General features: G+C 55.1%; 56 protein-coding genes and 1 tRNA gene (2 of these 57 cut by a window edge). 26 read left to right on the plus strand and 31 right to left on the minus strand.

Annotated features, from left to right (window positions below):
• Window positions 1–75, minus strand: the start of a protein-coding gene (locus ACRQ84_RS15375; RefSeq protein ID WP_483817938.1) for a response regulator transcription factor. The gene continues 636 nt to the left of window position 1, outside the view; only the first 75 of its 711 coding nucleotides appear in the window; its start codon is at window positions 73–75; its stop codon lies off the left edge, out of view.
• Between the two features lie 267 nt (window positions 76–342).
• Here ACRQ84_RS15375 and ACRQ84_RS15380 point away from each other — a divergent pair, with 267 nt between their 5' ends.
• From ACRQ84_RS15380 to ACRQ84_RS15425, 10 genes are all read left to right on the plus strand, one after another.
• Window positions 343–954, plus strand: coding sequence for a cytochrome b/b6 domain-containing protein (locus ACRQ84_RS15380; RefSeq protein WP_483817939.1), 612 nt, complete (start codon window positions 343–345; stop codon window positions 952–954).
• A gap of 10 nt (window positions 955–964) precedes the next feature.
• Window positions 965–1753 (plus strand): molybdopterin-dependent oxidoreductase, encoded by a 789-nt coding sequence (locus tag ACRQ84_RS15385; protein WP_483816496.1) that lies wholly within the window; start codon window positions 965–967, stop codon window positions 1751–1753.
• A 68-nt stretch (window positions 1754–1821) separates the two neighbouring features.
• Complete coding sequence (locus ACRQ84_RS15390; RefSeq protein WP_483816497.1) at window positions 1822–2172, plus strand: hypothetical protein; 351 nt, start codon at window positions 1822–1824, stop codon at window positions 2170–2172.
• A 151-nt stretch (window positions 2173–2323) separates the two neighbouring features.
• Window positions 2324–3133 (plus strand): sugar-phosphatase, encoded by an 810-nt coding sequence (gene yidA / locus ACRQ84_RS15395; RefSeq protein ID WP_064738290.1) that lies wholly within the window; start codon window positions 2324–2326, stop codon window positions 3131–3133.
• A gap of 241 nt (window positions 3134–3374) precedes the next feature.
• Window positions 3375–4073, plus strand: a complete 699-nt coding sequence (locus tag ACRQ84_RS15400; protein WP_483816498.1) for a FadR/GntR family transcriptional regulator — start codon at window positions 3375–3377, stop codon at window positions 4071–4073.
• Entirely contained in the window at window positions 4070–4948 is an 879-nt protein-coding gene (locus tag ACRQ84_RS15405) for a 2-dehydro-3-deoxygalactonokinase (protein WP_483816499.1), read from the plus strand. Before ACRQ84_RS15400 ends, ACRQ84_RS15405 begins: the two co-directional genes overlap by 4 nt.
• A complete protein-coding gene (locus ACRQ84_RS15410) occupies window positions 4932–5549 on the plus strand; it encodes a 2-dehydro-3-deoxy-6-phosphogalactonate aldolase (RefSeq protein ID WP_483816500.1) in 618 nt (205 codons plus the stop codon). The genes ACRQ84_RS15405 and ACRQ84_RS15410 overlap by 17 nt, the downstream gene beginning before the upstream one ends.
• Window positions 5546–6694: a galactonate dehydratase gene (gene dgoD / locus ACRQ84_RS15415; protein ID WP_483816501.1), complete on the plus strand. Its 1149-nt coding sequence runs from the start codon at window positions 5546–5548 to the stop codon at window positions 6692–6694. Before ACRQ84_RS15410 ends, dgoD begins: the two co-directional genes overlap by 4 nt.
• A 196-nt stretch (window positions 6695–6890) precedes the next feature.
• A complete protein-coding gene (locus tag ACRQ84_RS15420; RefSeq protein ID WP_483816502.1) occupies window positions 6891–8183 on the plus strand; it encodes an MFS transporter in 1293 nt (430 codons plus the stop codon).
• 127 nt (window positions 8184–8310) lie between these two features.
• A complete protein-coding gene (locus tag ACRQ84_RS15425) occupies window positions 8311–9573 on the plus strand; it encodes a YidR family protein (protein WP_483816503.1) in 1263 nt (420 codons plus the stop codon).
• On the opposite strand, the gene ACRQ84_RS15430 is transcribed toward ACRQ84_RS15425, so the two are convergent.
• Window positions 9551–9910 (minus strand): YceK/YidQ family lipoprotein, encoded by a 360-nt coding sequence (locus ACRQ84_RS15430; RefSeq protein ID WP_064738337.1) that lies wholly within the window; start codon window positions 9908–9910, stop codon window positions 9551–9553. The genes ACRQ84_RS15425 and ACRQ84_RS15430 overlap by 23 nt on opposite strands.
• Before the next feature lie 286 nt (window positions 9911–10196).
• Here ACRQ84_RS15430 and ibpA point away from each other — a divergent pair, with 286 nt between their 5' ends.
• Window positions 10197–10610 carry a small heat shock chaperone IbpA gene (ibpA, locus tag ACRQ84_RS15435; RefSeq protein WP_049852393.1) on the plus strand — a complete coding sequence of 138 codons (414 nt, stop codon included), beginning with the start codon at window positions 10197–10199 and terminating at the stop codon, window positions 10608–10610.
• Between the two features lie 81 nt (window positions 10611–10691).
• On the opposite strand, the gene ACRQ84_RS15440 is transcribed toward ibpA, so the two are convergent.
• The 6 genes from ACRQ84_RS15440 to ACRQ84_RS15465 are packed head-to-tail and all read right to left on the minus strand — an operon-like array spanning window position 10692 to window position 16409.
• On the minus strand, window positions 10692–11597 hold the full coding sequence (locus tag ACRQ84_RS15440) for an EamA family transporter (protein WP_064738284.1): 906 nt from the start codon (window positions 11595–11597) through the stop codon (window positions 10692–10694).
• 21 nt (window positions 11598–11618) lie between these two features.
• Entirely contained in the window at window positions 11619–12119 is a 501-nt protein-coding gene (locus ACRQ84_RS15445) for a YbaK/EbsC family protein (RefSeq protein WP_064738283.1), read from the minus strand.
• A gap of 27 nt (window positions 12120–12146) precedes the next feature.
• A complete protein-coding gene (locus ACRQ84_RS15450; protein WP_483816504.1) occupies window positions 12147–12947 on the minus strand; it encodes a 2OG-Fe(II)-dependent halogenase WelO5 family protein in 801 nt (266 codons plus the stop codon).
• Between the two features lie 5 nt (window positions 12948–12952).
• Entirely contained in the window at window positions 12953–13660 is a 708-nt protein-coding gene (locus ACRQ84_RS15455) for a class II glutamine amidotransferase (protein ID WP_483816505.1), read from the minus strand.
• Window positions 13648–14925 carry an ATP-grasp domain-containing protein gene (locus ACRQ84_RS15460; protein WP_064738280.1) on the minus strand — a complete coding sequence of 426 codons (1278 nt, stop codon included), beginning with the start codon at window positions 14923–14925 and terminating at the stop codon, window positions 13648–13650. Before ACRQ84_RS15460 ends, ACRQ84_RS15455 begins: the two co-directional genes overlap by 13 nt.
• Before the next feature lie 17 nt (window positions 14926–14942).
• Window positions 14943–16409: a hypothetical protein gene (locus ACRQ84_RS15465; RefSeq protein WP_064738279.1), complete on the minus strand. Its 1467-nt coding sequence runs from the start codon at window positions 16407–16409 to the stop codon at window positions 14943–14945.
• 198 nt (window positions 16410–16607) lie between these two features.
• On the opposite strand from ACRQ84_RS15465, the gene ACRQ84_RS15470 reads away from it, so the two are divergent.
• Window positions 16608–18041 (plus strand): aminotransferase-like domain-containing protein, encoded by a 1434-nt coding sequence (locus ACRQ84_RS15470; RefSeq protein WP_483816506.1) that lies wholly within the window; start codon window positions 16608–16610, stop codon window positions 18039–18041.
• Window positions 18042–18073: 32 nt separating this feature from the next.
• Here the strand turns inward: ACRQ84_RS15470 and ACRQ84_RS15475 are convergent, their stop codons facing one another.
• From ACRQ84_RS15475 to ACRQ84_RS15515, 9 genes are all read right to left on the minus strand, one after another.
• Window positions 18074–19321: a valine--pyruvate transaminase gene (locus tag ACRQ84_RS15475; protein ID WP_483816507.1), complete on the minus strand. Its 1248-nt coding sequence runs from the start codon at window positions 19319–19321 to the stop codon at window positions 18074–18076.
• Window positions 19322–19402: 81 nt separating this feature from the next.
• Window positions 19403–20377, minus strand: coding sequence for a glyoxylate/hydroxypyruvate reductase GhrB (ghrB, locus tag ACRQ84_RS15480; RefSeq protein WP_064738276.1), 975 nt, complete (start codon window positions 20375–20377; stop codon window positions 19403–19405).
• Between the two features lie 65 nt (window positions 20378–20442).
• Window positions 20443–21726: an MFS transporter gene (locus ACRQ84_RS15485; RefSeq protein WP_483816508.1), complete on the minus strand. Its 1284-nt coding sequence runs from the start codon at window positions 21724–21726 to the stop codon at window positions 20443–20445.
• Window positions 21727–21906: 180 nt separating this feature from the next.
• Window positions 21907–22851 (minus strand): sugar kinase, encoded by a 945-nt coding sequence (locus ACRQ84_RS15490; RefSeq protein ID WP_483817940.1) that lies wholly within the window; start codon window positions 22849–22851, stop codon window positions 21907–21909.
• Between the two features lie 10 nt (window positions 22852–22861).
• Window positions 22862–23608, minus strand: a complete 747-nt coding sequence (locus tag ACRQ84_RS15495; protein ID WP_064738273.1) for a sugar phosphate isomerase/epimerase family protein — start codon at window positions 23606–23608, stop codon at window positions 22862–22864.
• Between the two features lie 125 nt (window positions 23609–23733).
• The gene (locus tag ACRQ84_RS15500) at window positions 23734–24759 is read right to left on the minus strand and encodes a LacI family DNA-binding transcriptional regulator (RefSeq protein ID WP_483816509.1); all 1026 of its coding nucleotides are present in this window, start codon (window positions 24757–24759) and stop codon (window positions 23734–23736) included.
• 58 nt (window positions 24760–24817) lie between these two features.
• On the minus strand, window positions 24818–25822 hold the full coding sequence (locus ACRQ84_RS15505; protein ID WP_483816510.1) for a LacI family DNA-binding transcriptional regulator: 1005 nt from the start codon (window positions 25820–25822) through the stop codon (window positions 24818–24820).
• Window positions 25823–25981: 159 nt separating this feature from the next.
• The gene (locus ACRQ84_RS15510) at window positions 25982–26644 is read right to left on the minus strand and encodes an OmpA family lipoprotein (protein ID WP_064738270.1); all 663 of its coding nucleotides are present in this window, start codon (window positions 26642–26644) and stop codon (window positions 25982–25984) included.
• A 109-nt stretch (window positions 26645–26753) separates the two neighbouring features.
• The gene (locus ACRQ84_RS15515) at window positions 26754–27314 is read right to left on the minus strand and encodes a DNA-3-methyladenine glycosylase I (RefSeq protein WP_064738269.1); all 561 of its coding nucleotides are present in this window, start codon (window positions 27312–27314) and stop codon (window positions 26754–26756) included.
• A 141-nt stretch (window positions 27315–27455) separates the two neighbouring features.
• On the opposite strand from ACRQ84_RS15515, the gene ACRQ84_RS15520 reads away from it, so the two are divergent.
• The 5 genes from ACRQ84_RS15520 to ACRQ84_RS15540 all read left to right on the plus strand — a co-directional run bounded on the left by ACRQ84_RS15520 (window position 27456) and on the right by ACRQ84_RS15540 (window position 31432).
• Window positions 27456–28151, plus strand: coding sequence for a hypothetical protein (locus ACRQ84_RS15520; protein WP_064738268.1), 696 nt, complete (start codon window positions 27456–27458; stop codon window positions 28149–28151).
• A 73-nt stretch (window positions 28152–28224) separates the two neighbouring features.
• The gene (locus ACRQ84_RS15525) at window positions 28225–28902 is read left to right on the plus strand and encodes a hypothetical protein (RefSeq protein WP_483816511.1); all 678 of its coding nucleotides are present in this window, start codon (window positions 28225–28227) and stop codon (window positions 28900–28902) included.
• 111 nt (window positions 28903–29013) lie between these two features.
• Window positions 29014–29550 carry a primosomal protein DnaT gene (gene dnaT, locus ACRQ84_RS15530; RefSeq protein ID WP_483816512.1) on the plus strand — a complete coding sequence of 179 codons (537 nt, stop codon included), beginning with the start codon at window positions 29014–29016 and terminating at the stop codon, window positions 29548–29550.
• A complete protein-coding gene (gene dnaC / locus ACRQ84_RS15535) occupies window positions 29550–30290 on the plus strand; it encodes a replicative helicase loader DnaC (protein ID WP_007893471.1) in 741 nt (246 codons plus the stop codon). Before dnaT ends, dnaC begins: the two co-directional genes overlap by 1 nt.
• Before the next feature lie 8 nt (window positions 30291–30298).
• Window positions 30299–31432, plus strand: a complete 1134-nt coding sequence (locus ACRQ84_RS15540; protein WP_483816513.1) for an ROK family protein — start codon at window positions 30299–30301, stop codon at window positions 31430–31432.
• 56 nt (window positions 31433–31488) lie between these two features.
• Here the strand turns inward: ACRQ84_RS15540 and ACRQ84_RS15545 are convergent, their stop codons facing one another.
• On the minus strand, window positions 31489–32952 hold the full coding sequence (locus ACRQ84_RS15545; RefSeq protein WP_483816514.1) for a sugar porter family MFS transporter: 1464 nt from the start codon (window positions 32950–32952) through the stop codon (window positions 31489–31491).
• 402 nt (window positions 32953–33354) lie between these two features.
• Between ACRQ84_RS15545 and ACRQ84_RS15550 the strand changes: the two genes are divergently transcribed.
• Window positions 33355–34347, plus strand: coding sequence for a LacI family DNA-binding transcriptional regulator (locus tag ACRQ84_RS15550; protein WP_064738263.1), 993 nt, complete (start codon window positions 33355–33357; stop codon window positions 34345–34347).
• Between the two features lies 1 nt (window position 34348).
• On the opposite strand, the gene ACRQ84_RS15555 is transcribed toward ACRQ84_RS15550, so the two are convergent.
• Window positions 34349–34789, minus strand: coding sequence for an acetyltransferase (locus ACRQ84_RS15555; protein WP_483816515.1), 441 nt, complete (start codon window positions 34787–34789; stop codon window positions 34349–34351).
• Window positions 34790–34922: 133 nt separating this feature from the next.
• Between ACRQ84_RS15555 and ACRQ84_RS15560 the strand changes: the two genes are divergently transcribed.
• Window positions 34923–35387: an Rrf2 family transcriptional regulator gene (locus ACRQ84_RS15560; protein ID WP_064738261.1), complete on the plus strand. Its 465-nt coding sequence runs from the start codon at window positions 34923–34925 to the stop codon at window positions 35385–35387.
• Between the two features lie 30 nt (window positions 35388–35417).
• Here the strand turns inward: ACRQ84_RS15560 and ACRQ84_RS15565 are convergent, their stop codons facing one another.
• A complete protein-coding gene (locus ACRQ84_RS15565; RefSeq protein WP_483816516.1) occupies window positions 35418–35795 on the minus strand; it encodes a DUF1360 domain-containing protein in 378 nt (125 codons plus the stop codon).
• Between the two features lie 244 nt (window positions 35796–36039).
• Here ACRQ84_RS15565 and ACRQ84_RS15570 point away from each other — a divergent pair, with 244 nt between their 5' ends.
• Window positions 36040–36432, plus strand: a complete 393-nt coding sequence (locus tag ACRQ84_RS15570) for a helix-turn-helix domain-containing protein (protein ID WP_483816517.1) — start codon at window positions 36040–36042, stop codon at window positions 36430–36432.
• On the opposite strand, the gene ACRQ84_RS15575 is transcribed toward ACRQ84_RS15570, so the two are convergent.
• The 4 genes from ACRQ84_RS15575 to torC all read right to left on the minus strand — a co-directional run bounded on the left by ACRQ84_RS15575 (window position 36389) and on the right by torC (window position 41682).
• The gene (locus ACRQ84_RS15575) at window positions 36389–37237 is read right to left on the minus strand and encodes an AraC family transcriptional regulator (RefSeq protein ID WP_081112537.1); all 849 of its coding nucleotides are present in this window, start codon (window positions 37235–37237) and stop codon (window positions 36389–36391) included. The two genes, ACRQ84_RS15570 and ACRQ84_RS15575, sit on opposite strands and share 44 nt — an antisense overlap.
• A gap of 101 nt (window positions 37238–37338) precedes the next feature.
• Window positions 37339–37974 carry a molecular chaperone TorD gene (gene torD / locus ACRQ84_RS15580; protein ID WP_483816518.1) on the minus strand — a complete coding sequence of 212 codons (636 nt, stop codon included), beginning with the start codon at window positions 37972–37974 and terminating at the stop codon, window positions 37339–37341.
• Entirely contained in the window at window positions 37974–40508 is a 2535-nt protein-coding gene (torA, locus tag ACRQ84_RS15585) for a trimethylamine-N-oxide reductase TorA (protein ID WP_483816519.1), read from the minus strand. The genes torD and torA overlap by 1 nt, the downstream gene beginning before the upstream one ends.
• 10 nt (window positions 40509–40518) lie before the next feature.
• On the minus strand, window positions 40519–41682 hold the full coding sequence (gene torC, locus ACRQ84_RS15590) for a pentaheme c-type cytochrome TorC (RefSeq protein WP_483816520.1): 1164 nt from the start codon (window positions 41680–41682) through the stop codon (window positions 40519–40521).
• 131 nt (window positions 41683–41813) lie between these two features.
• Between torC and torR the strand changes: the two genes are divergently transcribed.
• Entirely contained in the window at window positions 41814–42506 is a 693-nt protein-coding gene (torR, locus tag ACRQ84_RS15595) for a two-component system response regulator TorR (protein ID WP_064738255.1), read from the plus strand.
• Here torR and torT read toward each other — a convergent pair.
• On the minus strand, window positions 42479–43504 hold the full coding sequence (torT, locus tag ACRQ84_RS15600; RefSeq protein WP_483816521.1) for a TMAO reductase system periplasmic protein TorT: 1026 nt from the start codon (window positions 43502–43504) through the stop codon (window positions 42479–42481). The genes torR and torT overlap by 28 nt on opposite strands.
• 77 nt (window positions 43505–43581) lie before the next feature.
• On the opposite strand from torT, the gene torS reads away from it, so the two are divergent.
• Complete coding sequence (gene torS / locus ACRQ84_RS15605) at window positions 43582–46299, plus strand: TMAO reductase system sensor histidine kinase/response regulator TorS (protein ID WP_483816522.1); 2718 nt, start codon at window positions 43582–43584, stop codon at window positions 46297–46299.
• Between the two features lie 78 nt (window positions 46300–46377).
• Window positions 46378–47037 (plus strand): DUF1345 domain-containing protein, encoded by a 660-nt coding sequence (locus ACRQ84_RS15610; protein WP_064738252.1) that lies wholly within the window; start codon window positions 46378–46380, stop codon window positions 47035–47037.
• Window positions 47038–47055: 18 nt separating this feature from the next.
• Here ACRQ84_RS15610 and ACRQ84_RS15615 read toward each other — a convergent pair.
• The 5 genes from ACRQ84_RS15615 to xylF form a co-directional block, all read right to left on the minus strand.
• Window positions 47056–47150, minus strand: a tRNA-Sec gene (locus tag ACRQ84_RS15615).
• A 61-nt stretch (window positions 47151–47211) separates the two neighbouring features.
• The gene (gene xylR, locus ACRQ84_RS15620) at window positions 47212–48390 is read right to left on the minus strand and encodes a D-xylose utilization transcriptional activator XylR (RefSeq protein ID WP_483816523.1); all 1179 of its coding nucleotides are present in this window, start codon (window positions 48388–48390) and stop codon (window positions 47212–47214) included.
• A gap of 93 nt (window positions 48391–48483) precedes the next feature.
• Window positions 48484–49665, minus strand: coding sequence for a xylose ABC transporter permease XylH (gene xylH / locus ACRQ84_RS15625; RefSeq protein WP_483816524.1), 1182 nt, complete (start codon window positions 49663–49665; stop codon window positions 48484–48486).
• Complete coding sequence (locus tag ACRQ84_RS15630; RefSeq protein ID WP_483816525.1) at window positions 49658–51184, minus strand: xylose ABC transporter ATP-binding protein; 1527 nt, start codon at window positions 51182–51184, stop codon at window positions 49658–49660. Before ACRQ84_RS15630 ends, xylH begins: the two co-directional genes overlap by 8 nt.
• 22 nt (window positions 51185–51206) lie before the next feature.
• The gene (gene xylF / locus ACRQ84_RS15635) at window positions 51207–52199 is read right to left on the minus strand and encodes a D-xylose ABC transporter substrate-binding protein (RefSeq protein ID WP_483816526.1); all 993 of its coding nucleotides are present in this window, start codon (window positions 52197–52199) and stop codon (window positions 51207–51209) included.
• A 345-nt stretch (window positions 52200–52544) separates the two neighbouring features.
• Here xylF and xylA point away from each other — a divergent pair, with 345 nt between their 5' ends.
• The 3 genes from xylA (at window position 52545) to ACRQ84_RS15650 (ending at window position 56394) form a co-directional block, all read left to right on the plus strand.
• A complete protein-coding gene (gene xylA / locus ACRQ84_RS15640; RefSeq protein WP_483816527.1) occupies window positions 52545–53867 on the plus strand; it encodes a xylose isomerase in 1323 nt (440 codons plus the stop codon).
• Between the two features lie 17 nt (window positions 53868–53884).
• A complete protein-coding gene (gene xylB, locus ACRQ84_RS15645) occupies window positions 53885–55327 on the plus strand; it encodes a xylulokinase (RefSeq protein ID WP_483816528.1) in 1443 nt (480 codons plus the stop codon).
• Window positions 55328–55461: 134 nt separating this feature from the next.
• Window positions 55462–56394 (plus strand): GlxA family transcriptional regulator, encoded by a 933-nt coding sequence (locus ACRQ84_RS15650; protein WP_483816529.1) that lies wholly within the window; start codon window positions 55462–55464, stop codon window positions 56392–56394.
• Here ACRQ84_RS15650 and ACRQ84_RS15655 read toward each other — a convergent pair.
• Window positions 56379–56517: the 3' portion of an acyltransferase gene (locus tag ACRQ84_RS15655; RefSeq protein WP_483816530.1), read on the minus strand. Its footprint extends 857 nt past the window's final position; 139 of the gene's 996 nt are visible here — the last part of the coding sequence; the start codon falls outside the window, past its right edge; its stop codon occupies window positions 56379–56381. The two genes, ACRQ84_RS15650 and ACRQ84_RS15655, sit on opposite strands and share 16 nt — an antisense overlap.

A 56517-nucleotide genomic window follows, 5' to 3' on the forward strand; every position in this document is an offset into this window, starting at 1 on the left:
CTGAAGATTCAAACGAAGAACGTCGGCGATACCGCCATCATCTTCGACAATAAGGAGTTTTTTTGCGTCGTTCATCATCCATTCCGTATCGCATTATTAAGTAATGTTACCGCTTCCTTCGCCGCTGAGTTTTCACTTTTTGTTTAACTCCACGTGATGCTTTGGTGAACAGGAACGCAGCACCATAGCACTGCGGTCTGGGTTGCTCGGGTCAGAAACGGATTGAATTAGTGGCGCGGTGCGAATGCGCTCATGCCGTTATTGAGACATTTCTTGTCATGAAACCCGATGCCCTGGCGGCAGAATGCGCCCTGACTAAACGGAAGGAACGAGTAAATGGAAATGCAGATGGATGAAAAACCAGGACGTTCAGTCGTTATCCATCCCGGCTGGCTGCGGGTTTGTCACTGGATGAATGCCGCCGCCATTGTGATTATGACGCTGAGTGGATGGCGCATTTATAACGCTTCGCCCCTGTTCGACTTTTATTTTCCTGGCGAGATCACCCTCGGCGGATGGTTAGGTGGCGCCTTGCAGTGGCATTTCGCTGCCATGTGGATTTTTGCCGCGAATGGCGCGGTTTATCTGACGATGAACCTGATTACCGGCCGCTTTGCTAAGAAATTTCTGCCGTTAAATTTACGCGGATTGTTCCAGGATGCTGCCAGTGCTCTGAAAGGCAAACTGGCTCATGCGGATCTCCGCCAATACAACCATGTTCAGCGCGCAGCCTATCTGTTTGTGGTGGTGATTTGCCTGCTGCTGGTGCTGTCAGGGCTGGTGTTGTGGAAATCGGTGCAGTTTGGATTGTTGCGCGATCTCCTCGGCGGCTATGAAGCGGCTCGGTACATCCATTTTTATGCTATGTCGGCGCTGGTGGGTTTTGTGGCGGTTCATCTATTGATGGTCGCGCTGGTACCGAAAACCCTGCTTGCCATGTTGCGCGGACGCTAAGGAGAGCGAAATGAAAAAAATAAATGTCGATCTTTCCCCCAGCGATGCGGATGCCTTAGTTAAAGAGGCGCAGCAGTTACTGGCGCGCAAACTGGATTCTGCCTCACGTCGCCACTTTTTGCGTCAGGGTTTAACGTTGGGCGGCGTGGTGATGCTAACCGGCTGCGATCTCAGTGATAAACCGGATGTTGATAGCGTGCTGAATACCTTTTCTCGTTTTAACGACCGCGTGCAGAGCTGGCTGTTTAATCCCGCCAATCTGTCACCGGAATACAGCGCCGATCGCATTTCATCCTCCTTCCCGTTTAACGCTTTTTATGGTGAGGAGGATATTCCGCAGATCAATGGCGACCGATGGCGTCTGGAGATTGCCGGGCGGGTGAATGATAAACGCAGCTGGTCGCTGCCGGAACTCTACAACATGCAGCAGGTGGATCAGATTACTCGCCATATTTGCGTAGAAGGCTGGAGCGAAATTGGGCGCTGGGGCGGCGTGCGTTTTGCCGATTTCCTCAAGCTGATTGGTGCGGATACCCGCGCCAAATACGTCAGCTTTAAGTGTGCAGATGATTACTACACCAGCATTGATATGGCATCGGCGCTGCATCCACAAACCATCATGGCGTTAAGCTGGGATGGACGCATTCTGCCACCTGAATACGGTTATCCGATGAAAATACGGATTCCCACCAAGCTGGGATACAAAAATCCGAAGCACATTCAGGTGATTGAAATAACCAATCGTTATACCGGTGGTTACTGGGAAGACGAAGGCTACAACTGGTTCGGCGGAAGCTGATCCTTTAACTCGGTGCCTTATTGCGCCAACACCTTTTGTAAACATCAAAAACTGTAAGGAAACACCCTATGAAAAATGTAATCGTAGCAACCTTTATCGCTTCAATGATGACTATGTCTGTTGCTTATGCTGCTGACAGCATGGGCAAAGATGCCATGAAAAAAGATGAAATGGGCATGAAAAAAGATGCCATGAAGAAAGACGAAATGGGCATGAAGAAAGATGCCATGAAGAAAGACGAAATGGGCATGAAGAAAGACGGCATGCACAAAGATGAGATGGGCATGAAGAAAGATGCCATGAAGAAAGACGAGATGGGCATGAAGAAAGACGGCATGCACAAAGATGCAATGGGCATGAAGAAAGATGCCATGAAAAAAGATGAAATGGGCATGAAAAAAGACGCCATGAGCCACTAAAATCATCCTCTAACTCCATGTATGCCGGGCCATCATTTGCGTGATGGCCTTTTTTCTTTGCGCGGGAAAAATCTGAAGTCAGGTGCGAAACTGGTCAATGTGAGCTGAATCGCGCTAGCATTGATTAAAACCCTGACTCAACGAGGACGTTATGGCAATAAAACTGGTAGCAATCGATATGGACGGCACGCTGCTTAATCCACAGCACGAGATCACGCCCGCCGTTAAATCTGCCATTGAGCGTGCGCACAAGAAAGGCGTCATGGTGGTACTGACCACCGGTCGTCCCTTGGTCGGCATTCAGCGTTATCTGATGGAACTGAACCTGGTTGATGAAGGCCAATACTGCATCAGTTACAACGGTGCGCTGGTGCATCGCGCCAATGATGGCGAATGTGTGGCGGAAATTACCCTGGGTTTTGACGATTACCTGTATATCGAACAGTTAGCGCGCGATCTTGGCGTGCACTTTCAGGCCTTCGATAAATCCTTCCTCTACACGCCGAATAAAGACATCAGTGAATTCACCATCCACGAAGCGAGTTTGACCGGCATTCCAGTGCGTTACCGCTCCGTTGAGGAGATGGATCGCGCCACGCGTTTTCCTAAGCTGATGATGATCGACAAACCCGATCTGCTGGACGCCGCTATTCAGCGCTTACCGCAGCAGGCACGCGACAGTTACACCATTCTCAAAAGTGCGCCTTATTATCTCGAAATCCTTGATTCACGCGTCAATAAAGGACAAGGCGTGAAAATGCTGGCAGAGAAGCTTGGCCTGGCGCGTGAGGAAGTGATGGCGATTGGCGATCAGGAAAACGATCTGGCGATGATTGAGTACGCGGGAACTGGCGTAGCAATGGGCAATGCCATTGATTCGGTTAAGAAAATCGCACAGTTCATTACCAAAACCAACATGGAAGACGGCGTAGCGCACGCCATTGAAGAGCTGGTGTTGTAACCCCTTCTGATTTCCCTCCTCTGCGAGTTGGTCGCCATAAATGGCGACCCTACAAGCCCGAACTAACTATCGTAGGGTCGCCATTCATGGCGACCTCAACGCGTTCTCGCACATGTATTGTCTATTTTGTGATCCGTATTGTAGTACAACTATGCTTGGTGGTACTACAATCGGCGGCATAGGCTTGGCGCAGTGAAAGCAGTAATCTGATGCGCTACCGTCTTTCAATCAATGGAACATCATGACGCAAGAACCCTTAAGCAAAACAGAGCGCATCATCCTGACGCTCGGTGAAGAGATTGTAGCCGGGAAGTTTGTGCCGGGTGCGGCGCTGCCAGCCGAAGCGGAATTGTGTGAACGCTTCAGTACCTCACGCAACATCATCCGCGAAGTGTTTCGTTCACTCATGGCTAAGCGGTTGATGGAGATGAAGCGTTATCGCGGGGCGTTCGTCACGCCGCGCAACCAGTGGAACTATCTGGATAGCGACGTATTGCAGTGGACGCTGGCACACGATCAAGACCCGCGTCTGATTGCCGCAATGAACGAAGTGCGTGTGCTGGTGGAGCCACAGATCGCACGTTGGTCGGCGGAACGCGCCACCTCAAGCGATTTAGCTGCGATTGAGCTGGCCTACAACGACATGGTGGCGAATCACCTCAATCGTGAAGCGTTTAACGAAGCAGATATTCGCTATCACGAAGCGGTATTGAATTCGGTGCATAACCCGGTGCTGCAGCAGCTCAACGTGGCGATCAGCCAGCTGCAAAAAGCGGTGTTTGCGCAAACCTACATGGCGGATGAGGGCAATATGCCGCGCACGCTCGCCGAACATAAGGCGCTGTTCGATGCCATTCGACATCAGGATGGCGATGCGGCGGAGCAGGCAGCGAAAGCGATGATTGCCAGCTCAACCGCCCGACTCAAGGAGATTATGTGACCCGCTATATCGCGATTGATTGGGGTTCGACCAACCTACGCGCCTGGCATTATCAAGACGGCGTTTGCATCGATGAGCGCCGTTCAGAAGCTGGCGTCACGCGGCTTGGCGATCGCACGCCTGCCGACGTCTTTGCCAGCGTCACCGATGGCTGGCCCGTCAACGAGGTGCCGGTGGTGATGGCGGGCATGGTGGGCAGCAACGCCGGCTGGCTGTCGGTGCCGTATCTTTCCTGCCCGGTTTCATTAGGTGAGATCGCCAGCCGCCTGACGCGCGTCGAAAATAAAGCGTGGATCGTGCCGGGATTGAGCGTTGAACGTGACGACAACTACAACGTGATGCGCGGTGAAGAGACGCAACTGCTCGGCGCTATTGAATTGCAACCGGCGTCGCTCTACGTAATGCCCGGCACGCACGCCAAATGGGTGCAGGTGGAGCAGGATCGCGTGCAGGATTTCCGCACCGTGATGACCGGTGAATTGCATCATCTGCTGCTCAGGCAGTCGTTGATTGGTGCCGGATTGCCGGAACAGGAAGAGAACGCCGCAGCCTTCCGTGAAGGCGTGCAGGTGGGAAGTCACGATGCCTCCATCTTGTCGCGGCTGTTTGAAGTGCGTGCTTCACATGTGCTCGGCGCACGCGATCGCCGCCAGATCAGCGATTTTCTCTCAGGATTGCTGATTGGTCACGAAGTGGCGCTGATGACGCAACATGCCGACATCGGCAGCCAACCGATCACCATTATTGCCGGTAGCGCGCTGGCGCAACGCTATCAACAGGCGCTGCAGTTTATCGGTGTGGATTCAGTCACGCTGGCAGGCGATCGCGCTTTCCAGCACGGAATAAGGAGTATTGCAAATGGCCTGGCAAACTAAAGTCCCGCTGATCGCTATTCTGCGCGGAATCACGCCGGATGAAGCAGAAGCGCACGTCGGCGCACTGATTGAGGCGGGTTTCGATGCGATTGAAATCCCGCTTAACTCGCCGGAATGGGCGAAAAGCATTGGTGCGATGGTGAAAACCTTTGGCGACAGGGCGCTGATTGGTGCCGGTACGGTACTGAATCCGGCGCAGGTCGATGAGCTGGCGACGCTCAACAGCAAATTAGTCGTCACGCCGAATACCGATGCTGCCGTGATCCGCCAGGCAGTAGCCAAAGGCATGATCGTGGCCGCCGGTTGCGCCACCGCCACCGAAGCGTTCACCGCCTTGCAGGCCGGTGCGCAGGCGCTGAAAATTTTCCCGTCGTCAGCCTTTGGTCCGGGCTACATCAAAGCATTGAAAGCGGTATTGCCGCCGGAGGTGCCGGTGTTTGCGGTGGGGGGCGTGACGCCGGAAAACTTGCATGAATTTATGGCCGCAGGCTGCATCGGCGCGGGCTTAGGCAGCGATCTTTATCGCGCCGGTCAGCCGTTGTCGCGCACTGTGGAACAAGCCCGCGCATTTATTGCTGCATATAAGGACGCTGTACGATGAAAATTACCAAACTGACCACTTACCGCCTGCCGCCGCGCTGGATGTTCCTGAAAATCGAAACTGACGAAGGCATCGTTGGCTGGGGTGAACCGGTGATTGAAGGCCGCGCCCGCAGCGTGGAAGCGGCGGTACATGAGCTGTCGGAATACCTGATTGGTCAGGATCCCGCACGCATCAATGATTTATGGCAGGTGATGTATCGCGGGGGATTCTATCGCGGCGGACCGATTTTGATGAGCGCGATTGCCGGTATCGATCAGGCATTGTGGGATATCAAAGGTAAAGCGCTCGGCGTGCCGGTTTATCAACTGCTTGGCGGCTTAGTGCGTGACAGCATCAAAGCGTATAGCTGGGTGGGCGGCGATCGTCCGGCCGATGTGATTGACGGCATTAAGAAACTGCGCACCATCGGTTTTGATACCTTCAAACTCAATGGCTGCGAAGAGATGGGCATGATCGATAACGCTCGCAAGGTTGATGACGCGGTAAATACCGTGGCGCAAATCCGCGAAGCCTTTGGTAAAGAGATTGAGTTTGGCCTCGATTTCCACGGTCGCGTCAGCGCGCCGATGGCAAAAGTGCTGATCAAAGAGCTGGAACCGTATCGCCCACTGTTTATTGAGGAGCCGGTGCTGGCGGAACAGGCGGAATATTATCCGCGTCTGGCGGCGCAAACTCACATTCCGATTGCCGCCGGTGAACGCATGTTCTCGCGTTTTGAGTTCAAGCGTGTGCTGGAAGCGGGTGGACTCGCGATTCTGCAACCCGATCTGTCGCATGCGGGCGGTATCACCGAGTGCTACAAGATTGCGGCAATGGCCGAATCTTACGATGTCGCACTGGCGCCACACTGCCCACTCGGCCCGATAGCGCTGGCCGCTTGCCTGCACGTTGACTTCGTCTCACGCAATGCGGTGTTCCAGGAGCAGAGCATGGGTATTCACTATAATCAGGGCGCCGAGCTGCTCGATTATGTGATCAACAAAGACGATTTTAAAATGGATGATGGTCATTTCTATCCGTTAAATAAACCGGGCCTCGGCGTGGAAATTAACGAAGAACTGGTGATTGAACGCAGTAAAAATGCCCCCGACTGGCGCAATCCGCTGTGGCGTTTCCCGGACGGTTCAGTTGCTGAATGGTAATTAACACGCACTAAAAAAAAGAGTTATTTGAAAATATCAATATGCCGGTGAAATAGAGCATAGGGCTTCACTCAGCCTTTTTCCCGGCACAGCTTATTTACCGCTAATGCGGTTTTAACGTTTATATCGCTACCCTACATTTGCCGGGGCGTGCTTTGTCGCGCCTGTAAGGCAAACACCATTACGGAGAAACACCATGGATCTCTCTGCTGTTCACGCCAAACCGACGCGCCGTCGTTATATCACGCTGCTGATGATATTTATTACGGTGGTAATTTGTTACGTCGATCGCGCTAATTTAGCCGTCGCTTCAGCGCATATTCAGGAAGAGTTTGGTATTACTAAAGCGCAAATGGGTTATGTATTTTCTGCCTTTGCCTGGTTATATACGTTGTGCCAGATTCCTGGCGGCTGGTTCCTCGATCGCGTGGGTTCACGCTTAACTTATTTTATTGCCATCTTTGGCTGGTCGGTGGCGACGTTATTGCAGGGATTCGCGACGGGCTTATTATCTTTGATTGGCCTGCGCGCGATTACCGGCATATTTGAAGCGCCAGCCTTCCCCACCAATAACCGCCTGGTGACCAGCTGGTTCCCGGAGCAGGAACGCGCTTCCGCCGTCGGCTTTTACACGTCCGGTCAGTTTGTTGGCCTGGCCTTCCTCACGCCGCTACTGATCTGGATTCAGGAACTGCTGAGCTGGCATTGGGTATTCATTATTACCGGCGGCATCGGCATCATCTGGTCGTTGATCTGGATTAAGTGCTATCAGGCACCAAGCCAGAGCAAAAGCATCAATAAAGCCGAACTGGATTACATCCGTGAAGGCGGCGCGATGGTCGATGGCGATGCGCCGAGCGAGAAGAAAAACCGCATTAAACTCACCGCCGCCGACTGGAAACTGGTGTTCCATCGCAAGCTATGCGGCGTTTATCTTGGCCAGTTCGCCGTGACATCCACGCTGTGGTTCTTCCTCACCTGGTTCCCTAACTATCTGACGCAGGAAAAACACATCGCGGCGCTCACCGCCGGCTTCATGACTACCGTGCCTTTCCTCGCAGCATTTGTTGGTGTGATTCTGTCGGGCATCGTGGCCGATCGCCTGGTGCGCAGCGGTCGTTCGCTTGGTTTTGCCCGCAAAACCCCAATTATCTGCGGTCTGCTGATCTCCACCTGCATCATGGGCGCGAACTATACCGACGATCCGATCTGGATTATGACGCTGATGGCGATCGCCTTCTTCGGCAATGGTTTCGCCTCGATTACCTGGTCGCTGGTGTCGTCGCTGGCGCCGGTACGCCTGATTGGTTTGACGGGAGGCATGTTCAACTTTGTTGGCGGTTTGGGCGGCATCACTGTGCCGCTGGTGGTTGGCTATCTGGCGCAGGATTACGGCTTTGCGCCTGCGCTGGTGTATATCTCGGCGGTGGCGCTGATCGGTGCGCTGTCATATATCCTGCTGGTCGGTGATGTGAAGCGCGTAGGTTAATCTATCGTAGGGTCGCCATTTATGGCGACCTGGCTAATAACCGCACGATAATGGCGATCGGGTTTATTCGCACCTCACCAATAAATCACGTAATTTATCCGGCAACTGTTCGATGGAAGGTTGCCTCATGTCAGAAAAACAAATCACCTTTGCCCCGCGTCATCATCAACTCACCAACATTAACGTCTGGACCGGTGACAGTCAGTGGCTGGCATTTGATGTGCGGCCTTCCGGCGCGTCATTCACCAGCCTGACTATCGAACGCGTCAATGTGGCGAGCGGCGCGGTTGAAGTGCTGTACCAGGCGCGCGATGGCGCACACGTTGGTGTGGTCACCGTCAGTCCGGATCTGCCGCCGCGTTACGTCTGTATTCACGGGCCGGAGCATCCCGATGCGCACTGGCGCTACGATTTTCATCACCGTCGTGGGGTGATCGTGCAGCAGAGCATCGCGGAGAACCTCGATGCCTGCGATATCACCGCGCCTTATACGCCCGGCGCGCTGCGCGGTGGCTCGCATGTCCACGTCTTCAGCCCGGATGGTTCGCGCCTGAGTTTCACCTATAACGATCATGTGATGCATGAAAAGGACGCGGGCGACGACCTGCGCAACGTCGGCGTGGCCGTGCCGCTGCATCCGGTGTGTCCGCCAAAGCAGCATCCGCGTGAATACGAGGGCAGCCATTATTGCGTGCTTATCAGCCAGACGCAGCGCGATCCACTGCCGGGCAGCGACCAAATCGATCGCGCTTATGAAGAGTGCTGGATAGGTGATCAAGGCTATCAGAAAGCCGACGGCAGTTGGCAGCGTTGGGCCATCGCCTTTATCGGCGATACGCGCGCCGCGAACGGCGACAAAGTGCCGGAAGTCTTCGTTGTCGATCTGCCCGCCGCGCTGGCGGATTACGCCAAAGCAGGCGCATCGCCTTTGCAGGGCACCGCGGATAAATTGCCTGCGCCGCCGGCTGGCGTGCAGCAGCGCCGCATTACGCACACCAATGGTTTGGCACTGCAACCGCGCCATTGGCTGCGCGCATCAGCAGATGGCCGTGCCATTGCTTTTTTGCTGGCGGATAAGCATGGCGTCATTCAGCTGTGGACGGTTTCACCCAATGGCGGACAGCCGCGTCAGGTGACGCAGTTGGCAAGCAGCATCCAGTCCGCATTTAGCTGGCAGCCCAATGGCAGCGCCATCGCTTTTATCTGCGATAACAGTGTGATGCAGTGTGAAGTCGCCACGGGTAAATGTACGCGCTTAACGCAGCGGAGCGATCACGCGCCATCCGGTGATGCCGTGGTCTGGTCGCCGGATGGGGAAAAGATCGCCTATATGCGGGACGTTGACGGTTGGCGACAGCTGTTTTGCGTTAGTGCGAATGCTCAGGCATAGAGGCCGCGGTCGCCAGGCTGGTTTGAGTGCCGGCCAGTTTTTCGCTTTGCAGCACGCGCTCGTGGATGGAATCTTTACTTTTATCGTCGTCGGAACGGAAGTAATCCCACGGCAGCAGCACGGTATCCATCACCGCTGAGAAAGGTAAATCAATCAGCGCAAGCGGCTTGATCGCCCAACTGGTGTTGTCGTCTGTAAGCATCTCGGCGCTGGCCCGCGTGCCGGGATAATAGCCCTGACTGGCACCCGTGTGAGACATCACGCTGGAGCAACCTGAAGTAACAAAGGTACTGCAAACCAGTACTGCTGTGAGCGGAAAGCGTTTCATCATATTCATCATCATCATCCCTTCAGTCATGGCATGGCCCTGGCTGGAGTGTGTCACCTGACGCTAAGCAAAGCTCTATGGCTAAGTCTTGTGTCTCAGGCGAATAGTCACCTGAGTGTATGCCATATCGTCAGAATTGCTGTAAAAAAATACGCATCAGCCCTTGAAAGCGACCTTGCTGCACCCACTTTTAAGTTACGTTCGTGTTGCTGTTGCCGGAAGGGACAGCATCGAACTGAACAACCTGTCCACTGTGGAAGGTTGCCTAAACTTGCTGATTATCAGGAGTCTTATTATGCGTAATTTTGATCTCTCTCCACTTTATCGTTCTGCCATTGGTTTTGATCGCTTGATTAACCTGCTTGAGACCAATCAGAACCAGGCCAATGGCGGCTACCCTCCGTATAACGTGGAGCTGGTGGATGAGAACTTCTACCGTATCACCATTGCTGTGGCAGGCTTTGCTCAGAGCGAATTAGATATCACTTCGCACGACAACGTGCTGGTGGTCCGCGGCGCGCATCCTGAAGAGCAGCCGGAGCGTAAGTACTTGTATCAGGGCATCGCCGAACGCAACTTTGAGCGCAAATTCCAGTTGGCCGATCACATCACGGTGCGCGATGCGCGTCTGGAAAATGGTCTGTTAAGCATCGATCTGGTACGCATCGTCCCGGAAGAGGCGAAACCGCGCCGTATCGAAATCCTGTAATCAGGATGCAGAGTTGAAAAAAACGCCGCTGAAAAGCGGCGTTTTTATTGTAGGGTCGCCATTCATGGTGATCAAAAGCCATCAAGTCCGCACTAACAATCGCTGACTGACCATGCCGCCAAACACATTTACCAGCAAACCAAGAATGATCACCGAAGCCCCGATCATCTGCTGCATCGATAAGGTTTCACCCAGAACCAGCGCGGCGCTAAGTATTCCCACCACCGGTACCAGCAATGACAGCGGTGCGACGCGCCAGGTTTCATAGCGACTCAGCAAGTTGCCCCAAATCGCGTAGCCAACAATGGTGGCGACAAAGGCGAGATAAACGAGCGCCAACACCGTTTGCAGCGAGATATGCAGCAGGCTGCTGACAATCGCCGTTTCGCCGTCGAACAGCCATGAGCAGGCAAAGAACGGCACCACCGGTACCAGCGCACTCCACACCACCAGCGACATCACCGGCACTTTACGGTTACGCAAAATGATTTTGTTGGTGATATTGCCGAGCCCCCACGACAGCGCGGCCGCCAGCGTTAGCATCATGGTGGTGAGCGTAATGCCCGCCGTGGTTTGGCCTTCCATACCTGCGGTCGCCAGCATAAACATGCCGAGCGTGGCCACCAAAATGCCGACGATGTGATTCCAGCGCAGCTTCTCAGCCAGGAACAGCGCGCCGAGCAGCAGAGTGAAAAAGGCCTGCGCCTGTAAAACCAACGATGCCAGTCCCGCCGGCATGCCGAGCTTGATGGCGAGGAACAGAAAGGCGAACTGCCCGAAGCTGATGGTCATGCCGTACACCACTAGCCAGCGCAGTGGAATCGCCGGACGCTTCACGAAGAAGATCGCCGGGAACGCCACCAGGGTAAAACGCAGTCCCGCCAGCAGGAAGGGCGGCATGTCCTGCAGACCCAGCTTGATCACCACAAAATTCACGCCCCACGCCACCACAACCAGCAGGGCTAACAACATATCTTTTACTGACATACGAAGTCCTTACTGCCGCGATCAGGCGGTTGCCGTCACCGGTGTCGCGATCTCGGCACAACATTCATCACCGACAATTTTAAAGAAATCATCCACCTGTAAAGCCACTGAGCATTCCAATGCACCCGCGTTAAACCACAGCGTGCCGACATCGCGCAGGCGTGTATCGACACGCAGCGCCAGCCGATCATCAAAACTAAACGGCGGTACCGCGCCCATTACGCATTGCGTTAACGCCTGCGCTTTTTCGGGCGCAGCAAAACTCGACTTCTTGCCGCCAATGGCGCGCGCGGCACTTTTGAAGTTAATCTTGCAGTCACCCGGCACAATCGCCAGCAAATAGCGCGCATCCGCGCCCTCTGGCATGGTCACTTCCAGCACCATCGCTTTAGCGGCCTGATTGAGATCGTTACCGCGGATCTCGCTGATCAGGTCGGTCTGGCCGATGGCTTCATGCTCCACCACGCGATAACGCGCCTGATGTTGATCCAGCAGGGCCGTCACTTTTTCATAGGTATTCATGCTCGTCTCCTCGTCGAAAACCTGGCGTTAACTCCAGGCGATGGCGTGTTTCATTTTTTTGTCGGTCAGGCCAAAGAAGAAGCCCATGGTGATGCGCGTGTCGCCTTCCACACGATCAATTTCATGATAAAACGCAGGATTAAACAGATAGATATCGCCACTGCGCGGGGAGAATTCACACACCTCGCTGTGCTCAATGACGCCGGTTTGATAACCGAGTTCGCCCGGTGTTTTGTAGCACTCATCCACCGGCTGCCACTTCTTGTTAAAGATGCGCAGTTCGCCGCCCGCGTTGCACTCCTGCAAACAGACCACGCAACTCAGCTGATGCAGGATGTGGGTTACCGCCAATCCGCTGCCGGCGGCATCGCGCACGATGTTGTCGTTATGCAGTGGATTGGCGACGCCGTTGGCGTGGAAGCGCACAATCGAACCGGCGTACTCGCCCAGCTCGGGTTCGTTGGCGGTTTGCAGACTGTCCAGGCGCAGCGCGTGTTTCACCCAGTTGTAGATCTGATCGCGTAAACCGTGCAGCGACGGCGGCAGCGCAGGCTGGATATCGCGCAGTTCGGTGAAGTAGTTTTCCGGCGCGGCTGTGTGTTTCGCCAGATAGGGACCGAGCGTGGTCAACGCACCATTCGGATAGTGTGAAACCCGCACTTGCTCGCGGCACTGCTGCAAATCGTTCACCACGGCCTCACGCACATCCGGTGTCAGAAAATTGCGTAATACCAGCAGCGGCACGCGCGCCGTCACGATGTCATCCAGCCAGGTACTTTCCACAAACATATTTGGATGGATAACGCGTATCTGATTGAAAATCGCCATGTTGCTCACTCCCCAATAGGAAATTCATGAAGTTCATGGTTACTCATACGACGCCATTCAGACGCCGTGCCTAGTGTTGAAATGGGTTCAGAAGAGATAAACGTCGTGTTGTCATTCTGGAAACGGTGCAGCGTGAAATAGTTGGGATAGGGCGTATCGTCGGGATGCCATTGCCATGCCCAGGCTTTATCGCGCGTGACAAAGATGGCATTAGCCGAGCTGCCGCCCGGCGCCACCTGCGCCATCTTGTTGCGCAGATAGTCGCGAGTAAAATCGGCGGGCGTGGCGCGATCAACCATGTATTCGAGGTACTCGGCGGAATCAAAGCGCGACTCCGCCATGCCTAATTGCTGGTAAACAGTGGGCAAAAAACCGTTGTGCATCATGTACCATTGGGTTTCGCCGCTGGTGCGCCACAGCGGATGGGAAAATTCGATACCGTGATTTTTACTTAGCGTGGCATGGCGCACATGCACCGCCAGAAAGCGGCCGCGCAGGCGATCAACATCAATTGTCGGCAGCGCATCGGCGAAGGTGCCAGTGCCGTGCAGCGTGCGAATATGTCCTTGCTCCAGCCATAAACAGCCCCAACCGTTGGGATGCTGCTTAATCGGTCCTTCGTGCGTTGCGGTTTCGCCGCAGCTCATGGCTCGGGCGGCATCCAGCACCGCCGCGGCATCAAATTGGCCGTGCGCCACAATCATTCTGCACATAGTAAATCTCTCCGTGTGGTGAGCGATGAGACCTCAAGGATTTGGTGGAATACCGCCAGAATGTCGTCGCGGCTGGTCGCAGCGAGGCGGAAGGTTGCCAGAATTCCCGCGTGGCGGGTTAAATCGGCATACAGCGAAGAGCGCGGCGAAACCGCCAGCGCAGGCAGATTGAGCGGCGGCAACAGCTGACCGCGTTGGTTCTGTTCAATCCAGCGCTCAGCCGCGTCATACTGCAGGCGCTGACGCAGTCGCACCCGGCCCACCGCTTGAGGCTGCGGCGGGAAATGCAGCGGCGGCATGCCGTAACCGGCTTCGATGTGAAACGCCACTTCAGCCCAGTTGATGCCGGTGACTTCCTGCACCAGATTCACCACGCCCATGCCGGAAAGGCGGAAGCCCATTTCGAGGAAGTGTGGTTCGCCATTAACAAGAATGAAGTCAATGTGAAATGCGCCCTGGCGATAGCCGAAGGTTTCGCAGCAGAAGCTCATCAGGCTGCTAAAACTGGCCGGCAGTTGCTGCGCCGCGACCGCTACATGGCCGGACTCGTAAAAGCTGACGCAGCCGTCGGCATCGCTATGGTGTTCGATCACCTTTTGGCAGCAGGTCAATGCGACGGCATGGCCTTCCACTACCACGCCTTGCAGCGAATACTCATCACCTGCCAGCCAACTCTCAACGATAAAACCGCTGAAGCTGCGCCCGCCGTAATTCATGGTATCGACCAGCTTGCCGATTACCGCATCAAGCTGGCCAGACTCTTTCACCAACCAGATGCCAAGCCCGCCGCCGCCGTCTACCGGCTTGATCACGCAGGGATAGAGCAACGCCTCACGCGCGTCACGAATGCTGAGCGGTGAGGCGAAGAAGCGAAATTCGGGCTGCGGAAAGCGCTGCCAGGCTTTGCGCAATGCCATGCGCTGCGCGTACTTATCCGGCGGAATAAAGCTCGCGTCGGCATCGGGTCCCGCCAGCAACTCTCGTACGCGACCGGCGCTGGCGTTGTAGGCTTCAAAGCCCGCCAGCACCACATGAGGATGCTCCATCAACCCAGCATGTAAACAGGCTTGCAGCACATCCCACGGATTTTCCGGGCGATCCAGCCGCACAATCAGATCGAACGGCAACGGGATGCTCAGCGATTGGTAATCGACGAAATCGCCCATCTCCGCCAGAACGGTAAAATAGCCTTCGCGTTTGGCCACCGCGCAGTAAGGGTTTTGGCCGTCGCGGGTGGCGCCAATCTGCAGGAAAATCTTTCTCATCGCGTTGCCTTACCGGGTTAACGCCCGGAGATCACTTCAGTGACGACGTCTTGCATGACACCGTTATTCACCTGAATCACTGCTTTGTGCGGGTCAAAACGCAGTACGCGCGAAAGCGCATCGCCGCGCCGATCGTCCAGCAGTGAACTCACCTGCGCGCTGCGCCAGCAGTGACGCATCTGCGTTAGGGTCAAACCAGAAAGCTGTTCGAGCTGCTGCGCCAGCAACACGTCATTGCTTTCAGCGCGCAGCAGGGCGCGCACCGCTGCGTCGTCCGGCGCATCGTCTAACTGCAGCAGCCAGCTTTTCAGCTGATGACCTTCAGCTATAAACGGCGAATAGATCATGCAAACCAGTTGGGTTTCATTGAGGCCGAAAGCCTGCTCGGCGAACTGCGCCGCGCGCTGGCGGGCGCGCTTAATCGCCTCATCGTCCTGATAACGTGCCGCCATCTCATCGATCAGCTGCGGCGGGAAATCTTTTTTCACCATCAGTCCGAGCGCAAAGCGCACATATTCGCGAATGCCTTCGGCGTAGTTCCGCTGCAACAGCGTCTCCGCACGCAGACCGCGAATATGCGCCATTAACGTTGGATTGCCGCAGTCCGATTCGGAGAAGCTGAACATCAGTTCATCGAAGCGAAAATGCATAAATTCAGTGAGCAGCGCCCAATGCGCACCCGCTTCATACGCGGTGTCTTGATAGATATTGAAGAACAGCGGGTCGCGTTCCAGCTGCCAGGTAATGCGGTGCGCAGGCGTCACCTGATCGGCGCCGTAGATATCGGCGAAATAGCGTTCGGCCACGCCATCCAGCGTCTGCAGGAAGCCGCTAAAACCGCGCGATTTATCCGCCACCGGCGCATCAAACAGCCGCGAAAGATGGCGCGCCCACGCAAGGTAAGCGGTTTGTTCCTGCGGCGAATCGCCGGTGATGATCACATCAACGCCGCCGTCGTAATGCGCCGCCAGGCCAAACGAGTTCACCATGCTGAGATTGCAGGCATTACAGAAAGTGGAGCGTGCATCAGCACGAAAGCGGTGGCCATTCATCAGCACATCGTTGCGATTCTGCTGGCGCACGCTGTCTGGCATCGGTAAATGGCGATCGAAGTGGCGAATTTGCAGGCCGTCGGTCACCAGACATTCGGTAAAGTCATCATCGAGGATGTGCAGCGCGCGATACACGCGATCGATATTTTCCATCACGCTGTCATTCATCGCCGCATGGCGGTTGGTGCTGATGCGTAACTGAAAAGTGCTGCCGTGCTGCTGCCAGATCAGCCCCTGAATGTAGCGCACATACGCCACCATATAGCTGCTGTCTTTACCGCCGCCATAGGCCAGCAGCACGCGGTTATTTTCCGGATGCGCGGCATCGGGGAGCGCGGCAAGTAAACGGCGTGAACAATGTTGAGCAGAATTGATAATCGCCGGGGTGAGATAGCCACTAATTTCTCTCATCATGGTGGACAGATTATTCATTTTTCACTTCATCCTTTGGCTAATAAAAACGCTGCTGCCGTGCTGGCGGCAACAGACGGGAAATGGGCCACGAAGGTGCTACGGAATGAATGTCTTGATTACCAATGCGCAGGGTTTTCAATTAACTAATGCAGCCTAAAGTACTTTGAATGTAATCTGGTGAAAACGCACAGATCAGTACGAAATAGGGTGGAACAGATGGCGGGTGAAACGGAACAGGGCAGGCGTTACCGTCAAATCGCAGAGCAGATAAAACAAGCCATTCACAGCGGCGCGCTGCCGCCCGACAGCCGTTTACCGTCGGTGCGCACGCTGGCAACGCAGTACAGCGTTAGCATGACCACGGCGCTCAAAACATTACGCACGCTTGAGGATGAGCATTACGCGGTGGCGCGTCCCAAGTCCGGTTTTTTTGTGGCGCCACGTAAGGCGGATAGGCTTTTTCCAGCGTTGATCAATGAGCAAGCGCGTGAAGTGGCCCCGCTTGATGAGCAAACTGAACTGCATCTGGCGATGCTGGGATCGGACTGCCGCGTGCGGCTGGATCTGGCGAACGGTGACATCTCGCTTTATCCGGTAAAAAAGATTGGTTTGCTGATGCGCCAGATGGGTTACAGCAAACCGGCGCTGCTCGGAAACACGGTGAAAGGGACCGGCTACCTGCCGCTGAAAACGGAAATTGCCCGCCGCGCAGTCGATTATGGCTGCAATATCAATGCCGATGACATCCTGATCACTAATGGCTGTATTGAAGCGATTTCGCTGGCGCTGCGCGCCACCACGCGACCCGGTGATATTGTGGCAGTGGAGTCACCCTGTTATTTCGTGCTGCTGCAGATGCTGCATAACCTCAATCTGCGGGTGATTGAGGTGGAAGCGGGCCCGGAAGGTTACGTCAATGTGGAGAAACTGACGTCGCTGTTCCAGGGTAAAGCGGTGCAGGCCTATCTCACCATCAACAACATCAATAATCCGCTCGGCAAAAGCATCCCTAACGAACAGAAAGCCTATATCGCGCGTCAGGCCGACGAGAACGATGTGGTGATCATTGAGGATGATATCTTCGGTGATACCGCGTTTGGCGAGCGCCGTCCATTTCCGATGCGCGCTTTCAGCCCGAACGCGATCTTATGCAGCGGCTTCTCAAAAACCGTCGCGCCCGGCATTCGTATTGGCTGGGTACACAGCAGCAACTACATGCGCAAAATCGCGTCGCTGAAATACACCACCAGCATGGGCACGTCGGTACTGTCACAGGCGGCGATTGCTGAGCTGCTGCGCAGCGGCGGCTACGATGCGCATCTTCGCAAGCTGCGGCGCGAGCTGAAGAATCAAATCCAGCACATGCGTCAGGCGGTGCTGCGCTATTTCCCGCCGGGCACGCGCGTGTCGGATCCCGAAGGGGGTTATGTGTTGTGGGTGGAGATGCCGCTCGGCGCGTTGAATGTGCGCGCGCTGTTTCTCAAGGCGCGCAACGCGGGCATTGGTATCGCGCCCGGCCATATTTTCGCAACCGATCACCGCTACGATCACTGTTTCAGATTGAATGCCGGCTTTGGCTGGAATGCGGAAGTGGAGCAGGCGATTCAGCAGTTAGCGCAGTGGTGCCAGTTGTCGTTGCCAGCGACGTGATGCAGCGGTCGCCATAAATGGCGACCCTACGGTCAATTCGTAAACGCGCTTTCCAGTTCTTCTGCCAGAATCTGCACCGCACGCTCAATTTTTTCGGCATCCGGCACGTAGTTCATGCGCATACACTGATGAGTGTGCGGCCATTCGTGTTCGAGGCCGGGGAAGAAGAAGTGGCCGGGCACCATCAGCACGCCGCGCGCTTTCAGGCGCTGATAAAGCGTTTCGGTACTGATCGGCAGATCGCGGAACCACAGCCAGAGGAAAATCGCGCCCTCAGGTTTATGAATCAGGCAGCGATCTTCCGGTAAATAGCGGCGAAGAATCGCAATCGTCTCGCTCACTTTGGCCTGATAAAACGGCTTAATCACCTCTTCGGACAGACGCAGTAAATCGCCGCGCCCGATCATCTCATTCGCAATCGCCGGCCCAATACTGCCTGGAGCAAGACTAATAATGCCATTCATGTTGCCAATTGCGCTGATGGTGCTCTCATCAGCAACGATAATGCCGCAACGTGCGCCCGGCAGGCCCAGTTTCGACAGGCTCATGCACAGAATAGTATTCGGATTCCACAGCGGTCGCGCTTCGCTAAAGATGATGCCGGGGAACGGCACGCCGTAAGCGTTATCGATCAGCAGCGGCACGCCATGTTGCTGTGCCAGCGCATCGAGCTGCAGCAGTTCTTCATCGGTGATCACGTTGCCGGTCGGATTGGTCGGGCGGGACACACAGATCAGACCGACATCATCGTTAAGCGGCAGATGATCGAAATCGACGTGATATTTGAATTGGCCTTCCGGCAATAGCTCAATATTTGGCTTGGCGGAGACAAACAGATCCGCTTCAAGCCCGGCATCGGCGTAACCGAGATATTCCGGCGCCAGCGGGAACAGCACGCGCTTTTTGCTGCCGTCGGCGCGACGTCCGGCGAACAGATTGAAAAGATAGAAGAACGCACTCTGGCTACCGTTGGTCAGCGCGATGTTTTGCGCGGTTAGCGGCCAGCCGAGTTCCTCACGTAGCATCTTCGCCAGCGCATCCAGCAACAGCGCTTTACCGCGCGGGCCATCGTAGTTGCACAACGCTTCGCTCAGTTTGCCGTCCTGATGCATCTGCATCAGCAGCTGATTGAAATAGTCGTTCATCGCCGGAATTTGCGCCGGATTGCCGCCGCCAAGCATGATGGTGCCTGGCGTGCGCAGGCCTTCACCCATGTCTTCCATCAGACGTGAGATGCCGGAGTGTTGAGTAAATTTGTCGCCGAACTGAGAAAAGGACATAGGAAGTTAAAACGTTGTGAAATCGAATGGGGAACCACCATAGCGCCCGCCGCTGGCAGGCGCAATGGGTAAAGCAGCCGCTTAGCTTTGGATTTGCGGGTTAACGCAGTTTTTCTCAACGTTGCCGTTTAGGGCCGCAATAAGGTTATCCACCGCGTCGCTCGCCATGCCATAACGGGTTTCATGTGTGGCGGAACCGATGTGCGGCAGCGCTACCACGTTTGGCAGCGTCAAAATTTCGGCATCGGCAGGGACCGGCTCAACTTCAAATACATCCAGACCCGCAGCGTGCAAGGTGCCGTCTTTCAGCGCTGTCGTCAGCGCCTGCTCATCCACGACTGGACCGCGACCAGCATTAATGAGAATTGCGCTTGGTTTCATCAGCTTAAGCTGCGCCGCGCCAATCATGTGGTGCGTCTGTTCGGTCAGCGGCAGGCTGATGCAGACAAAATCACTCTCTTTCAGCAAGGTTTCCAGATCGCAGGCACGCGCACCAAAGCGGGTTTCCGCTTCTTCATGTTGGCGACGCGCGTTGTAAAGAATATTCATGCCGAAGCCGAAGTGCGCACGTTGCGCCAGCGCCAGGCCGATGCGTCCCATACCAAGAATGCCGAGGGTTTTGTGGTGTACATCAATGCCGAAATGATCCGGACCGATGCTCTTTTTCCATTCGCCCGCTTTGACCCACTTATCCAACTCGGTCACGCGACGTGCGGTGCTTAACACCAGCGCCATCATGGTGTCGGCGACGGTTTCGGTCAGCACGGTTGGCGTATGCATTAGCAACACCTTGCGTTGATTCAGCGCGTCAACGTTGAAGTTATCGTAACCCACCGACACCGTGGAGCAGGCGCGCAGCGCGGGCATTTTCGCCAGCAGTTCGCCATCCACTTTGCCGCCAGAGCCGAGCAAACCTTGCGCCTGTTCGAACTGCGCCGCGTGTTTCTGGATAGTTTCCGGGGAAATATCATGCACTTCAGTGACGGTGAAATGGGCATCCAGTTTGGCGCGCAGGTCATCTGGCAGGCTCTTATAAAGAATCACAGCAGGTTTCATCTTTGCTCCCTATAGAACGAGTTGTGGGCGACCAACGTCGCCCCGAAAATTCATCTTTTACGCTTTCAGGCGTGCTTCGCCCCGTGTACGGGCGGCGGCGTTTTGTTCTGTGCCGGTTTAACGACAAGCGTCAGCCAGACTGAGGCCAGCAGCGCAGCACCCATGAAAATGTAGGAGGCGGCAGGCGAACCGGTCGCGCCATTAAGATAGCCTACAATCCACGATCCGACGAAAGAACCGAGTGCGCCCATGCTGTTGATCAGCGCCATCGCACCACCGGCGACGTTGCGCGGCAACATCTCAGGGATGATGGCGAAGAACGGACCGTACGGCGCATACATCGCACCCCCGGCAATCACCAGCAGCCCATAAGAGAGCCAGAAGTTGCTGGAACCCACCAGATACGAACCGAGGAACGCCAGTGCGCCAATCAGCAGTAACGGCCAAACAAACAGTTTGCGGTTCTGGGTTTTATCCGACGCCCACGACACCACGATCATCGCAATGGTCGCCACCAAATAGGGCACCGCGGACAGCCAACCGGCTTCCACCATGCCCATCTGCGAACCGTTACGCAGAATAGACGGCAGCCACAGCACGAAACCGTACACGCCGATGCTCCAGGCGAAATATTGCAGGCACAGCAGGATCACGTTGCGATTACGGAACGCTTCGCCGTAATTGCGTACCGCTTTGATACCTTCCTGCTCTTTTTGCAGTTGCGCCTGCAGCGCTGCTTTCTCGCTTTCGCTCATCCATTTGGCTTGTGACGGCTTATCCTGCACCAGGAACCACCAGGCAACTGCCCAGATAACGGCCGGGATGCCTTCAATGATAAACATCTCGCGCCAGCCAAAAGATTCAATCAAATAGCCGGAAACCACCGACATCCACAGCACCGTGACCGGATTACCGAGGATCAGGAAGGTATTGGCGCGCGAACGCTCCGATTTGGTAAACCAGTTACTGATGTAAATCAGCATGGCTGGCATCACCGCCGCTTCCACTACGCCAAGCACAAAGCGGATCGCCGCCAGCATTGGAATGTTGCTCACCACGCCGGTCAGCGAGGCGCAACCGCCCCATAAAATCAGGCACCAGAAAATCAGTTTCTTAACACTACGGCGCTCGGCATACAGCGCGCCGGGGATCTGGAAGAAGAAGTAGCCGAGGAAGAACAGGGCGCCCAGCAGCGATGACATGCCTTTGGTGATGCCGAGATCTTCGTTAATCCCTGCGGCAGAGGCGAAGCTGAAGTTCGCCCGGTCCAGATACGCCAGACTGTAGGTGATAAACACGATGGGCATGATAAACCACCAGCGTTTTGGCGCGATTGTCTGCGATTTCATGGGTGACTCCTCTGGTTGAGGTGGACGCATTCTGTGGATGCGCCTCGGAATATTGTTGTAGTGGGTACAGACTATTTGGCTTCATGCGGCCCCGTAGCGGCGCAATTTATTGCGCTTATGGCAGCGAAGCCGGTGCTAAAAGCGCGCGATGAATCGCGCCGCTACGGGATTGTGCAGTTATCAGTAATCGCCCAACGCCGCGCGCGTCGGCAAACCTTCGCTGTCGCCCGCAACCTGAATCGCCAGCGAACCGATCTTGTTGCCGCGCAGAATCGCCTGCGGCAGCGATTTTCCTTCCAGCAAGGCGCTGATCAGGCCAACGGCAAAGCCGTCACCTGCGCCCACGGTATCCACCACATTTTCGACACGAATCGGCGCGACCTGGCCTTGCTGGCCGTCGGCGGTTTTGTACCAGGCGCCGTCGCCACCGGTTTTGATCACCACCGCTTTCACCCCTTTATCGAGGTAGAAATCGGCGATGGCTTCCGGCTGACTGAAACCTGTGAGAATCAACCCCTCTTTCTCGCCCGGCAGCACCCAATCGGCATATTCCGCCAGATGATTCAGTTGCTTGCGCATCTCCTCTTCGCTACGCCATAACACCGGACGCAGATTCGGATCGAATGAGATGGTTTTGCCGCGCGCGCGCATCTCTTTAGCCGCGTGTTGTGCCAGCGCAAGTGAACTGTCTGAGATCGCCGCCGCTACGCCACTTAAATGCAGGTGGCGTGCGCTGCCAAAGTAGTTGTCGTTGAAATCGTCGGGCGACAGATGGCTGGCCGCCGAGTCTTTACGGAAATATTCCACTTCTGGATCGGAGCCGTCATCGACACGGGATTTGAGCTGGAAGCCGGTGCGATAGCGCGCGTCAGTGGTGACGCAGCGGTGATCCACACCCTCTTTTTCCAGCTGTTGCAGTGTGAAGCGACCAAAGCTGTCGTCGCCGACGCGGCTAACCCAGCCGACGTTCAACCCGAGACGCGCCAGGCCAATCGCGACGTTGAGCTCGGCACCAGCAATGCGTTTGACGAAGCCTTCAGCCGCGGCGAGATCGCCAGTTTGCTGAGCGATAAACATCGCCATCGCTTCGCCAATCGTCACCACATCCAGCGTTTTTTGCGTCATCATCGACTCCTTACGCTGCACGCAGCAGGTCAACGTAATGGCGGGTGACCGCCAGTAAATCCGCGCCTTCCAGCGGGAATTCGATGCCGCGTGGCGCATCGACGGGCAGCGCGTTGAGCAGCGAGCGCCAGCTATCGTCGGCCTCATCCAGCGCGATGGCGCGGAAAGTGTCGCCGTGTGGCACTGCGGTTTTAACGTGAATATAGCTGACATAGCGGCTGAGTTGAGCGGCGGCCTGCAAACCGTCTTCACCGGTCCATTGCCAGTTGCCCATATCAAAGGTCATATCCAGCGGCAGCGCGGCATCACAGGCCTGATGGAAGAAGCGCAGCATCGGTGCCAGTTTGCTGTCAGGGGTTTGATCGTTCTCGACCACCAGCGTTACCGTTGATGCTTGCAAAACGTCGAGCAGCGCGCTGGAATCAAGTTCAACAAAATGGCCCAATGCCACTTTCAGGCGCTTAGCACCGATTTGTTCGGCTTCCTGCAGAAACTGCGGCAGACGCGGATTCAGCGTGCCATCATCCAGCCACAGCGCTTCCGGCACGGAATAGCTGGCGCTTAGCTGATGCTGAGAAAGCGCATTGCCGAGCGCGTGCAGCAGGCAGAGTTCATTTTCGTTGAACAGCTCACGGCGGATTTCGACACCATCCGCACCTGCTTGCTTAATCAGCGGCAACAGCGCGGTTTGGCCACCCAATTCCGCCACTTTCTGCGCGCCGTATGCGGCAGTTACAACAATAATTTCTGGTTTCATCACTTTTCTCCGGGCATGACCACATCCCATTCGTTATAAAAAACCTAAATGGAACCGGTTCCAAAGGAAAGGTGCAGACTACGAAATTATGATCATGCTCACGAAGTGAGCCCTAAAAAGGGAGATTAGCGCAGCGGCTGGCTGGAGCCGCGCACGATCAGTTCGCCGGAGAAAAGCTGTTCGCTGATGGAGAGTTCGCTGCCTTCAATGCGCGCGATAACCTGTTCCAGCGCGGCGTAGCCAATCTGCCAGGTGGGCTGCTTCAGGGTGGTGATGCCCACGCCTGCCAGCGCGGCCCACTCAAGCTCATCAAAGCCCAGCAGACCGATGGTTTCACCCCAGTGCAGTTCAAGGCGCTGTAAGGCGCGTGCCACCTGGAGTGTCAACGCGCCGTGTGCAGCAATTACCGCACAACGCTGGCCTGAATGACGCTGGTAGAAATCGTGTAATCGCTTTTCCAGTTCGTTAGGTTGATGCAGCGCCACTTCGGCATTCTCCGCCGCAACCTGTGGCGCCGTTTTCACCGTGTCGTAGAAAGCACGCAGGCGCTCGCGGCGTGTATTGACGCTACCCAGCGGTTCACTGACAAACAGTAACGCCTGATAGCCATTATCCAGCAAATGCTGTGTAGCAATGTTCGAGGCTTCCGGATTGTTCAGTCCAACCATATCGCAAGCAAAATCCGGGATTTTACGGTCAATCAACACCATCGGCAGCATTGACTGTTGTAGGCGATTCAGCACTTCTTCATGCATGCCCACCGCATTCACCACAATGCCTTCAACCTGATAGCTGCTCAACAGTTGCAGGTAATGCTGTTCGAGATCGACTTCGTTGTTGGTGTTACACATCAGCAGGGTAAAGCCCTGCGCACGGCACGCCGCTTCGATGCCGCTCAACACATCAACCGAATAGGGATTGGTGATGTCGGCAATGATCAGGCCGATCAAACGCGTGCGGCCGCGTTTGAGTCCGCGCGCCATCTGACTGGGACGATAGTTGAGTTCGGCGATGGCCTGTTCGATACGGGCTTTGAGATCGGGCGAGAGCAGATTCACTTCGCCATTCAGATAGCGGGAAACGCTGGTTTTACCGGTTTTTGCCGTACGGGCAACGTCACTGATTGTGGCTCGTGGCGGCCTGGTTTTCATTGCTTACACCTGCTGAAAAGAAACAGGCGAAGACTAACACAGCTCGCGCCAGGCGCAATCATTGCGCATCAGAAGTGAGTCGCAACACCGGTTGCCATAACGTTTGCAGCTCGCTGAGGGGCGCATCATCAAGCAGTTGCAACACCATTTCGGCGATGCGCTCGCCGATATGCTGCTGCGATGATTGCAAAATGGTGTTTACGGGCTGATCGATAATGGAATCGGGCGGCAGTCCATCGTAAACATACAGTGGAATCGCCTGCGCGCCCTTCAACCGCGCGGCTTGTTGCAGTGCAATCGCGGCACCTTCACCCAGCGTGCTGCAATCGGTAATGATCGCCTGCGGCACATCGCCTTGTGCCAGCCAGGCGTTGGTTTGCTGATAGCCGGAGCGGCGCGTGGCGGGCAACGCTGCCATTAAGGATTGATCGACTGGCGCCTGATGCCGGATCAGCGCATCGATAAAGCCCTGGCGCCGATCGAGGGTATAGGTTGAAGACTCATTGCTGCCGAGATAGGCGAGACGCGGCAATCCTTGCTGCAGGCAGTGTTCTGCCGCCAGAAAGGTGCCGGCGTGATTATCGTAATCAATCCAGGCATAAGGCTGTGGCAGCTCGCTGCGACCGAGCGTCAGGAAGCGGAAACCCTTCTGCTGTAAACGTTGCAAACGCGCATCCTGCGGCAGGGTGTGCGTCAGTATCAATGCATCGATGGCGCCGCTGCGCAGCATACGCATCAGCTTACGCTGCTGATCTTGTGACTTATCGGGTAATAGCAGCAAATCGATATCGTGCTGTGCGAGTCGTTGATCCAGCGTCAGCAGCATTTGGCTGTAATAGCTGTCGTTAAGTGAGGCATGACTGATGGGGAAGAGCAGACCGACCGCATTGGCACGCCCGGTTTTCAGGCGGCGAGCCGCATCGTTAGGACGATAACCGCGCAGATGCGCTTCTTCTTCAATGCGTTTTCGCGTGGCGGCCGCGACATCATCGTAGCCATTTAGCGCCCGGCTCACGGTGGTAACAGAGAGACCAAGGGTAGCGGCGATGGCTTTCAGTGACATGATAGCATCCAATTGATCAATTTTTGATCACGCTAGCATAAAGGAAAAGACGGCTCTATCAGTTACGATTTTTTTAGCTTTTTCTGACAAATATGGCGTCAAAAGAGGCGAAAAAAGGTGATAAAAGCCGATCTGTTGATGCAGATCGGCTCTTTGCGGTTAGCTCAGCGGGCTGAGAGTGATCTCAACGCGACGGTTTTGCGCTTTACCGTCTTCGGTGCTGTTGCTGGCAACCGGATTATCCGGACCTGAACCTTGGGTGCGCAGGCGATTCTGTGCCACGCCTTGCAGAATAAGACCGCTGGCGACGCTGTCGGCTCGTTGCTGCGACAGACGCATATTCAGCGCGCGCGTGCCGGTGCTGTCGGTGTAGCCCACCACATTCACTGCCGTTTTTGGATACTCTTTCAGTACCATCGCCACGCCGGTCAAGGTATTGGCACCTGCCGGTTTCAGGTTGCTGCTGTTGGAATCAAAGGTGACGTTATTTGGCATGTTGAGCACAATATTGTCGCCCTGACGCGTCACGCTGACGCCAGTGCCGCGCATTTTGTCGCGCAGTTTCGCTTCCTGCACATCCATGTAATAACCTGCGCCGCCGCCCAGGGCTGCACCAGATGCTGCACCAATCAGCGCGCCTTTACCGCGATCTTTCTTCGACGACGACAGCACGCCAACGCCCGCACCCAGCACCGCACCTAAACCGGCGCCGATACCCGATTTGCCCGCCTGCGATTCGCCGGTATAAGGATTAGTGGTACAACCCGACAGCACGATGCTGCCGCTCAATAACAAGGTCAGCGCCAAAATACGCTTATTCATGAAAAATCCCTCACAGATCTAAACGGGGAAATGCCCCAAAACGGCACTATTATGCCGTTCAATTGTGGGGAAATGCGTGAGGGTCAGTCTTAAAGTGTAAACTTTTGCTTTAAAGATTATCGGGATGGCAGAAACAGCTGGTTTGATGATCGTTAATTAAGCCGCAGGCCTGTAGAAATGAGTGGCAGGTTGTAGGACCGACGAATTTAAAACCACGCTTCTTAAGTGCTTTCGACAGTGCAATGGCGGGCTCGGAGGTGGTTGGCGCCAGTTTGTAATCGGCGTAACGGTGCAAAATCGGCGTATGGTCGACAAAAGACCAGATAAAGCGCGAAAAGTCCTCTCCCGTTGCTTCCAGCGCTAACAATGCGCGTGCATTGTTGATGATTGCTTCCAGCTTACCGCGATGGCGAATCAGTCCCGCGTTTTGCATGAGATGCGCCATATCACTCTCATCCATCAGGGCCACGGCATTTGGATCAAATTCATGGAAAGCGCGGCGATAATTTTCACGTTTTTTTAGCACCGTAATCCACGAAAGCCCGGCCTGCTGGCCTTCCAGACAGACCATCTCAAATAAGGCGCGCTTATCGGTTTGCGGCACGCCCCACTCTTTATCGTGGTACGCGAGATACAGTGGGTCCTGAGTTACCCAGCCACAACGTTGCATTGCTTCACTCCTTAAGCAGATGAAAAAGTGATAGTTCCCTTGACGAATAGCAAAATCGATTAATAGTTATACAAGGGGCGCCGATATATCTTTCATAAAACCTAAACGCCCTTTCACTTCCCGGCTCGTCAGGAGTCTTTCATGGTGCAGAAAAGTCAGCGGACAGGCCAGCATAAAATTGTGCTGGCTATTGGCGGTTTGTGGCTATGTTTTCTGGCCGGAAATAGCTATGCCTACGATCAGGCGAGCCCGAATAGTGCGCCAGATTACAACGCAATACTCGCCGAAAAAATTTCCAATAATCATTTAATGTTGACAGAAAACCCCGAAGCCAACTTATTCGACGCTGCGCTTAATTCGCCGAGCGACTTTGCGATGGAGATGCACAGCGAAACCGCCAGTGTTGGCGCCACGCCGTTTGTTAATCGTTATTCGGCAGGGTGGTCGATACCGATGAGTAAAGCGGTGAGCACCGGGCCAGTGGCGCAGTTTGCGGTGGATGATTCGACGCTGAGTTGTCCGAAATGCGAACGCGTAGACAGCAATAACGCCGAACACATTGCGTCGTTGGGGTGGCGCGTTGACTCCAGCCTTGGCGTAATAATGCCGTGGGCGCAAGTCAGCTATAGCCATTTAGTGAACGAAGAGTTGCCGTCGCCAACCCGTGAGCGCGCTAACGACATGAACGGTCGGGAAAATAACTGGGTGGATGTCAATGTTGGTGCCAATCTGCCGCTGGGTCAACATATGGCGGCCTTTGCCTCATTCGGCCAAACCGGCGCGGTCAGCAGCGGCGAGCAGTTTATTTATAGCCTGGGCGTCAGCGCCAGCTTCTAATCGGCATAAAAAGAGAAGTGACAAAAAGTGATATCAATATACTAAGCGCGCTAATCATTACTTTGGTCACACTATGCGCAACAATATTATACTTATTAGCCGTGAAATTACGGCCTTTATCATCAGTGGATTGGTGCTCGTTTTCTGTATGGCGATGGTCTATATCGACGTCAACTGGATGAACGATGCACTGCACGAAACGTCTTTCACCGAAATCACCCAAGAGCTGATGCTCTTGCTCATCGCTACCGGCTTTTTCTTCTCTGCCTGGCAACGGCCATCGCAACGCAGTGTGCTCGTACTCATCGGCGGCTTTTATAGCTGCATGCTGATTCGCGAGATGGACTTCCTGTTCGATTTTATCAAGCACGGCGCCTGGCTGTGGTTTGCGCTGGCGACAACTGCGGCAAGTCTTGCTGTGGCATTGCGTCAGCCACGCCAGATTCTTCCCGGCTTGGTTGCACTGGTTCAGCACCGTAGCTGGCAGATGATGGCCGCAGGTTTACTGGCTGTTCTGGTGTTTTCGCGCCTATTTGGCATGCATCAGCTGTGGGAACATCTGATGATGGATGGCTATAACCGCGTGGTAAAAAACATGGCGGAAGAGGGCAGCGAGATGTTCGGCTACAGCCTGTGCCTGATCGCATCGGCTCGCTATTTATGGCAAACCCGCCCTCAACCTGTCGCTGTAACGATGCCGCACGCGTCACGCAATGTGGATCGCGCCGAACCGCTGTCTATGCCACGCTAATACCTACGACCTTTTTGACGATCACTTGCCTTAAAACAGGTACACTTACCGCATAACGCCGGGTTGAATTCTCCGCCCGGCGCACCATGCTGGTTAACGTCAGGTTTCTTCATGTCAGTCAAAATCTTATCTTCAACGTTGGTGGGGCTGGATGGCTTTTGCCATGACCCGCTCGCAGTACTGCAGCAGGCCGAGAACGGCACGCTGGCGGTGCTGCATAACAATGCCCCGGCGTTTTATGCGCTAACGCCGCAGCGTCTGGCGCAGCTGCTGGCGCTGGAAGCCGCCGCGCAGCAGCCTAATGATGTCACGCTGGATGAGAGTCTGTTTCAGACCGAAAGCGCGCCTATCGCGACACCGGTTGGCAAATTTGCGATGTACGAAGGCTGGCAACCGGATAGCGATTTTCAGCGTCAGGCTGCCATTTGGGGCGTGGCGTTGAGTGAACCCGTAACCGCCGCCGAGCTGGCCACGTTTGTGGCGTACTGGCAAGCGGAAGGCCGTTTGTTCCATCATGTGCAGTGGCAGCAGAAGTTAGCGCGCAGCGTGCAGATGAATCGCGCCGCCAATGGTGGACAGCCAAAGCGCGATCTCACGCAAATCAGCAATACTGATTACGATATTCCCGATGGATTCCGAGGTGAGTAATGAAAACGCCGAACGATCTTTTTAGCCGCCTGAAAAAGATGATGCCGTCTGAAGTGCAGCCGAAATTTAAAAACGGCGCGGAGCTGCTGGCCTGGAATCAGGAGCAGGGCCGTTTGCGCTCGGAAGCGATTGTGCGTGAAAACCGCGCGATGAAAATGCAGCGCATCATGGGTCGCTCGGGTATTCGCGAGCTGCACATGAATTGCTCGTTCGATAACTATCGCGTGGAAAATGATGGGCAGCGTAAAGCGCTGGCCATGGCGCGTGAATATGCCGCCGGATTCGAAAATAGCATCTCCAGTTTTGTCTTTTCTGGCCGTCCCGGCACCGGTAAAAACCACCTTGCGGCAGCGATTGGTAACGATCTGATTATCCGCGGTAAAAGCGTGTTGATTGTCACCGTGGCCGATTTGATGTCGAGCATGAAGGGCACCTTCAGCGGCGGCAGTGATTTAACCGAAGAGCGTCTATTGCACGATCTTAGTCATGTGGATCTGCTGGTGATCGATGAGATCGGTATGCAGAGTGAATCGCGCTATGAAAAAGTGATCATCAACCAAATTGTCGATCGCCGCTCATCGTCGAAACGCCCAACGGGCATGTTATCGAACCTCGATCCCGCGGGCATGAATTCGCTGCTGGGTGAACGGGTGATGGACCGTATGCGCCTCGGCAACAGTTTATGGGTGCGCTTTGACTGGGAAAGTTATCGCAGCCGTGTTCGCGGTGATGAGTATTGAGGGGTGCTATGAAAGCAGCCGGTAAAGGTCCAGCACTACTTCGTCTGAATAACCTGAAGCGGGTGATGACGCAACTGCGTACCACCCGCATCACCTCCCGCCAGGATCTGGCATTAGCGCTCGAGCTGAGCAAGAACACCGTTTCGTTGATTGTCGACGACCTCCTTGAGCAAGGGCTGATCAATGAGCTTGGCCCGGTTAGCGTGGCTTCAGCGGGACGACCCAAAATCGAAATCTCGCTGCGCGCAGAAAAATTGAAAAGCGCGGGCATCATGGTGGAACGTCAGGCAATTCACTGGCGCGTTTGCGACTACTATTCGCAGGTGATTGCCGAGCAGACCTGGCGCACGGAAACCAGCGATCCTGAGCAGTTGCTGCATGAACTGGTGGAAGTGTGCCAAACCTTGCATGCGGCGCATCCCGAACTGCTCGGCGTGGCGATTGGCTTTCCCGGTATCATCGATCCACACCGAGGATGGGTGCATTTTTCGGCCCATCTTGGTTGGAAGGATGTGGATGTCATGACCATCCTCAGCCACGAGATGCCGCTGCCGTTGCGCATCATGAATAACGTCAAAGCCGCTGCACTGCTCTCGGTGCAGCAACTTGAACTGAATAAGTCGCAGAGCCATTTCTATCTGCGTATCTCTGAAGGGCTTGGCGGCGCGCTGGTGGAACAGGGTGAGGTATTTACCGGCAGCAGCTGGACGGCAGGCGAGATAGGTCATCTCACGATGAAACCCAACGGCGAACGCTGTAGTTGCGGACGTTTAGGCTGTCTGGAAACACTGGTGAGCAAGCCGGCAATTCAGCAGCAATTGGCCAAGCGCAAGCCTGGCCTGCGTTGGCAAAACGGAGAAAGCGAGCCGGAAATTCTTAAGGAAGTGATGACGCAGGCGGGGACGTATCTGGGGAACGCTCTCAGTCAGGTAATGCAGGTGGTGAATCCGGCCAGCATCATCATTGATGGGCCGTGGAATGCGCAACCCGCGTTTGTGCAAGCGGTACAGCAGGCGGCGCAGGCCGGTACGCTGGCGTTTACCTTCGCCCACACCGCGCTGCATTTCCTGCCGATGCGTATCGATCCGGCCAACGGCTTAGCGCTGGCGGTGATTGAGCAATACGAACGTCCGAGCCAATAAAAGCGTGGTAAATCGCGCCGCTCCGTAGCGGCGCAATTCGTTGGCATCCTGACGGATTAATGCCGTGGAATATCAAATGACTCCTTCGCTTTGCCGGTTGAGATACGCTCTGGCAAATCCGCTTCGACATTAAATTTACGCAGCACCAGCGCATGAATCTTCTCAAGCGATACGCCTGCCGTTTCTGGCAGATAGCGGAAGGTGAAGAAGTACATACCCAGCGAGAAGATAGCGAACAGCAGCAGTGGGAAGCCACCGTGGAACATATCCAGCAGCATCGGGCTGCTGTTCATGATCGGGAAGGTGCTGCTGATAACAAAGTTGGCCATCGACATCGCGCAGATGGAAATGCCGACGCAAATCGAACGAATCTCGGTTGGAAACACCTCGCCCAGCACCGTCCACACGATCTGACCCCACGTCATACCAAAGAAAATCATGTAAGCGAACAGGCCAATGACTGCCAGCATGCCCGGCAAGTGGTAATAGAAGGCGATGAAGGAGTACGTCAGGCACACGCAAGAGGTGATGGCGCCCAGCAGCAGCAGCTTACGACGGCCAACTTTATCAATCAGCATCATCCCCGCCAGCACGCCAATAAACTGACAAATCGACAGCCAGAAGGTTTGCAGCAGCGCTGAATCGGTGCTGCCCGCGACGTTTTTCAGCAAGGTTGGCCCAAAATACTGAATCACGTTGATGCCGCTAATCTGGTTACCTACCGCCAGGCCAATTCCGACAATCAGCAACGGAACGGTGGTTTTATCCAGACGCAGACGTGATTTGTGCTGATGGGCGGTTTTATCAGAAAATGAATGTTTGATTTCGTTGAACACGCTCTCGGCATGCTCGCGGTTAGAGATTTTGGTCAGCGTATCCAGTGCTTCATCGTACTTCCCTTTCAGCACGTTCCAGCGCGGTGACTCCGGGATAAAGGCGATAAACAACATAAACAACGCACAAGGCACCAGCGCAGTGGCGAGGATGTAGCGCCAGCCCATATTGATCATTACGTCAGGCAAGGTGGATTTGGTGATGAAATAGTTGGTCAGCAACACCACCGATTGTCCGCCGACGCAACACACTGCATACAGCGCGGTGGTACGGCCACGAAACTTTGAGGGCGAGAGCTCCGCCAGATAGATAGGCGAAATTACTGACGCCAGGCCAATCGCTAATCCGCCGATCATACGGAAGATGACGAAGACGGTGAAGTTATGGGCGATTGCCGTGCCGACAACTGAAACGGTAAACAGCAGGGCAGTGATGGCGAGGGATTTTTTGCGTCCCAGCTTGTCGCTGAGGCGTGGTGCCATAAAGCAGCCAACTAAACTGCCTAGCAGAATGTTGGAAACCGCCCAACCTGTTTCAGCGGGGGTTAACTGAAAATATTCACTTAATGGTTCGATTGCACCGGAGATAATGGAAGAGTCATATCCCATCAGCAGACCGCCAAATGCCGCGACGGTACAGCAGAGGATGACATACTTCATGTTGTAGCGTTTTTGCCTGGTATCCATTGTTATAGCCCCTTGTCTCTACGGCCTGAACGTTGCTTGTTCAGAAAGAGGTGTTATGTAGGTTCGATGTTCATCTTTTATTCACGCGAGTATTTCTTATTGGAATATATGTTCTAAATGATGGTTTTTGGATCATTTTTTCCGGAAAGTGTGAAGGGGGTTGCGAAAATTGCTGCATAAGTCGTCAGGGGGTGTATTTATAGCTTAATGAAATAATAGGTTTTTCATCACTTCACTTTTTAAGAGCATTGCAAATTTTGCGTTTTATTGGAATTTTCATTCTGTTATGCGGAGATGTTCGCCCATTTTATTTCACCCGCCAACGCGCACGGGCGCGTTTCATTTTTTAACACGCAACGGGCATAATACGTTGATTCACAGCCCCTCTTTGCGGACGCCGTAATGAAAACGCAGCGCATCACTCTGGACGATATTGCTACCCTGGCGGGCGTCACCAAAATGACGGTAAGCCGCTATTTGCGCACACCGGAAAAGGTCAAAACGGAAACGGCGGAGAAAATCGCCAGCGTGATTGCCGAAATTGGCTACGTCGCTGATAGCGAAAATGTGGCGGCGGCCAAACAGAATCCGCCGCGTATCGGCGTGTTAATTCCTTCCTTTAATAATCAAATCTTTGCCGATCTGCTGGCGGGAATCGAATCGGTGACCAGCGCGCAGGGTTATCAAACACTGGTGGTCAATTATGACTATAACGCTCAGCGTGAAGAGGAGCAGATTGCCACGGTGTTGGCCTTTAACATCAAAGGATTGATCCTGACCGAATCGGTGCATACCGTGCGCGCAGAAAAATACCTTAACGCGGCCAATATTCCGGTGGCGGAAGTGATGGGGCTAACCGAGGCGCGCGGGCGCATCAATGTCGGCTTTGATAACTATCGCGCCGGCTACGATATGACGGCGATGTTGTTGGCCAGCGGCAAACAGCGCGTCATCTATTTTGGTTCGATGTCCGATCGTCGTGATGAGCAGCGCTATGCCGGCTATCGCGATGCGGTTGAAGCGGCCGGTTTGCCGGCGGGCCGGATTGTGCCGAACAAGGTCTCGTCGGTCTCGATTGGCACCGGCATGATGACACTGGCGCGTCAGCTCTATCCGGAGATGGATGCAATTCTCTGTACCAACGATGATTTGGCGGTTGGCGTGCTGCAGGAGTGCCAGGCAGCGCGTATTGCTGTGCCGCAAGCGATGGCAATCGCCGGTTTTCACGGGCTGGAAATTGGTCAGGCAACCACGCCAAGATTAGCCAGCGTGATCACACCCCGCTTTGAGATGGGCAAGGTGGCGACGGAAATCATCCTGAAAAAAATCAACCAACAGCCAACCATTGAGCAGGTGAATTTGCATTATCGTCTCTCAATGGGTGCGACCATTTAGTTCACTGCGTATAGCGCAAATGAAGCAGAGGAAAAGGATTTCCCTGACCATCAAGCGGCGAGCGGCCCGTCATCACAAATCCCTGATGCTGATAGAAACCTAGCGCCTGCGGATTTTGCTCATTCACATCCAGCTCGGTGACACCCAGTTGTTCGATGGCGAAGCGCAGCAGTTGTTTGCCCACGCCCTGACCAAACACTTCCGGCGCGACAAACAGCATCTCCAGCCGATTTTCTGCCACGCCCAAAAAGCCGACGATAGCGTTCTGCTCATCGCGATAAACGCGCAGCTCAACCATCGGCAAATATTGCTCGCGCACTTGCGGTCGCAAAGCACGAATATCTGACTCTTGCAGAAAATGATGCGTCGCCCGCACCGACGCTTCCCACACCGCGGTAATCGCCGCGAAATCGCTCTTCTGCGCGGGGTAAATTCCTTTCATGGTGTTCTCCTTTATATTTTCGTGTCATATCCGCAAACGCCAATTATTAAGCATTCTGCCTTGATGATAGCGCGATAAATTGTTGCCACATCTCTCCTTTGTTAGAGTGTCGTGAATTTTAGAGGAATGATTTATGCCGCGCGATAATCGCTTGTCTCGCTCGTTGCACGCACTGATTCATCTGGATCGGCACGTAAAACGCGCCACTTCCGAAACGATGGCCAAAATGTTGGGCACCAATCCAGTGGTGGTGCGCAGGATGATGTCTGGCCTGCGTGACAAAGGGTATGTGGTGTCAGAAAAAGGGCACGGTGGCGGATGGGAGCTGCGCGTGGCGTTGTCGGAAATTTCCCTGCTGGATGTTTATCAAGCAATCGGTGCGCCAGCGCTGTTTAGCATTGGCCCCGCTGCGGATCCGTCACCTTGTCTGGTTGAGCATGCTGTTGATGCGCAGCTTGATCAAACACTCAGCGAAGCGGAAGCGATGTTGTTACACCGCTTTAGCCAAATTACCGTTGCTGATATCAGCAATGATTATCTGCAAAAAATGGAAAAAATGGGCCTTCCTTCAGATACCTTCCCCAAATGCAGTGAATAACCGACATTCATCGGTTATTCGGCACATCGGTTAATCCTGTTTTTGTAAGGTGATTTGCGCTTCATGCTTCATGACGTGAGTGGTAATTGCAGCCTGAAAAACTTTAAACATCAATCCATTAATAAATGTTGTGAATGTTAAAGTAACAAATGCGGTCATCAGCCAGTCAACGATCGCCATCCCGCTGTGTAATAAATCAGGGCGATAAATCACCATGCCGACAAATACGACCCAGTGACTCATGCAGTAGAAGCAATGGAACAAGTGGCCTAATAACGCATGTTTTTTCGCGGTCCAGGCGCGTAAACCTGCGAACAGCTCAGTTTGGGTAATTGTCATTGAAATACTGGCTGATGCCAGCGCGATCGCCAGGCATATCGACAGGTTGGTGATTAGTAAGCTACTCATACATCTTCCTTTTCATCTCAAGGTTCATAACCGTTGTATCATTTCATGTAACTAACAATATTACATGATGGGTGTTGCTGCAAGATGTCGCAGGTGCCAACTGGCTGAACAGGATCATATTGGCGAGTTATCGCTATTTATTGGCTTTTCCCCGTCACATAGCCAGCTAGCGGCTTTCTATAATGATTGCCACTTGCCGGATCGACGTCCGGTTTTCATTTCGACATCAGGAGGAAAGAGGGATATGCACGCCGCCTTTATGCAGCAACTGATGATCTGGATTGAGGATAATATTGAGCAGAAACTCATTCTGGAAACCGTGGCGCGCCGCGCCGGGTATTCGCAGTGGCATCTGCAACGACTGTTTCGCAGTTACACCGGCATTGCGCTGGGCACCTACATTCGCGAGCGCAAGCTAACCGCATCGGTGATTACGCTGTTAAACAGCAATATGCCGCTAATGGATATCGCCATTCAATATGGCTTCGACTCGCAGCAAACTTACTGCCGCACATTTCGTCGCATGTTCGATTTGCCGCCTGGCGCATTTCGTCGCAAATATCAGCACAGTCTGCCGAACATTGATGGGCCAGCTAGTCTGCTATTTTTGCATGCGCCGAATCGGCAGGCGGCGTAAAATATTTACCCGGCGTGGAGCCAAACGCGCTGCGAAAAGCGCTGATATAGCTGCTAACGCTATCGAATCCGACCTGCCACGCGACTTGCTGTACGCTATGTCCGGCTGCCAATCCTTCCAATGATTTGAGTAAGCGTGAGACCTGGCGATAACGCGTTAAACTCATGCCCACCGTGCTGGCCCAGTGACGGCTCAGACTTCGCGGACTCAATCCTGCCCAACGTGCGAGTTCTGGCCCGGTGCGCGTATCGGAAGGATCATCCATCAACAGGCGCGCAATTTGGTGAAGTCGCGGTTCTGCCGGCAGCGGTAACGTTAGCGGATGCTCGGTCGATTGATATAACTCATCGAGAAACACCGCGCACAGGCGGTTATAGCGCGCGCTACCCCAATGATCAGGTGACAAGGTTGCCAGTCTTTCTGCCAGCGGTTCCAGCACCGAGGGGCATGAGAGCAACACGGGCCGATCTGGCAGCGGTGCAGTGAGCGTATCGTCAACCAGAACCGTCCAACCCAGCACGCGGCCTGGCCCAACGATCGCATGTTCAAAGTAGGGGGGAATCCAGCCAACCAGCCGCGGTGGATTGGCAAAAATGCCGGATGGCGTTTTCACCGTCATCAAACCTTGTTTTAAACAGAAGAGTTGCCCCGCGGCGTGGCGATGGATGAACGTTTCGCGATCCAGCTGTTTGGATAACGCAGCAGCAATCACTGTCGGCGCATCCGGCTCGAGCAGGCGCTGACGCAGCTCAGCCTGACGCGGATTACCTGAAAAAGTCAGCGTATCGGTTGGGTGGATCAGCATGCCAGGCTCCTCAGTGCGATGAAGGAGCAAATTGGCGGAGATTGATGGGGAAGTAAAGCGTGGGCGCGCTTCGGTTTAGAAACGCGCCGGGTTTTGCGGGTTTAGTTGCCGCTCTCAACCATTCGGTCGTGCGCGACAATCGCCAACAGCAGCTGACTTTGTGCGGCATAAAATCCGAACGGGTCATGCTCAACACAGTGTGCCGTGAACGCAGGTAGCCAACGCCACAACAGCTTTAGCGCCTTGTCGCGCAGAGCCAGGCAGGCGGCTGCATTTGGCCTATTTTCGCTGGCGGCGAAACTTAAATGGCTCAATAACTCCAGGCAAATCGCCAGATGATCCTCCGGCTCACGAAATGCCCGATCGCGCTCTAAACCGGCCTGCAGTAACAAGAGCTGCATCTCATCACAAGCGGCCTGGCTAAAGCGTGCATTATCCTGCTGATAACAGGAAGCATAAGGCAGTGCTGCCTGCTTGGGCGACATCAGGAACAGGCCCGCAAAATCTGCCGCCAGCTCCAGACGCGCATCAGGGCGCAGGTTCAGCGCCGCAATGCTGTTGCGTGACGCTAACACGCCATCCTGTAGCGAAGGCATTGTGGCCAGATGTTCCAGCCACAATGCCACATCCGGACTTTGCAGCTGCGCCAGATGCTGGTTATCCAGTTCGCGGGCAAAGAGTCCGGCGAACCAGCTATACAAACAGGCGTAATGTTGAGGAGTTAAATGTCCTGACATCAGCTGGCACTCGCTTCTTCGGGCTTCAGAATGTAGTCACATTTCGCGATCATCTCAGTGGGACCGTTAAAAGCGCTGACCGGTGCACTATCTCCGAGGTACTTCTCGATATTCACAATCGCAGTGTGGGCGCTGGTCGCCTGTGCCAGCTGCGAGGAACCAATGTCCAGCGTCAGCACGTTAGGGTTACCATATTGGCACAGTGCGCCAATCGTGCCGCCGCGATCGGGGTCGTACCATGCGCCTTCATGGATGCGAATCACGCCAGGCAGATAGCGGTCAGAAACCACCGCACCCGCCAGCACCTGACCACGCGCATTGAAGACGCGCACTACATCGCCGCTGCGAATGCCGCGTGCGCTGGCATCCTGTGGACTGATATAAACCGGCTCTTTGCCCGCCACGCTATATTGCGCCCGCAGCGTCTCTGACTCACACAGTTGCGAATGCAAACGAAAATCGGGATGCACCGACTGCAGATGCAGCGGATAGTGCGCCGATCCCGGCCCGCCGTGTGAGCGCTCAGTTTTTTCAAACCACATCGGATGCCCCTGACAATCGTTGTAGTGCAGATCGGCAATGCTCTTTGAGTAGATTTCGATTAAACCGCTCGGCGTGCCTAAAGGTTCCAGATCGGGATCGTTACGGAACGCCTGATGACGGACAAACAGCTTGGCATCGTCAAATTCGATATAGCCGCTGTCGTTCCAGAACGCGTCAAATGATGGCAAATGCAGGCCGCGTCCTTTGCCTTGCTTAACGCCATCCTGATAGATACGTTTGAGCCAGCCCATCTCGTCCAGCCCTTCGGTGAACGCCTGTTCGCGGTCAAAGCGACGACAAAGATCGCGGAAAATATCGAAGTCGTTACGCGCTTCAAACTGCGGCGGCACAATTTGTTTCATGCCGAGCAGGCCGCGATTGGAGAGGTTGCCGTACTGATCGATGTCATTACGCTCAAACTGCGTGGTGGCAGGCAATACGATATCGGCGAAGCGGCAGGTGGCAGTCCACTGATTATCAATCGACACCACGGTTTCCAGCGTTTGCCAGCCCTCAATGATGCGGTTGGTCTGCTGGTGACGATGGAACGGGTTGGTGCCGGCAAATACGCACATTTTCAGCTGCGGCAAGGTGACTTTTTTACCGTTCCAGTTGATCACTTTGCCGGGTTCCAGCATCGCATCAATGAAGCGCGCGATGGGAATGGGGCTGCTGGCGCCTTTGAAATCGCTGCTGGTGTGGCGCGGCGGCGTCGAGGTCGAGCCGGAAAAACCGCTAAGAATGATGCCGTTACGGGTGGGTGTTCCGGCACCGTTATAATGCCAGCCGAAGCCGAAGCCACCGCCGGGCAAACCGATTTGTCCCAGCATCGCGGCCAACACTACCACCATCCACGCCCACTGCTCGCCGTGTTGCATGCGTTGCACGCACCAGCCAGCAATAATCTGGCTGCGATCGGCTGCCAGTTGGCGTGCCAGATCGCGTATCGTCTGCGCTTCAATTCCGGTCAGGGCGGCTGCCCATTCGGCATCTTTCGGCTGGCCATCGCTTTCACCGGTGAGATAAGGCAGGAACTGCTCAAAGCCGACGCAATAGGTGCTAAGGAATTGGCTGTCGTGCAGTTTTTCGCTGTAGAGTGTGTGAGCCAGCGCCAGCAGGAGCGGCACATCGGTTTGCGGATGCAGCGCCAGGTGCTGCACCTTGTCGCGTCCCAAAAATTCATGGGTGCTGGAGACCACTGGATCAACACTCACCACGCGGATTTCGCCCTGCGCCACCTTCTCTTTTAGCTGCGCGTAGTAGTCGTAAACATCGTGATCCGGGCACCACCAGTTGGCCTGCTGATTTTTCACCATATCGGAACCCCACAGCACGATGGTTTTGCTGTTTTCCAGCACCAGCGGCCAGGAGGTTTGCTGCTCGTATACTTCCATCGAACCGACCACGCGCGGCAGAATCACCTGCGCCGCGCCGGTGGAGTAGTCACCGCCGCTGCCAACGGACGCGCCATGCAGCGCGAGCGCGCGACTCAACATGCCGCCCGCGTTATGGAACATGCCGGTGGATTGCCAGCCGCTGCTGCTCAGCAATGCGCTCGGGCCGTAGGTGGTTTGTACGCGTTCCAGCTCCTGATAGAACAGGTCCAGCGCTTCGTCCCAACTGACACGCACAAAGCGATTATCGCCGCGCTGGCGCGTATCGCTTTGATGACGTTTCCGCAGCCAGTCCACGCGCACCATGGGATAGCGCACGCGCGCGGTGCTGTGAACGTGATCCGGCAAGCCAGCGATGATTTTGCTGGGATAGCGATCCTGCTCGAACGGCGTGGCTTTCACGAAGCGACCCTCAACCACCGTGGCGCGAATCGCGCCCCAATGCGAACCGGTGAGAATCCCGTGTGCAGCCGGTGCTGCAGCCTGCGCCTGACGTGGCACCAGCAGCGAAGGGGTCAACATGCCCAGCGCGCTCAGCCCACCCAACTGCACCAGAAAGCGGCGGCGTGAGTGATTAAATGCATCGTTATTTTTCATGCTCGCTTCCTTAATGTTTCTGATCCGCGCCGCCGGTATCGGAGGCATTTAACTGCAGGTATTTCAGCAAGGTGCGCTCTTCACGCTTATCCAGGCTGGTGAAGCCGATCATGCCGTTGAGGGTGCCGATCCAGCCATTGGCATCAAAGTGCGCTTTATCGGGTGCGCCGTGGCACTGATTACAGGTACCGCTGTAGAGCGCACTGGCGTAAGCCCAAATCGGTTTGCTGTCGTTAACCATGTCGCCTTTCTGCATCCACGCGGTGGTTTGCAGCTTGCTCCATTGGACGTTAGTGGCAGCAACGGTGGTGGTTTCCAGCGTTTTGGCATTCTTCTGCAGGTCATCGCGGATTGAGGAGACGAAGATGCGTTTACCCGGCAGCAGCGATAGCACGCGCTGGCGGCCCTGGGTTTCGCTCCAGCCGGTGATCTGCACTTGCAGCCAGTCGCCATCGCGCTTCAGTACCTTTACTTCTGAAGCGGGCAGCAGTGAACCCGATGGTGCGCCATCGGTTTTGTTGGCAAAGATCGGTTTCATATCGAGCGCGAATAAGGTATCGCCGCTGCTATTGGCGTCAGCGGTTTTACGCATCTCTTCGAACTGTTTACGGAAACCGCTGCTCATATCGGGCAACTGGTGGGTGATGCCTTTGTGGCAATCAATACAGGAACGATTTTCCAGCGCGGCGGCGCTCATCTGGCGAGCGGCTTCGGGCTTCTGGCGCGTGTGATCCATGGCGTCATAGTTATGGCAGCCGCGGCATACTGCGGAATTGCTCTCTTTCATACGCTTCCACTCACGCTCGGCAAGGATTAAGCGCTTGGCTTCAAACTTTTCCGGCGTATCAATCGACCGTGCAATCAGAGCCTGATAGAGATCATTACTCGCTTCCAGCTTGCGCTTTAGCATGCCCGGAATATCGCGCGGGATATGGCAATCACGGCACTCAGCGCGCACGCCTGACGGATTTTTGAAGTGTGTTGACTGCGTATACTCTTTGTAAGGCTGCTGCATGCCGTGGCAGCTAATACAAAACTCAGTCGAACTGGTTAGCTTAATCCCGGTGTGAGGGACCACAATAACGGCCAATCCAATGACCATCCCGACCAGCAGGATCGCCAGCACCGACCAGCGTGCGCTGGGCCGACGTAATCTCTTCCATAGTGTTTTCATTGTTATAACCCTGTTGTTGCAACGGTTTCGCGCGGCAATTTTAGGGATGAGATATGAACAAGGTCAGCGGGTCAGATGAACAGGATGCGGCGGAATATGAACAGTTATGAACAGAAAGACAGGGATGAGCGATGTCGCATCACATAGTGATAGTTGAAGATGATGTGGTCACGCAAACGCGACTGCGCGACTACTTCGTGCAGGAAGGCTATCGTGTTTCGGTGGTCAGCAGCGGCGCGGGATTACGAGAGCAAATGCTGTTGCAGCCGGTGGATATGGTGCTGCTCGACATCAATCTGCCCGGTGAAAACGGGCTACAGCTCACGCGGGCTCTGCGCGAGCGATCGACAGTGGGCATTATTTTGGTGACGGGGCGCAGTGATCAGATTGATCGCATCGTCGGGCTGGAAATGGGCGCCGACGATTATGTCACCAAGCCGCTGGTGTTACGCGAGCTGGTGGTGCGGGTGAAAAACCTGCTGTGGCGCATCGATCTGGCTCGTCCGACGCTGCCGGCGCAGGAAGAGAACTGCTATCAATTTGCCGGTTACAGTCTGAATATTGCGCGCCACACGCTGGAGCATGATGGTGCATTGATCAAACTCACGCGCGCTGAATACGAGATGTTAGTGGCGTTTGTCACCAATCCTGGGCAGATTCTCAGCCGTGAACGGCTGTTGCGCATGCTGACGTCCAGCCGCGTCGATCAGCCGGACACGCGTACCGTCGATGTATTGATTCGCCGTCTGCGCAGCAAATTGCGCAGTGAGCTAATCGTTACCCAGCACGGCGAAGGCTATTTGCTGGCGGCCGAGGTGCGCTGATAGAAGTACACCGGACGAAATCCGGGCGGCGAGAGCGATAACGCCACGCGCGCGCTAGTGCTGTTTTTCGACGTCAAAATCAGAATCGGCGGGCTGATATTATCCGGCACACGTTGTCCTTCCAGCACCCGCACCGCTTGTTCCACCGCTAACTCTCCTTGCCACACCATCTGATCGCTGGCTGCCACCAAAATGCGATCGCGCTTCAATCCACGATAGACCTGATGCGTCAGATAGAATGAAGCAACGTCCAGCGGTGTTGCCCGATTGCGGCCTTCGCCCATCGCCACTTCGGCCGCGATTGCCGTACCCGCAACCAGATTGATATCGGGATAGCGTTCCAGACGATCCTGCAATAAATTGCGCTGCACCTCGATGTCGTTATCACCATAAGCCACATCAACGATTTCAAGCGCACTACCCGCCAACGCCGCACGGAAACCGGCGCTCATCTCCTGGCTACCGCCCGCGTCTATCGGACCCGGCATTAACAGAATGCGCCAGGGTTTGTCGTGATAATGCGTAACCAGATAGTGGCCGGTTTGATAACCCATTTGAAACCAGGGAACGCCAATACGCGTGCGCACCGGGACATCGTGGATGGCATTCACCACCTCAATCAGCGGCGTGTGTCTGGCAAATAGCGCCGCATCAGGAAACTGCGCCACGCTGCTGCCAAGCAAAATGGCATCGGCGCCCCAGCGCTGACACGCTTGCAGTTGGTTCTGCTGCACGCCACCTTGACGATAACCGCCCGCGTCATAAACATTGAGCGCGACACCCAAACGTGCCGCCGCCTTACTCATGCCATAGTTGATCGAGAGCCAATAACCGTCTTTGAGGTTGGGGTAAAGTGCGCACAATTTCCAGGCACGGGATGCCTGTAACGCTGGTAAACCGGCGGCGGGCGTACTGTGATTATCCTGCCAATGCAGCAAGGGCTGCGCCGCGAACAGGGGGGCAGCCAGCAATAACAGCAGCAAAATAAGTGTGCGCATAAATAACCTCAAAAAAAGTGTGGCTAATGCTAGTTGCAATCGCCCGTCCGACTCAACCGTTTTTATCGCGGAATCGCATGGCTAATACTTCCTTAATTCGTCGGCTATGGCTGGCTTTTGCGCTGATGGCATTGCTCACACTGCTGAGCGTTGCCACCGGCTGGCTTAACCTGCGCTTTGTCGGACACGTCGAACAGGCCAACACGCCATCGCTGATCTCAAGCATGAATATGGCGCGCCACCTCAGCGTGGCCAGCGCGAACGCGTTATTTTCCGCCCAACAACTGCTCAGCGCCCGCGATGAACAGGATTGGCAGGCGCAGCGCACGATGCTAAGCCGCCAAAGTAAAAAAATCGTACATCTGCTCAATCAGCTTAGCGCCCAGGGTTTCGATACTCGCGCCATGACGCAGCTGGAAACCGCCATTCGCCAGGATATCATCCAGCAGGGTGATGTGGTGCATCAGCGTCTGCAACTGATGCAGCAGCAGCGCCAGTTGAGTGATGACATCGCCGCTGCCGCGCATCGCATAGCTGATTTGGCGCAGGGTCAGGCGAGCAATGCCGCAACCGCTGCGGGCGCGACCCAGGCGGGCATCTACGATTTAATCGAACAACAGCGCACAGCCGCTGCCGGTGAGGCGCTTGACCGCTTGATTGATGTCGATCTTGAATACCTCAATCAGATGGGCGAATTGCGCCTTACCGCGCTGCGTGTCGAACAGATAGTGATGACGCTGAAGCGCTATAACGGTGCCGTTGAGCCGGTCATCGCGCCCCTCGCGGAGTTGGTTCAGGTGCTGCATCGTCGCCAGCAGCGGGTCGAAGATCCGCGTATTCGTGATGAGATCGGCCAGGCGCAAAGGGTAGTGGAGCGCTATAAAACATTGCTAACGATGTGTGATGAGCAGCAGCACTTACACGCACGGTTACAGAGATTAGCGCAGCAGAACCTCACATCATTCAGCCAGTTTAGTGCCGAAATGGGACGTCAGGTCAGTGAGGTTGAACAGCGTAATGCTGACGCGCTGAGTCAGGTGAATCGTGCGCGTGTGCTCGGCACGCTGGCGTTGGCGTTGCTGGGAATCACGGCGTTGCTGAGCTTGTCGCTGGTATTGTGGCGGCTGGTTTATCGCTCCATTTCGCTGCCGCTGGCGCGGCAAACTGATGCGCTGCAACGTCTACTTGAAGGTGATCTCGATTCGCCTTTTCCTGCCAGTGAAAATGCCCGTGAACTCAATACCATTAGCCGCCTGATGGAAGCGTTTCGCACCAATGTTCGCGCGCTGCAATATCAACAACAGCATCTGGCGCAGTTAGTGAAAACGCGAACTGAAGCTTTGCAGGCGCTGGTGATTGAACATCATCAGGCCCGCGCCGATGCCGAGCAGGCCAACCGCGCAAAATCGGCGTTTCTGGCGGCGATGAGCCATGAAATCCGCACCCCGCTGCACGGCATTCTCGGCACCGCGCAGCTACTCGCCGATCAATCGTTAAGCGCCAGCGATCGGCGCTATGTGCAGGCCATCAACGATTGCGGCGAAACATTGCTGTTTATCCTCAATGACATTCTCGACTATTCGGCGATCGAAGCCAGTCCGCAAAACATCACCTTGCATCATGCGCCGTTTGAACCCCGCCGGTTGCTCGATAGCGTCGCTCAATTGATGAGCGGGCGGGCGCACAGCAAAGGTTTACGATTAAAAACCGAAGTGGATGCAGGCATTCCTCGTTGGCTGCAGGGCGATGTACATCGCTTACGTCAGATAGTGATGAACTTGTTGATAAATGCGCTCAGATTTACTGAAAAAGGGGAGATTGTGCTGCGCATTAACAGTAACGCGTCTGAGTGGTTTATTGAGGTGGAAGATGGCGGCTGCGGTATTGCGGCTGACCAACAGGAAGCGATTTTCTCGCCTTTCGTGCAGTTATATCCCGGCAAAGGCGGTACGGGTTTGGGGCTTGCAATCTGTCGCGGTCTGGCGCAGGCGATGCAGGGCACGTTAACGGTGAGCAGTCAGCCGCAGGTTGGCAGCTGTTTCCGCCTGACCTTACCGCTGGTCAACGCTGCGCCCATAACGTTATCGTCCGATGTGGTGCCCGCTGATCTTGCCCATTTGCACGTGCTGGTTATCGAAGACAATCCACTGACGCAGCACATCACGGCGGAAATGCTGTTGCGCAAGGGCGCGCAGGTGAGCATTGCGGGCAGCGCGCAAGCGGCGCTGGCACTGCAGGCACAGGGTAAAGAGATCGATTGTGCGCTGGTGGATTTTGCCTTACCCGATGCGGATGGCGTACAGCTGGCAAAAACATTGGCCGCAGATTATCCCGCTATGCGGCGCATAGGTTTCAGTGCCAGCGTTTCAGATGAAATGCAGCAACATGTGGGCAGTTTGTTCTGCGGCATCATCCAGAAACCGCTACAGGGCGAAACATTATGTCGGCAAATTTTGCGCTTCCTGGCGGCAACTCCGGCGATGGACATTAATGAAGCGCAGTTGCAGCAGGATTTCGCCGCCCTGGGCGCTGACACACTTCGTGGCTGGCTAATGTTGTTCCGCCAGCATGCGATGCCTTTGCTGGATGACATTGAGGCTGCTGGAGATGACGAAACGGTGACGCGGCTGGCGCATCAGTTGAAAAGCAGCTGCGGTAGTCTGGCGATGCAAACCGCTTATCAGGCCTGTGCGCGGCTGGAGAAGCATCCGCAGGCGGATATTCCGTTAAGGGCGATTATTGAGCGTGGGGTAATGCAGGTGGACAGTGTTATCTCTGCGCAAGTTGTTCGTTAAAACCGAACAACGCCTACAACCTCATCAACAGCGACTACAGTTAACATATCCACCTACCGTCACTAAGCCACTGACACCATGAGCCTTTCTCTGATGCATTACCTTCACGCGCGCCTGCGTTTGCTGATTTCGATTGTGGCTGGCGTGGCCTGTTATTTTTTCCTGCCTGCGCAGCTGGGTATGTTGCAGCGTCTGCTGATTGGCTGGAACGTGCTGGCATGGCTCTATCTCGGTTTTCTGTGGCTGCGCATGTTGCGCACTGAGGCAAAAGACATTCCGCATATTGCAAAAATCGAAGACGAAAGCGCAACGATAGTGCTAAGTATGGTGACGCTCACCTGCATGGTCAGCATTCTGGCGATTCTGCTGGAACTCACCACGCTCAAGAGCCTGACGGGCACGCCGCGCGTTCTGCATCTGCTGCTAACGGCTGCAACTCTGGTGGTGTCATGGGCGCTGCTTCCTACTTCATTTGCCATGCATTACGCGCATCATCACTATCTGCGGCGCAGTAAAGACGTCACGCCAATGATCTTTCCCGAAAAGCCCGAACAGCCGGGATACTGGGATTTCCTTTACTTTTCTTTCACCATTGCCGTGGCTTCGCAAACCGCCGATGTGGCAACGGGCACCACAGATATGCGGCAAATAGCCCTGCTGCAGTCAGTGATTTCGTTCGTGTTCAATCTGGCAATTTTAGGATTGTCGGTGAATGTGGGGGCGGGATTGCTGAGTTAGCGGTGTAGAACGTGAAAGTGGCGGAAGATCACAGGAGTCGAACCTGCCCGGGACCGCTGGCGGCCCCAACCGGATTTGAAATCCGGCCGCCTCACCGGAGACGACGATCTTCCTCTGAAGATGCCGCAGGAGTATAGCGATAATCGCGGCTGAATTCTTGATCTCAGGCGTGCGTCACAGCACATTTTCACCGTGAAGCTGCCGATACTCTTTGGGTGTATTGGCATAACTTTTCTTAAATACCGAATAGAAATATTGCAGCGAAGGGTAACCACACATTTGTGATATCTCATTGATACTTAATGAAGAACATGCCAGCAGCTCGCGCGCCTTCTCCAGTTTTTCTCGGTGAATCATGGCGTGAATGGTGTCGCCGGTTTCATCGCGGAAGCGTTTTTCCAGATTTGATCGCGAGATGCCGATGGCATCCAGCACCTGTTCAACCTTAATACCTTTGCAAGCGTTAAAGCGAATGTAATGCATCGCCTGAATGACCGCAGGATCGTGCAAAGAGCGGAAATCGGTGGATAGGCGCGCAATCACTTTCACCGGTGGCACCAGAATACGCTGCAGTTGCAGAGGCTGATTATCCAATAGGCGATGCAGCAATTTTGCGGCCTGATAACCCATCTGGCGCGAACCCTGCGCCACGGACGAAAGCGCCACGCGCGACAGATACCGCGTCAGTTCCTCGTTATCGATACCGATTACCGTGAGCTTCTCAGGCACCGGAATCTTGAGATACTCGCAGGCCTGCAGAAGATGGCGCGCACGGGCATCAGTGACGGCGATGATGCCGGTTTGCTGCGGCAGGGTTTGCAGCCAGTCTGCCAGGCGGTTTTGGGCGTGCTGCCAGTTTTCCGGAGCCGTTTCCATGCCCTGATAGACCACGCCTTGATAACGCTCGCGCGCCACCAGCTGGCGGAATGCATGCTCACGCTCCTGCGCCCAGCGTTTGCCGCTGGCTGCGGGCAAGCCATAGAAAGCAAAGCGGTTGACGCCTTTCTCTTTCAAATGCAAAAAGGCGCTCTCGACCAATGCGGCGTTATCGGTGGCGATGTAATGCACGGGCGGATAGTCCTGCGGCTGATGATACGATCCGCCTACGCCGACGATCGGCACCGACACGTTAGCCAGCAGTTTTTCAATCGAGGGATCGTCGTAATCCGCGATAACGCCATCACCCAGCCATTCTCGGATGTTGTCGATGCGGCAACGAAAATCCTCTTCAATGAAGATATCCCAATCCGTTTGCGACGCTTGTAAATATTCACCGACACCTTCAACCACCTGGCGGTCATAGACCTTATTGGCGTTGAACAGCAACGTAATGCGAAAGCGTTTTTCATGCATCGTGGCGCACTCTCCTAAATCGACAGCACCTTGCATAGCATGGCACGACGGACAGCAGAAAGAATTTGCGCCACAGTGTGATCCCCCACGCGATTACACTCGACGCCGTGTCGCGGTATCCATCCACACCGCCAGCAGCAGAATGGCGCCCTTCACGATGTACTGCCAGAAGGTCGGGACATCCATCATGCTCATGCCGTTATCCAGGGAAGCCATAATAAAGGCGCCGATTACCGCGCCTGCCACTGAGCCCACGCCGCCCGCCAGACTGGTACCGCCAATTACACAGGCGGCGATGGCATCCAGCTCGGCAATATTGCCTGCCGAAGGCGAACCCGCGCCAAGGCGTGAACTCAGAATCAGACCCGCAATCGCCACCATCACGCCATTAATGGCAAACACAGCCAGCTTGGTGCGGGCCACATTAATGCCCGAAAGGCGCGCGGCGTCCAGGTTGCCACCGATGGCATAAATCCGGCGGCCAAAGGCAGTGCGGGTTGCCATAAACATACCGCCGAGCAACAACAGCGCCAGCAGCAAGACGGGCGTTGGTACACCGCGATAATCGTTGAGCAGCCAAATCGCCCCTAATACCAGCACGGCGGTGATAACCTGGCGTGCAAGCGTCCCGCTGACGGACGTTTGTGCCAGGCCAAGATGTTGGCGACGCAGACGTAAACGCCATTGCCAGAGGATAAACAGCGCCAGACCAGCAAAGCCGAAGCCAAAACCGATCCCGCCAGGCAGATAACTTTGCCCTATTTGCGACATCGCCGGGCTGGTCGGCGCTACCGTGGTGCCATCGGTGATGCCGACCAGAATGCCACGAAACGCCAGCATCCCCGCCAGCGTGACAATAAACGACGGGACCTTGCGATAGGCCACCCACCAGCCGTTCCAGGTGCCAAGCAGTAAGCCCATCACCAGCGTCACGACGATGGTGAGCGGCAAAGGCCAACCGAGCCAGACGTCAAAGATGGCCGCGGCGCCACCGAGCAATCCCATCATTGACCCCACCGAGAGATCGATCTCTGCAGAGATAATGACAAACACCATACCGACCGCGAGAATGCCGGTGATGGCGGTCTGGCGCAGCAGGTTGGAGACATTACGTGCGCTAAGCCAGGCACCGTCGGTGGTCCAGGTGAAAAACAGGGCAATCAGGACAATCGCACCCAGCATCACCAGCACCTGTAAATCCGGTAGCGAGAATTTACCTGGCGCACCTTTACCCGGCGTGGTGAGGCCGCGTTGCGTACTTTCGGTTTTAAGCATAGTGTTCACTCCGCAGGGCGGCTTCCATCACCTGCTCCTGAGTCAGGTTATCGTTAATCAGATCGGCTTTGATTTTTCCTTCATGCATCACCAAAACCCGATCGCTCAGGCCCAATACTTCGGGCAGCTCGGACGAAATGACAATCACGGCGATCCCTTGCTGCACGAGCGAATTGATCAGCAGATAGATTTCCTGGCGTGCGCCCACATCAATGCCGCGCGTGGGCTCATCAAGAATTAAGATTTTTGGATTGAGCAGCAGACATTTGGCGAGGATCGCCTTTTGCTGGTTGCCACCGCTCAGACGACCAATCGGCAGCTCCGCTGACGAGGTTTTCACCCGCAGGCGCGCAATGGCCTGGTTAATCGCCTGTTGCTCCTGCGCTTCATCCAGCAGGGAAAGCCGGGGAGAGAATTGATCCAGCGCGGCCAGCGTGATGTTTTTGCCCACGCCCATCAGCGGTACGATGCCATCTTTTTTGCGATCTTCCGGCACCATCGCGATGCCATGGGCGATGGCGGCGCGACAATCATTAATGCGGACTTTCTTGCCATTAATCTGAATATCGCCCTGCCAGCGACCGGGCCAAACGCCAAACAGGCACTGTACGGTTTCGGTTCGACCGGCACCGACCAGCCCGGCAATCCCCAGGATTTCGCCACGCTTCAGGCTGAAGGAGACGTTATCCACCCGGCGGATATGACGGTTAATAGGATGCCAGGCGGTAAGGTTGTCTACCTGCAACACGGTTTCGCCAATCTCGTGTGGGCTATGCGGATAGAGCGCAGTCAGCTCGCGCCCAACCATCATGGTGATGATGTCATCTTCACTCAGTCCGGCGGCCGGGCGTGTCGCGATATGCTGACCGTCGCGGATCACGCAGATGATGTCTGAAATCGCTTTTACCTCGTTGAGTTTGTGGGAGATGTAGATGCAGGCGATGCCGTGCTCGCGCAGGTTTTTGATAATGCTGAGCAGCACCTCGGTTTCCTGTTCGGTGAGCGAAGAGGTCGGTTCGTCAAGGATCAGCAGGCGCACCTGTTTATTCAGCGCGCGCGCAATCTCCACCAGTTGTTGCTGGCCTAATCCCAGCTCACCGACGCGCGTATCCGGGGAAACAGGCAATTTCACCCGCTCCAGCAACTGCTGACAGCGCAGCGTCATGGTTTCGTCATCCACCAAGCCGAAACGTCCCAACTCAGCCCCAAGGAAAATGTTCTCCATCACCGTCAGCTGTCGCACCAACGCCAGCTCCTGATGGATAATCACGATCCCTTTGCGTTCGGTATCTCGGATGGTTTGCGCCTGAATCTCGTCGCCCGCAAAATGGATACGGCCTTCGAAGTCACCGTGCGGATAAAGCCCGCACAGGATCTTCATCAGTGTCGATTTCCCCGAGCCGTTTTCGCCGCACAGCGACATCACTTCACCGGCTTCCAGCTGCAGGCTAACGTCATCCAGTGCCTTCACCGCGCCGAAGCGTTTGGTGATATGGTTCATTTCCAGCAACATCGACATCTCTCCTTTGCGGGCTCGCGCCTTAGAGTTCGCTCTGCTTGTGGAAGCCGTCTTTCACTACCGTGCTTTCGATATTGTCTTTGTTCACGGGAATAGGATTTAGCAGGCGCGATGGCACATCTTTCAGGCCATTATTCAGCTTGCTGTTGCTGGCAGGATGCTTATCGTCACCGAGTTCCACCGCGATTTTGGCCGCTTCGGTAGCCAGCTCGGTGATGGGTTTGTAGACCGTCATGGTTTGCGTGCCGTTCATGATGCGTTTGATGGCGGCGAGATCGGCATCCTGACCGGAGATCGCGACTTTGCCCGACAGTCCCTGCGCACTTAATGCCTGAATTGCACCACCTGCGGTGGCATCATTCGACGCCACAACGGCATCAATGTGGTTACTGTTGGCGGTTAAGGCGTTTTCCATTATTTTCAGCGCATTTTCCGGCAGCCAGGCATCAACCCATTGATCGCCGACCACTTTAATACTGCCATTATCAATATAAGGTTTTAACACTTTCATCTGACCGGCACGGAACAGGCGCGCATTATTATCCACCGGCGAGCCGCCCATCAGGAAGTAATTACCTTTTGGTACTTGCTTCACAATACTTTCGGCCTGTAATTCACCCACTTTTTCATTATCGAATGAGATATAAAAATCAATGTCGGCATTATTAATCATGCGGTCATACGCCAGCACTTTAATGCCTTCACGTTTCGCTTCCGCAACCACATTACTTAAAACCTGGCCGTTATAAGGGATGATGACCAATACATCGACGCCGCGATTGATCATATTTTCAATTTGCGACATCTGCGTTTCTTCGTTGCCGTTAGCGGATTGCACAAACACTTTTGCACCCAGGGATTCGGCTTGTTTAACAAAGATATCGCGATCTTTTTGCCAACGTTCCAGACGTAAATCATCAATGGCCATGCCGATTTTGATTTCTTTGGCGCTACCCGTGTGACTAAACAGGGCCATAGCCGCGCAGGCGGCCAACAGTGATTGTTTCATATTCATGGTGTTAATCCTGTAGGTAGAGGCTGTTGTCGTTGTAAGGCTTATAACCAGGCCGATGAATTGTTGCCCTGAGTTTCAGGCAACATCAATTACTGATTTTTATCCGGCTATTACGTTTTTTAGTTTATTTATGTTTTTATGAGCGCGATCGATATTTGAACGCTTTCAGAAAAAGTGAGAGTGAGAGGGTTCGATGAAAATAACGACATTATTTTGCGAGCTGGCGCACAAATAATAATTATCTTACGGTGAGTGTTAAATATCGTAATTGAGCAGCAGTAAATTACATCATCACAATAACGGCTCAAAGCTGACCATTCGGGTCCTCTTGCTAAGGAGCTAACTATGCACGCCTATTTCGACCAGCTTGAACGCGTTCGTTTTGAAGGAAGTAATACCCGCAATCCTTTGGCGTTTCGTCATTACAACCCGGACGAAGTGATTCTCGGTAAAACCATGGCGGAGCATCTGCGCTTTGCGGCCTGTTACTGGCACACCTTCTGCTGGAATGGCGCGGATATGTTCGGCGTTGGGGCGTTTGATCGTCCGTGGCAGAAGCCGGGTGATGCACTTGAACTGGCGAAGCAAAAGGCCGACGTTGCTTTTGAGTTCTTTCATAAACTGAATGTGCCTTACTACTGTTTCCATGATGTGGATGTCTCACCGGAAGGCGATTCGTTGAAAAGCTATCGCGAAAACTTTGCCGTGATGACGGATAAGTTGCTGGAAAAACAGCAGGAAACCGGCGTGAAACTGCTGTGGGGAACCGCGAACTGCTTTACCCATCCGCGTTACGGTGCGGGTGCGGCAACCAATCCAGATCCGGAAATTTTTGCCTGGGCCGCCAGCCAGGTGTGCAGCGCCATGCAGGCCACGAAAACCCTTGGCGGCGAGAACTATGTGCTGTGGGGCGGGCGTGAAGGTTATGAAACCCTGCTGAATACTGACCTGCGCCAGGAGCGCGAGCAGATTGGCCGGTTTATGCAGATGGTGGTGGAGCACAAACATAAGATCGGTTTCCACGGCATGCTGCTGATTGAACCCAAGCCACAGGAACCGACAAAACATCAGTATGACTATGATGTCGCGACAGTTTATGGCTTCCTGAAGCAATTCGGGTTGGAGAAAGAGATCAAAGTAAATGTGGAAGCCAACCACGCGACGCTGGCCGGGCACTCATTCCATCATGAAATCGCAACCGCCATCGCGCTGGGGATATTTGGCTCGGTGGATACTAACCGCGGCGATATGCAGTGTGGCTGGGATACCGACCAGTTCCCGGTCAGCGTTGAAGAGAATGCGCTAGTGCTGTACGAAATTATCAAAGCGGGCGGATTCACCACCGGCGGCTTAAACTTTGATGCCAAAGTGCGTCGTCAGAGCACGGATAAATATGACTTGTTCTACGGCCATATCGGCGCGATGGATACCATGGCGCTGGCGTTAAAAGTCGCGGCACGCATGGTGGCGGATGGTGAGCTGGATAAGCGTGTGGCACAGCGTTACAGCGGCTGGAACGGCGAGTTCGGACAGCAGATCCTGAAGGGGGAATTTTCCCTCGCCGCGCTGGCGGAACAGGCGCAGCAACAGCAATTTGATCCACAGCATCGCAGTGGACGCCAGGAGCAGCTGGAGAATCTGGTGAATCACTACTTGTTTGATTTTTAACTTTTCAGGAGCGCAGCATGGTTATCGGCATCGATTTAGGCACCTCCGGCGTGAAAGTGGCACTGCTGGATGCACACGGCAAAGTGATCGCAGTGGAGAGTGCGCCGCTGGAGGTGTCGCGGCCGCAGCCGTTATGGAGTGAGCAAGATGCCGAAAGCTGGTGGCAAGCGACGGATCAAGCCATGCAGGCGCTGGCGCAGCAGCACGACCTGCGCGGCGTTAAGGCGATTGGACTGAGCGGGCAGATGCACGGTGCCACTTTACTGGATGGCGATAATCAGGTGCTGCGTCCGGCGATTTTGTGGAATGACGGGCGCAGTGGTGAGCAGTGTCAGGAACTGGAAAAGCGCGTGCCGGATGCGCGTCGCATCACGGGTAACTTGATGATGCCCGGCTTCACCGCGCCTAAGCTGCTATGGGTGAAACAGCATGAACCGCAGGTGTTTGCTCAGGTGGCTAAAGTATTGTTACCCAAAGATTATCTGCGCTTTCGTATGAGTGGAGATTTTGCCAGCGATATGTCGGACGCGGCGGGAACGATGTGGCTGGATGTGGCGCAGCGCGACTGGAGTGAGGAGATGCTCAACGCCTGCGATTTGCAGCGTAGCCAGATGCCGCAACTGTTTGAGGGCAATCAGGTTACCGGTACTTTGTTGCCGGATGTCGCTGCACGATGGGGCATGCAAACGGTGCCGCTGGTGGCGGGCGGCGGCGATAACGCGGCGGGCGCGGTAGGCGTTGGCATGGTTGAGCCGGGACAAGGCATGCTGTCGCTCGGTACGTCAGGCGTCTATTTCCTGGTGAGCGACGGCTATCTCAGTAATCCCCAGCGTGCGGTGCACAGTTTCTGTCACGCGCTGCCGCAACGCTGGCATTTGATGTCGGTGATTTTGAGCGCGGCTTCCTGCCTCGATTGGGCGGCGGCGCTGACCGGTTGTGAGGATGTGCCGCAGCTGCTGAGTGAGGCGGAGAAAGCGCGCAGCGATGTGCCGTCAGTGTGGTTCCTGCCTTATCTTTCTGGCGAGCGCACACCGCATAACAATCCGCAGGCGCAGGGTGCGTTCTTTGGTTTGACGCATCAGCATGGCCGACCAGAGCTGGCGCGCGCGGTGCTGCAAGGCGTGGGCTTTGCGCTGGCTGAAGGTATGGACGCGGTGCATGAGTGCGGCGTGCAGCCGAAAACCGTGATGCTGATTGGCGGCGGTGCGCGAAGTGCGTACTGGCGGCAGATGCTGGCCGATATCAGCGGACACACGCTGGATTATTGTCACGGCGGCGAGGTTGGCCCGGCGCTGGGTGCGGCGAGACTGGCGCAGTTGGCGATTGATGCCGATAGCCGTTGGCCCGCGCTGGAATTGGCGCAGCGGCATCAGCCGGACGCGGCACGACATCAAGCCTATCAGCCGCAGCGTGAAGTGTTTGCACGCTTGTATCAGCAGTTACAGCCGTTGATGTCTTGATGATGGCTGGATTTGGCAGGATGTGAGGTTTTTTGTCAGGTATGATGTGCGAGCCATGTCAGATTGTTTGGCCTGATTTGGTCGCCATTCATGCCGCCCTGGCCGAACGTCGCACCCATCCCACGGAGCCCACCATGCCACAACACGTCTTCTTCCTTGTCCTTCCCGGCGTGATGGCGCTCGATCTCACCGGCCCCGCTGAAACCCTGCAACTGGCTGACGGCCACTTTGCGCTGCACTACATCGGCCCGCAGCCGAGCGTGCTGTGCTCCACCGGCATGACCATCGCTGACATCGCGCCGTTACCCGCACAACTGCCCGGAAACAGCCTGCTGGTGGTGCCCGGCGTGTACGATTCTCGCGTCTGTTTCGACACCGAACCGGCAGCGATGGCGCGTGACTGGCTGCGCCAGCAGCAATCGGCGATTAACGAGCAGCGCATCACGCTGGTGTGCATCTGTTCCGGGGCTCTTCTTTCGGCACAGGCGGGATTATTGGATGGCATACATTGCACCACGCATCACGATGTCTTATCGCGGCTGAAAGCGGCAGCACCGGCGGCATTAGTGAAAGATAACCGTGTTTTCGTCGAAGATAGCGGTATCTGGACCAGCGCGGGCATTACCGCTGGCATTGACCTGGCGTTGCATTTGATTAATCGGCTGTGCGGTGCGCCGCAGGCTTTGAAGGTGGCACGCGAAATGGTGGTGTGGTTCCGCCGTTCCGGCGACGATCCGCAGCTGTCGCCGTGGCTACGCTATCGCAACCACATGCATCCAGCGATTCACCGCGCGCAGGATGTAATGATCGCCCATCCCGAACACGACTGGTCGCTGAGCGCGCTGGCCGAGCGGGCGCACGTCAGCGAACGCCATCTGACTCGCTTGTTCCGCCAGCATCTGGGCATCAGCGTGCGCGAGTACCACGAACAGCTGCGCTTAGTGATTGCACGCCAACGTCAGCAACAGGGTGAAGCGGCGGAGAAAGCGGCGCTGGCGGCCGGATTCTCCTCGGCGCGCCAGCTGCGACGCGCACATCAGCGCTGGGACGATCAGCTTACCAGATGACGTTTATCCACGCGTTTTAGCAGTATCGCCAGCAGCAGGCTACCCAATAGCGTTACGCCCATTACCCACGGTAAATCGAGCCAGGGCCGCGACATGTCATCGTAATGATTGGTGCGTAGAAAG

It is taken from the genome of Pantoea sp. E2023-21, from assembly GCF_051302795.1.
GTDB lineage: Bacteria > Pseudomonadota > Gammaproteobacteria > Enterobacterales > Enterobacteriaceae > Pantoea > Pantoea ludwigii_A.

Excerpts from the sequence above, each read along its gene's own strand:
- ACRQ84_RS15575 (WP_081112537.1), bottom strand. The coding sequence starts at position 37,237 with ATGCTGATCCACCCAACCGATACGCTGACTTTTTCAGGTAATCCGCGT.
- ACRQ84_RS15380 (WP_483817939.1), top strand. The coding sequence starts at position 343 with ATGCAGATGGATGAAAAACCAGGACGTTCAGTCGTTATCCATCCCGGC.
- torD (WP_483816518.1), bottom strand. The coding sequence starts at position 37,974 with ATGTCAGGACATTTAACTCCTCAACATTACGCCTGTTTGTATAGCTGG.
- ghrB (WP_064738276.1), bottom strand. The coding sequence starts at position 20,377 with ATGAAACCTGCTGTGATTCTTTATAAGAGCCTGCCAGATGACCTGCGC.
- dnaC (WP_007893471.1), top strand. The coding sequence starts at position 29,550 with ATGAAAACGCCGAACGATCTTTTTAGCCGCCTGAAAAAGATGATGCCG.
- dgoD (WP_483816501.1), top strand. The coding sequence starts at position 5,546 with ATGAAAATTACCAAACTGACCACTTACCGCCTGCCGCCGCGCTGGATG.
- ACRQ84_RS15570 (WP_483816517.1), top strand. The coding sequence starts at position 36,040 with ATGCACGCCGCCTTTATGCAGCAACTGATGATCTGGATTGAGGATAAT.
- ACRQ84_RS15420 (WP_483816502.1), top strand. The coding sequence starts at position 6,891 with ATGGATCTCTCTGCTGTTCACGCCAAACCGACGCGCCGTCGTTATATC.
- ACRQ84_RS15560 (WP_064738261.1), top strand. The coding sequence starts at position 34,923 with ATGCCGCGCGATAATCGCTTGTCTCGCTCGTTGCACGCACTGATTCAT.
- ACRQ84_RS15425 (WP_483816503.1), top strand. The coding sequence starts at position 8,311 with ATGTCAGAAAAACAAATCACCTTTGCCCCGCGTCATCATCAACTCACC.
- ACRQ84_RS15460 (WP_064738280.1), bottom strand. The coding sequence starts at position 14,925 with ATGAGAAAGATTTTCCTGCAGATTGGCGCCACCCGCGACGGCCAAAAC.
- ACRQ84_RS15540 (WP_483816513.1), top strand. The coding sequence starts at position 30,299 with ATGAAAGCAGCCGGTAAAGGTCCAGCACTACTTCGTCTGAATAACCTG.
- ACRQ84_RS15475 (WP_483816507.1), bottom strand. The coding sequence starts at position 19,321 with ATGTCCTTTTCTCAGTTCGGCGACAAATTTACTCAACACTCCGGCATC.
- ACRQ84_RS15485 (WP_483816508.1), bottom strand. The coding sequence starts at position 21,726 with ATGAAATCGCAGACAATCGCGCCAAAACGCTGGTGGTTTATCATGCCC.
- ACRQ84_RS15500 (WP_483816509.1), bottom strand. The coding sequence starts at position 24,759 with ATGAAAACCAGGCCGCCACGAGCCACAATCAGTGACGTTGCCCGTACG.
- torA (WP_483816519.1), bottom strand. The coding sequence starts at position 40,508 with ATGAAAAATAACGATGCATTTAATCACTCACGCCGCCGCTTTCTGGTG.
- ACRQ84_RS15650 (WP_483816529.1), top strand. The coding sequence starts at position 55,462 with ATGCCACAACACGTCTTCTTCCTTGTCCTTCCCGGCGTGATGGCGCTC.
- ibpA (WP_049852393.1), top strand. The coding sequence starts at position 10,197 with ATGCGTAATTTTGATCTCTCTCCACTTTATCGTTCTGCCATTGGTTTT.
- torC (WP_483816520.1), bottom strand. The coding sequence starts at position 41,682 with ATGAAAACACTATGGAAGAGATTACGTCGGCCCAGCGCACGCTGGTCG.
- ACRQ84_RS15610 (WP_064738252.1), top strand. The coding sequence starts at position 46,378 with ATGAGCCTTTCTCTGATGCATTACCTTCACGCGCGCCTGCGTTTGCTG.
- xylF (WP_483816526.1), bottom strand. The coding sequence starts at position 52,199 with ATGAATATGAAACAATCACTGTTGGCCGCCTGCGCGGCTATGGCCCTG.
- xylB (WP_483816528.1), top strand. The coding sequence starts at position 53,885 with ATGGTTATCGGCATCGATTTAGGCACCTCCGGCGTGAAAGTGGCACTG.
- ACRQ84_RS15490 (WP_483817940.1), bottom strand. The coding sequence starts at position 22,851 with ATGACGCAAAAAACGCTGGATGTGGTGACGATTGGCGAAGCGATGGCG.
- ACRQ84_RS15450 (WP_483816504.1), bottom strand. The coding sequence starts at position 12,947 with ATGGCGATTTTCAATCAGATACGCGTTATCCATCCAAATATGTTTGTG.
- ACRQ84_RS15470 (WP_483816506.1), top strand. The coding sequence starts at position 16,608 with ATGGCGGGTGAAACGGAACAGGGCAGGCGTTACCGTCAAATCGCAGAG.
- ACRQ84_RS15510 (WP_064738270.1), bottom strand. The coding sequence starts at position 26,644 with ATGAATAAGCGTATTTTGGCGCTGACCTTGTTATTGAGCGGCAGCATC.
- ACRQ84_RS15495 (WP_064738273.1), bottom strand. The coding sequence starts at position 23,608 with ATGAAACCAGAAATTATTGTTGTAACTGCCGCATACGGCGCGCAGAAA.
- ACRQ84_RS15555 (WP_483816515.1), bottom strand. The coding sequence starts at position 34,789 with ATGAAAGGAATTTACCCCGCGCAGAAGAGCGATTTCGCGGCGATTACC.
- ACRQ84_RS15410 (WP_483816500.1), top strand. The coding sequence starts at position 4,932 with ATGGCCTGGCAAACTAAAGTCCCGCTGATCGCTATTCTGCGCGGAATC.
- xylA (WP_483816527.1), top strand. The coding sequence starts at position 52,545 with ATGCACGCCTATTTCGACCAGCTTGAACGCGTTCGTTTTGAAGGAAGT.
- ACRQ84_RS15385 (WP_483816496.1), top strand. The coding sequence starts at position 965 with ATGAAAAAAATAAATGTCGATCTTTCCCCCAGCGATGCGGATGCCTTA.
- ACRQ84_RS15545 (WP_483816514.1), bottom strand. The coding sequence starts at position 32,952 with ATGGATACCAGGCAAAAACGCTACAACATGAAGTATGTCATCCTCTGC.
- torT (WP_483816521.1), bottom strand. The coding sequence starts at position 43,504 with ATGCGCACACTTATTTTGCTGCTGTTATTGCTGGCTGCCCCCCTGTTC.
- ACRQ84_RS15525 (WP_483816511.1), top strand. The coding sequence starts at position 28,225 with ATGCGCAACAATATTATACTTATTAGCCGTGAAATTACGGCCTTTATC.
- ACRQ84_RS15400 (WP_483816498.1), top strand. The coding sequence starts at position 3,375 with ATGACGCAAGAACCCTTAAGCAAAACAGAGCGCATCATCCTGACGCTC.
- ACRQ84_RS15565 (WP_483816516.1), bottom strand. The coding sequence starts at position 35,795 with ATGAGTAGCTTACTAATCACCAACCTGTCGATATGCCTGGCGATCGCG.
- ACRQ84_RS15455 (WP_483816505.1), bottom strand. The coding sequence starts at position 13,660 with ATGTGCAGAATGATTGTGGCGCACGGCCAATTTGATGCCGCGGCGGTG.
- ACRQ84_RS15630 (WP_483816525.1), bottom strand. The coding sequence starts at position 51,184 with ATGTCGATGTTGCTGGAAATGAACCATATCACCAAACGCTTCGGCGCG.
- ACRQ84_RS15550 (WP_064738263.1), top strand. The coding sequence starts at position 33,355 with ATGAAAACGCAGCGCATCACTCTGGACGATATTGCTACCCTGGCGGGC.
- ACRQ84_RS15445 (WP_064738283.1), bottom strand. The coding sequence starts at position 12,119 with ATGAATACCTATGAAAAAGTGACGGCCCTGCTGGATCAACATCAGGCG.
- ACRQ84_RS15390 (WP_483816497.1), top strand. The coding sequence starts at position 1,822 with ATGAAAAATGTAATCGTAGCAACCTTTATCGCTTCAATGATGACTATG.
- ACRQ84_RS15515 (WP_064738269.1), bottom strand. The coding sequence starts at position 27,314 with ATGCAACGTTGTGGCTGGGTAACTCAGGACCCACTGTATCTCGCGTAC.
- torR (WP_064738255.1), top strand. The coding sequence starts at position 41,814 with ATGTCGCATCACATAGTGATAGTTGAAGATGATGTGGTCACGCAAACG.
- xylH (WP_483816524.1), bottom strand. The coding sequence starts at position 49,665 with ATGCTTAAAACCGAAAGTACGCAACGCGGCCTCACCACGCCGGGTAAA.
- ACRQ84_RS15520 (WP_064738268.1), top strand. The coding sequence starts at position 27,456 with ATGGTGCAGAAAAGTCAGCGGACAGGCCAGCATAAAATTGTGCTGGCT.
- yidA (WP_064738290.1), top strand. The coding sequence starts at position 2,324 with ATGGCAATAAAACTGGTAGCAATCGATATGGACGGCACGCTGCTTAAT.
- ACRQ84_RS15465 (WP_064738279.1), bottom strand. The coding sequence starts at position 16,409 with ATGAATAATCTGTCCACCATGATGAGAGAAATTAGTGGCTATCTCACC.
- ACRQ84_RS15430 (WP_064738337.1), bottom strand. The coding sequence starts at position 9,910 with ATGAATATGATGAAACGCTTTCCGCTCACAGCAGTACTGGTTTGCAGT.
- xylR (WP_483816523.1), bottom strand. The coding sequence starts at position 48,390 with ATGCATGAAAAACGCTTTCGCATTACGTTGCTGTTCAACGCCAATAAG.
- ACRQ84_RS15505 (WP_483816510.1), bottom strand. The coding sequence starts at position 25,822 with ATGTCACTGAAAGCCATCGCCGCTACCCTTGGTCTCTCTGTTACCACC.
- dnaT (WP_483816512.1), top strand. The coding sequence starts at position 29,014 with ATGTCAGTCAAAATCTTATCTTCAACGTTGGTGGGGCTGGATGGCTTT.
- torS (WP_483816522.1), top strand. The coding sequence starts at position 43,582 with ATGGCTAATACTTCCTTAATTCGTCGGCTATGGCTGGCTTTTGCGCTG.
- ACRQ84_RS15440 (WP_064738284.1), bottom strand. The coding sequence starts at position 11,597 with ATGTCAGTAAAAGATATGTTGTTAGCCCTGCTGGTTGTGGTGGCGTGG.